This window comes from Pseudomonas sp. FW215-R2, assembly GCF_058789255.1.
The window spans coordinates 57,446-115,116 of record NZ_JBYTBO010000009.1; the positions used below are offsets into that span (position 1 = coordinate 57,446).

A 57,671-nucleotide genomic window follows, 5' to 3' on the forward strand; every position below is an offset into this window, starting at 1 on the left:
GTCAGCAGCAGCCTTTTTTTAATCCCGCTATCGACCTCTTCATGGGGTTGCGCCCCGTACCATTGCAGTTGTTCAAGTAACTTTTGAGCCAACCATTGCGCGTTGTTTCCGTTGAGCATCCGATCCAGGAAGGTGGCAGGGGTTGCGCGCAGGTGATCAGTCGGGATATTGAGCAACACCTCCTTGCCCAGGCTTTCAATGACAGACGTTTCGTTGTCCGCAAGTATGAAACTGAGGGCCTCAAGTATCGACTTGCGACCGGACTCTTCGATGAAATCGCCCATGTTCATGGTTGAATCGAGGCCCAGACTGAAACACGCCCGCATCTCGTCCAGCTCTTTGATCAAGGTATCAAGCGTGGCACCGGTTTGCGGTTTTATTGGCTGCAGGCCGTAGAACCACAGAATCTGAGGCAGACGAAGCAGACGGTCGGAGCGAAGTTGTCCTCCTATGTTTGCCAGGCACTCCTTGATAGTGGCCACGATATTTTCCAGGGATCGCTGGTCGGTCACGGGTAGCAGGACTATCAGCTTATTTGCATCAGCGGCCTCAAACTGAATCTGTCCTTGATCAAGCGTGACTGTCAGGAGGGGAGTGACGTTGTTCCCGGTTTTCGTGCGCAACAAAGCAAGGTAGTCCGGGTGGTCGAGAAGTTGCTTCAGGTGCGTCTGTGCGATCTCATGCTCCTGCGCCAGGGAGGAATGGGGTTTCGGCGAAAGAAACACGCCAGACAAAGGTGTAGATGCCGTTTTGGCGTTGCGCAGCGATGACAGCAGCGCGTCGTACTCGTCCAGTTGAGCCAGATATTGCAGGTTGGAGGGAGAAGGTCCGGAGGGAGTCGTCAACATAAATAATCAGCGCCTGAGTCTGTAGTTGGATTCTCAGTTTCAGATTCCACGACGCTCTCGGTGCGGTAGATATGTATTGGCTGTCTCGATATTTGGCCTTTTACTCGCTTGCCGGGATCGAAAACGCACCCTAGTCTAGCTGTAGCGATCACGTTGGACGCTGATCTGGCGGTGCTAAATCAAGGGACCTCATGAAGCAAAAGCGGACTCTCGGAACGCCTCGGTTGCTGGGCATCGTCTGGCCATTCATCGCCGTTGTGTTGTTTCAAGCCTTGCTGGGAGGCGTGAGTCTCTACGTCCTGTCGGCCGTTCGCGGGTATGTCGCCGGTGAAAGCCTTTGGTCCAAGGGCCAGAAAGACGCAATCTATTACCTCAACCTCTACGCGGACAGCCGCGACGAGGCGATTTATCTCAAATACCAGAACGCAATCGCCGTGCCTCAGGGCGGCCATCAGTTGCGCCTGGCACTGGACAAGCAACCGCCCGACCTGCAAGCGGCGCGCGAGGGCATCCTCAAGGGCGGCAACCACCCGGACGATGTCTCCAGCCTGATCTGGCTGTACCTGAACTTCCGTCATTTCAGTTATCTGGAAACCGCCATCGACCGCTGGACGCTCGGCGACGCTTATCTGGTGGAGCTCGATGACGTGGCGCAGGAGATGCACCGACGCATCACCGCCAATGCCGCCACTGATGCCGATATCCGGCGCTGGAAAGACCGGATCTTTGCGATCAACGATGGCGTGACGCCTGCCGCCAAGGCTTTCAGTGATGCGTTGGGTGAGGGTTCGCGGGTAATCCTGCGTCTGCTGTTATTCACCAACCTCGCCACGGCGCTGGGCCTGATCGTGCTGGCGCTGCTGCGCACCCGCAAACTGCTGAAGCAGCGGCATGCCTTCGCCGAAGCACTGCAACTGGAAAAGGATCGCGCGCATGTCACGCTGCATTCGATTGGCGATGGGGTAATCACCACCGATGTGAGCGGTGCGATCGACTACATGAACCCGGCCGCCGAGGCGTTGACACACTGGAAGGCCGAGCAGGCTGCCGGTCTGCCGCTGGCGGCGTTGTTCAATTTGCTGGATGACAATGCCCAGACCGAAGGGCTGACCCTGATCGAGCACATTCTCAGTGGTCAGCTCACCGGCGGCAGCGAACACTCGAAGCTGATCCAGCGACTGGACGGCAGCACCGTTTCGGTGACTCTGGTCGGCGCGCCGATCCGCAATGCGGGCAAGGTCAGCGGGACGGTGCTGGTGTTGCACGACATGACGCAGGAGCGGCAATACATCGCCAATCTTTCATGGCAGGCCACTCACGATGCGTTGACCGGCCTGGCCAACCGCCGCGAGTTCGAGTATCGCCTCGAGCAGGCCTTGCACAATCTGACCCGGCAGCCCGGGCGACATGCGCTGATGTTCCTCGATCTCGATCAGTTCAAACTGGTCAATGACACCTGCGGGCATGCGGCGGGCGATGAGTTGCTGCGACATATCTGTGCGTTGCTGCAATCAGGCCTGCGCGAGGGCGACACACTGGCGCGACTGGGCGGCGACGAGTTCGGCATCTTGCTGGAGAACTGCGCACCGGAGGCGGCCGAGAAGATCGCCGAGAGCCTTCGCCAGACCGTACAGAACCTGCATTTCGTCTGGAAGGGGCGGCCGTTCCTGACCACTGTCAGCATTGGTCTGGTGCATGTCGCGCAAACACCGACCACTCTTGAAGCCTCGCTGCGGGCGGCCGACATGGCCTGCTACATGGCCAAGGAAAAGGGCCGCAACCGGGTGCAGGTCTACCATGCCGACGACTCGGAGCTGTCCCTGCGTTTCGGCGAGATGGCCTGGGTACAGCGCCTGCACATGGCCCTGGAGGAAAACCGCTTCTGTCTCTATGCCCAGGAAATCGCCCCGTTGGGTTCGGTTGCCGGTGGCGCGGGCGGGCACATTGAAATTCTGTTGCGCCTGCATGACGAGGCGGGTCGGATGATTCTGCCGGACAGTTTCATACCGGCGGCCGAGCGTTACGGTTTGATGACGTCACTCGATCGCTGGGTTGTGCAGAATGTATTTAAGGTAATTGCTCAATGTATTAACGAAGAGTGCGAACGGCCTCTGGCAATGTGTGCGATTAATCTTTCAGGCATTACTATCGGAGATGACGCGTTCTTGCACTTTCTGCGCGAACAGTTTGATAACTATTCCGTTCCGCCTGAAATGATTTGTTTTGAAATTACAGAAACCAGCGCCATTGCAAATCTCGGCAGTGCTATCCGATTTATTAATGAACTCAAAGGCTTGGGTTGTTACTTCTCATTGGACGACTTTTGCGCCGGAATGTCTTCATTCGCTTATTTGAAACATTTGCCTGTAGACTTCCTGAAGATCGACGGGAGTTTCGTAAAGGATATGCTGGACGACCCGATTAACCGCGCTATGGTCGAAGTGATCAACCACATCGGGCATGTCATGGGTAAGCAGACAATTGCCGAGTTTGTCGAAACAGCCCAGATCGAGCAGGCATTGCTTGAAATCGGCGTCGATTACGCTCAGGGTTATGTCATCGAACGCCCGCAATTGTTTACCTGCGACAGTTTGCAAAGTCGGCCCGCCAGACCGCAGCCGCTGTTGTTCAAGGCGCCTGGCACGTTCCGTTGAAGTCTCTCGCCGATCCTTACAATCACAAATCAAAAGGAGCCGAACAGTGATCGACACATTCAACCGAACCGGACCACTCATGGAAGCTGCAAGTTATCCTGCCTGGGCACAACAGTTGATTCAGGATTGCAGCGAGAGCAAACGCCGGGTTGTCGAACATGAACTTTACCTGCGCATGCGTGATAACAAGCTCAGCGCCAAGACCATGCGCCAGTACCTGATCGGGGGCTGGCCCGTCGTTGAGCAGTTCGCGTTGTACATGGCGCAGAATCTCACCAAGACCAAGTTCGCCCGTCACCCGGGTGAAGACATGGCGCGGCGCTGGCTGATGCGCAACATCCGCGTCGAACTCAACCATGCCGATTACTGGGTGAACTGGAGTCGGGCCCACGGCGTGAGCCTGGAAGACCTGCAGGCCCAGCAAGTGCCGCCGGAATTGCACGCCCTGAGTCACTGGTGCTGGCACACCAGTTCGGCGGATTCGCTGATCGTGGCCATCGCCGCCACCAACTATGCCATCGAAGGCGCGACCGGGGAGTGGTCGGCGCTGGTCTGTTCGACCGGTGTGTACGCCGCCGCCTTCCCTGAAGAGGACCGAAAGCGGGCGATGAAGTGGCTGAAGATGCACGCCCAGTACGATGATGCCCACCCGTGGGAAGCGCTGGAAATCATCTGCACCCTGGCCGGGATGAACCCGAGTCGGGCCTTGCAGGCGGAACTGCGCCAGGCCGTGTGCAAGAGCTATGACTACATGTACCTGTTCCTCGAGCGCTGCATGCAGCTCGAGTTGACGGAGCGGGTGCTGGTCGGGCGCGAGCGACGGGCGCTGGTCGAGAGCTAGTTTCGGCGACATCCATAAAAAAACGGGAGCCTGTGTGCTCCCGTTTTTTATTGGCCTGATAAGGCTCAGCCGGCCATTGTCAGGCGATTGCGCCCCTCGCGCTTGGCCACGTACAGCGCGCTGTCGGCGCGGCGCAGCAGGCTGTCGGCGGATTCGCCCGGCAGCAGGGTCGAGCAACCGAGGCTCACGGTCAGCTCGATCAACTGTCCATCGGCGTAGTAGTCCTGGGCTTGCGCTGCATAGCGCAGGCGTTCGCCAACCATCGCGGCGGCTTCGCGGCTGGTGTTGGACAGCAGGATCAGGAACTCTTCCCCGCCATAGCGAAATACCATGTCGACGTTGCGCAACTGGTCCTTGATCGATGCCGCGACGGCTTTGAGCACTTCATCGCCGGCCGTGTGGCCATGGCTGTCGTTGACCTGTTTGAAATGGTCGATGTCCAGCATCAGCAGCGATAACGGTTGCAGGTGTCGACGCGACATCTCGATTTCCCGCTGCAGGGTCTGCTCCATGGCGATGCGGTTGCCGGCGCCGGTCAATGGATCGCGCAGCGCGGTTTGCGTCGCGACACGATAGAGCAGCGCATTGCGCATCGGGTACAGCAGGGACGACAGGAGCGATTCCAGATTGCCCAGTTCCTGCTCGCTGAAACGCTGGTTGCGGCGAAACACCAGTTCGCCCATGTGCTCGCCGTCGTGGCTGAGGCTGTAGCTGGCGGAATGATGACCACGGGCACCGAATTCCAGGCGCAAGTCGCTGCCGCTGTGCACATAGCTCAAGGCATCGAGCGGCACCAGACGCTGAACTTCGCGGAAGAACAGACCCAGGATACGTTGGGGCTCAAGGCTGGTTTGCAGTTGCAGGCTCATTTGCTGGCGCAATTGCGCCAGGCTGACAGGTCGCTCCAGAAGCGGAGGCAGCTGACCAAAGCCCAGGCGTTGCAATTTGGCACTATCGAAGTCAATTGCAGTGGTCTGGGAGGGTGATTTCATATGGCGTGAGCCCCTAAGCAGTAAGTCTGTCTTACAGGCTGGGTGAGAGCGGCTATGGGCTGCGCGTCATACTGATCCATCAGTCCCGTAGGACATTTGGCGTAAGTTTAGTCTGCCCGATGACGATTAGTCAGCTATCGAATCAGGCCTTGCCCGACTGCCTTCACTCGGCGTGCTTTCAGGGAATGTAGAGCGAAAGTCGTGCCATTCAGTTCAGGTTTTATTAAAACCGTTGCGAATCAAAGGCTTGAGTTTTGTGTGAGGAGAGAGGTGGTGGTTATTTGACTGAAACAGGCCTGCGCAAAGCGGCAAATGCCTGCCGCGACGGGAATCCGCCGCGGCAACAAATGCGACGTATGGCACTACTGAGCGTTGAATGCCTGGCCGTTGATACCCGTGCTGTCCGGGCCCATCAGGTACAGATAGACCGGCATGATCTCTTCCGGAGTCGGGTTGTTCAGCGGGTTTTCGCCCGGGTAAGCCTGAGCGCGCATGCTGGTGCGGGTGGCGCCCGGGTTGATGCTGTTGGAACGCACCGGGGCGACGTTTTCGACTTCGTCGGCCAGGGTTTGCATCAGCCCTTCGGTGGCGAACTTGGACACGCCATAGGCGCCCCAGTACGCGCGGCCCTTGCGCCCGACGCTGCTGGAGGTGAACACCACCGAGGCATCCTGGGACAGTTTGAGCAGCGGCAGCAGGGTGCTGGTCAGCATGAACATCGCGTTGACGTTGACCTGCATGACGCGCATGAAGTTTTCACCGGACAGCTGTTCGATCGGCGTACGCGGGCCGATGATCGAGGCGTTGTGCAGCAGACCGTCGAGGTGGCCGAACTCGGTCTCGATCATCGCCGCCAGCTCATCGTATTGATGGGGCAGGGCGGTTTCGAGGTTGAACGGGATCACCGCCGGCTGCGGATGCCCGGCCGCTTCGATCTCGTCGTAGACCTGGGTCAGGTTGGCTTCGGTCTTGCCCAGCAGCAACACGGTCGCACCGTGGGCCGCGTAGGTCTTGGCGGCCGCCGCACCGATGCCGCGACCGGCACCGGTGACCAGAATGACCCGATCCTTGAGCAATTCGGGGCGAGCGGAGTAATCAAACATATAAAACCTCTAATCCATTAACTTCTGATCAGTCCCACGACCGGCATGGGAATGCAGTGGACACGATTCAGCAACTGCAGAGTGCGTTATCCAGCACCTTGCGCAACTCCAGCGGATGATCCACCACCACGTCCGCGCCCCAGTGCCGCGGGTTGTCGTCCGGGTGAATGTAGCCATAGGTCACGGCGGCGGTCCTGGTGCCCGCGTCACGGCCGGATTCGATATCGCGCAGATCATCGCCGATAAACAGAACGCTCGATGGATCCAGATCAAGCATCTTGCAGGCGAGGATCAGCATCTCGGGATCCGGTTTGCTGTTCTTCACGTGATCCGGGCAGATCAGCAGGGCCGAGCGCTCGGCCAGCCCCAGTTGCTGCATGATCGGTTCGGCGAAGCGCAATGGCTTGTTGGTGACCACACCCCAGACCAGATTGGCTTTTTCGATGTCGGCCAGCACTTCGCCCATGCCGTCGAACAGCTTGCTGTGCACGGCGCAGCCGGCGAGGTAGCGCTCGAGGAACTCAAGGCGCAACTCCTCGAAGCCCGGTGATTCCGGATCCATCGAAAACGTCACTGCGACCATGGCCTTGGCGCCGCCGGAGATTTCGTCGCGGATGTGCTTGTCGTTCATTGGCGGCAAACCGCGATCCGCGCGCATCGCCTGGCAAATGGCGATGAAATCCGGCGCGGTGTCGAGCAGCGTGCCGTCCATGTCGAAAAGGACTGCTCTGATGGCCATCGGCTTACTCCTCGCGCAGGGTCTGGATCATGTAGTTGACGTCAACGTCCGCCGCCAGCTTGTAGTGCTTGGTCAGCGGGTTGTAGGTCAGACCGATGATGTCCTTGACGGTGAGGCCGGCCATGCGGCTCCACGCACCCAGCTCGGATGGGCGGATGAATTTCTTGAAGTCGTGGGTGCCGCGTGGCAGCAACTTCATGATGTACTCGGCGCCGACGATGGCGAACAGGTACGCCTTCGGGTTGCGGTTGATGGTGGAGAAGAACACCTGGCCACCAGGCTTGACCATGCGGAAGCAGGCGCGGATCACCGACGATGGGTCCGGCACGTGTTCGAGCATTTCCAGGCAGGTGACGACGTCGAACTGCTCGGGCATTTCTTCGGCCAGGGCTTCGGCGGTGATCTGCCGGTACTCGACGTTCACGCCGGACTCCAACTGATGCAGTTGCGCGACCGCCAGCGGCGCTTCGCCCATGTCGATGCCGGTCACGGTCGCGCCGCGCTGGGCCATGGCTTCGCTGAGGATGCCGCCACCGCAACCGACGTCGAGGACTTTCTTGCCGGCCAGGTTGACGCGCTCGTCAATCCAGTTGACCCGCAGCGGGTTGATGTCGTGCAGCGGTTTGAACTCGCTTTCGCGGTCCCACCAGCGATGGGCCAGTGCTTCGAATTTGGCGATTTCGGCGTGGTCGACGTTGCTCATGATTCAATCCTCTAAAACTTGAAAAAGGCTGTAGCCCCGGAGTTTGCCCCGGGGTGTTTACGATTCGGTGTGGCCGCTGATGCGACGGCCCCAGGCCCGGGCGGTTTCGCCCAGCTGCTGTTCGTCCAGGCGCGTCAGGCGCCGGTCGTCGAGTAATTGCTTGCCGGCGACCCACAGGTGTTTCACACAGTCCCGGCCGGTGGCGTAAATAAGTTGCGAGACCGGGTCATAGACCGGTTGCTGTGCCAGGCCGGACAGATCGAACGCGACAATGTCCGCGGCCTTGCCGAGTTCCAGGGAGCCGGTCTCGGCTTCGATCCCCAAGGCCCGCGCGCCGTTCAGCGTGGCCATGCGCAGCGCCCGATGGGCGTCCAGCGCGGTGGCCGAGCCAGCAACAGCCTTGGCCAACAGTGCCGCCGTGCGGGTTTCGCCCAGCAGGTCCAGATCATTGTTGCTCGCCGCGCCATCGGTGCCGACCGCGACGTTGACCCCGGCCTGCCACAGGCGCTCGACCGGGCAGAAGCCGCTGGCCAGTTTCAGGTTCGACTCCGGGCAATGGATCACATTGGTGTTGCTTTCTACCAGCAACGCCAGGTCGTCATCGCTGATCTGGGTCATGTGCACGGCCTGGAAGCGCGGCCCGAGCAGGCCCAGTCGGCCGAGGCGGGCCAGCGGGCGTTCGCCGCGCTGTTCAACGGCCTGTTGCACTTCGAAAGCGGTTTCGTGGACGTGCATGTGAATCGAGGCGTCCAGCTCTTCGGCGATCACGCGGATTTTTTCCAGGTTCTCATCGCCGACGGTGTAGGGTGCATGAGGGCCGAAGGTGATTTTGATGCGTTCGTGATGCTTCAGATCGCCGAACAGTTCGACGCCCTGACGAATGGCTTCATCGGCGCTGGCAGCGCCCGGAATCGGGAAATCGAGGATCGGAATGGCGATCTGCGCACGGATTCCGCTGTTGTGCACGCGCTCACTGGCAACCTTCGGGAAGAAATACATGTCCGAGAAACAGGTGATGCCACCTTTTATCTGCTCGGCGATGGCCAGGTCAGTGCCGTCACGCACGAAATCTTCATCGACCCATTTGCCTTCGGCGGGCCAGATATGGTTTTCCAGCCAGGTCATCAACGGCAGATCGTCAGCGAGGCCGCGGAACAGGGTCATGGCGGCATGGCCATGAGCGTTGATCAGGCCGGGGCTGAGCAGCACGTCCGGCAATTCGCGGACTTCGGCGGCGTTACACTTCAAGGCTTCGGCACGCGGGCCGATGAACACGATGCGGCCGTCGCGGATGCCCAGGCCATGCTCCTTGAGCACCACGCCTGCGGGTTCGACGGGTACCAGCCAGGTCGGCAGCAATAATAAGTCGAGCGCAATGGCAGGTTTCGGCATCGAGGGTCGGTTCCAGTGCTTTTGTAAAGGATGGCGAAGTATACCCGAGCGTCTTCGCGGGGGGATCGCTATAATCGGCGGCTTTTGTTCATGAGTGCGGGGTGAGGGATGCGCGATCGACTGTTGGCTGCGGAGAAAGTGAAGGCCATCGATTGGCGTGATGGCGCGCTCTACCTGCTGGATCAGCGCGTTTTGCCATTCGAGGAAAACTGGATCGCCTACACCAGCGCCGCCGGCGTGGCCGAAGCGATTCGCTCGATGGTGGTGCGCGGTGCGCCGGCGATCGGCATCAGCGCTGCGTACGGCATCGTGCTGGCGGCCCGTACCCGGATTGCCGAGGGTGGCGACTGGTATGCGGCGCTGGAAGAGGATTTCATGCTGTTGGCCGATTCCCGTCCGACCGCGGTCAACCTGTTCTGGGCGTTGAATCGCATGCATGACCGGCTGGATCGCCTGAAGGACAACGCCGATCCGCTGGCGGCGCTCGAAGCCGAAGCTATCGCCATTCATGAAAGCGATCGTGAAGCCAACCTGACCATGGCTCAGCTCGGCGTCGACCTGATCCGCAAACATCAGGGCAATGCTCAGGCGATCCTGACCCACTGCAACACCGGCGCCCTGGCCACCGGCGGTTTCGGCACGGCGCTCGGGGTGATCCGCGCGGCGTTCATCGAAGGTATGGTCGAGCGTGTCTATGCCGACGAAACCCGGCCGTGGCTGCAGGGTTCGCGCCTGACCGCGTGGGAACTGGCCAACGAAGGCATTCCGGTAACGCTCAATGCCGACTCCGCCGCCGCGCACATCATGAAAACCAAAGGCGTGACCTGGGTGATCGTCGGCGCCGACCGGATCACCGCCAACGGCGACGTGGCGAACAAGATCGGTACCTATCAACTGGCGGTCAACGCCATGCACCACGGCGTGCGTTTCATGGTGGTGGCACCGAGTTCGACCATCGACATGAATCTGGCCAGCGGTGATGACATTCCGATCGAGGAGCGCGACGGCGCCGAGTTGCTGGAAGTCGGCGGCAAGCGCGTCGGGGCGGATGTCGAAGCGTTCAACCCGGTATTTGACGTGACGCCGGCGGACCTGATCGATGCGATCGTCACCGAAAAAGGCATCGTCGAGCGCCCGGACACCGCGAAAATGGCCCAGTTGATGTGTCGCAAGCGCTTGCATTAAGGGTGTTCACTGCCCGCTAAATGGCCATCGCCAGCAGGCTGACTCCTACAGGTTTTGTGTCCGATACGGATCCTGTGGGAGCCGGCTTGCCAGCGATGGGGCCTTGAAAGTCAATAAACATCCGCGATTTCGTCTCGAAATTTGCATTCGGAGAAGCTCTGAGCCTCTCTCGTCCCCGTTAAGCCTGTCATCGGTCATCTAACTATGCTCCATGCGCATCTGGGGGATAGGTGCGTGGCGGCTCTTGTGATAACATCCGGCGTTTTCCGAGGCAGTCCCACGGGGTTGTCTTCACTGCGCAAATCCAGGGTCAACTTGTTGATTTGTCGTAAGTCGGCGCAAGGCACTCAGCCTGCATCGACGAGCTTCGTGCGTCCCCTATGGATATGGCGAAGTTTCACCAGAAAAAGGAATCAGGCTTCTCATGGGCGAACTGGCCAAAGAAATCCTCCCGGTCAATATCGAAGACGAGCTGAAACAGTCCTATCTCGATTACGCGATGAGCGTGATCGTCGGCCGTGCACTGCCGGATGCGCGCGATGGCTTGAAGCCCGTGCACCGTCGCGTGCTGTTCGCGATGAGCGAGCTGGGCAACGACTTCAACAAGCCGTACAAGAAATCTGCCCGTGTCGTCGGTGACGTGATCGGTAAGTATCACCCGCACGGTGATACCGCGGTGTACGACACCATCGTTCGTATGGCGCAGCCATTCTCGCTGCGTTATCTGCTGGTGGACGGTCAGGGCAACTTCGGTTCGGTGGACGGCGACAACGCCGCGGCCATGCGATACACCGAAGTGCGCATGACCAAGCTGGCGCACGAGCTGCTGGCCGACCTGCACAAGGAAACCGTGGACTGGGTGCCGAACTACGACGGCACCGAACTGATCCCGGCGGTCATGCCGACCCGCGTTCCGAACCTGCTGGTCAACGGTTCCAGTGGTATCGCCGTGGGCATGGCGACCAACATTCCGCCGCACAACCTCGGTGAAGTCATCGACGGTTGCCTGGCCCTCATCGACAACCCCGAGCTGACCGTCGATGAGCTGATGCAATACATTCCCGGTCCGGACTTCCCGACCGCCGCGATCATCAACGGTCGCGCCGGCATCATCGAAGCCTACCGCACCGGCCGTGGCCGCATTTACATGCGCGCCCGTTCGATCATCGAAGACATCGACAAGGTCGGTGGCCGTCAGCAGATCGTCATCACCGAGCTGCCTTACCAGCTGAACAAGGCGCGTCTGATCGAGAAGATCGCCGAGCTGGTAAAAGAGAAGAAACTCGAAGGCATCACCGAACTGCGCGACGAGTCCGACAAGGACGGTATGCGCGTCGTGATTGAGCTGCGTCGCGGCGAAGTGCCTGAGGTGATCCTCAACAACCTCTACGCCCAGACCCAGCTGCAATCGGTATTCGGCATCAACATCGTTGCGCTGATCGACGGTCGTCCACGCATCCTGAACCTCAAGGATCTGCTGGAAGCCTTCGTCCGTCACCGTCGTGAAGTTGTTACCCGCCGTACCGTGTTCGAACTGCGCAAGGCTCGTGAGCGTGGTCACATCCTCGAAGGTCAGGCGGTAGCCCTGTCGAACATCGACCCGGTGATCGCGCTGATCAAGGCTTCGCCGACGCCGTCGGAAGCCAAGGAAGCGCTGGTCAGCACGCCGTGGGAGTCCTCGGCTGTGGTCGCGATGGTCGAGCGTGCCGGTGCCGATTCGTGCCGTCCGGAAAACCTCGATCCGCAATACGGTCTGCGTGAAGGCAAGTACTTCCTGTCGCCGGAACAGGCGCAAGCCATTCTGGAACTGCGTCTGCACCGCCTGACCGGCCTGGAACACGAAAAGCTGCTGGCCGAGTATCAAGAGATCCTCAACCAGATCGGCGAGCTGATCCGCATCCTCAACAGCGCCGTGCGCCTGATGGAAGTGATCCGCGAAGAACTGGAAGTGATCCGTGCCGAATACGGCGACGTGCGCCGCACCGAGATTCTCGATGCACGCCTCGACCTGACCCTGGGTGACATGATCCCGGAAGAAGAGCGCGTCGTGACCATCTCCCACGGCGGCTATGCCAAGACCCAGCCACTGGCTGCGTACCAGGCTCAGCGTCGTGGCGGTAAAGGCAAATCGGCTACCGGCGTGAAGGATGAGGACTACATCGCTCACCTGCTGGTTGCCAACAGCCACACCACGCTGCTGCTGTTCTCCAGCAAGGGCAAGGTGTACTGGCTCAAGACCTACGAGATTCCGGAAGCGTCCCGCGCCGCTCGTGGTCGTCCGCTGGTCAACCTGCTGCCTCTGGATGACGGTGAGTACATCACCACCATGCTGCCGGTCGATCTCGAAGCCATGAAGCGTCAGGCTGATGAAGAAGAAGCCGAAGGCGCCGAGGCTGATGTAGAAGAAATCGAAAACAGCAACGAAACCGAAGAAGAGCGCAAGGCACGTATCAAGGCTGCCGACCGCAAGAAGGCACCGTTCATCTTCATGTCGACCGCCAACGGTACCGTCAAGAAGACCCCGCTGGTGGCCTTCAGCCGTCAGCGCAGCGTCGGTCTGATCGCGCTGGAGCTGGACGAAGGCGACATCCTGATCTCCGCTGCCATCACCGATGGCGAGCAGGAAATCATGCTGTTCTCCGACGGCGGCAAGGTGACGCGCTTCAAGGAATCGGAAGTCCGCGCCATGGGCCGTACCGCTCGCGGTGTGCGTGGCATGCGTCTGCCGGAAGGGCAGAAGCTGATTTCCATGCTGATCCCGGAAGAAGGCAGCGAGATCCTGACGGCTTCCGAGCGCGGCTACGGCAAGCGCACGGCGATCACCGAGTTCCCTGAATACAAGCGTGGCGGTCAGGGCGTTATCGCCATGGTCAGCAACGAACGTAACGGCCGTCTGGTCGGCGCGGTTCAGGTGCAGGATGGTGAAGAGATCATGCTGATTTCCGACCAGGGCACGCTGGTGCGTACCCGTGTCGACGAAGTCTCCAGTCTGGGTCGTAACACCCAGGGCGTGACCCTGATCAAGCTGGCCAAGGATGAAACCCTGGTTGGTCTGGAGCGGGTCCAGGAGCCTTCGGAAGTCGAGGGTGAAGAGTTTGAGGGTGAAGAAGGTGTCGAGCTGGAAGAAGGCGTGATCGGCGCCGAACCGGACGATGCAGTCGACAACCTGCAGGCGGACGCCGCAGACGAAGAAGAGTCGCAAGACTAACCAAACCGTAGCAGGGCAGAGTGTTTGCTCTGTCCGCTACCGTGATTGCATAGCGAGAGTGGATGTGAGCAAACGAGCCTTTAACTTCTGCGCAGGTCCCGCTGCGCTGCCTGAAGCTGTCCTGTTGCGTGCCCAGTCCGAGCTGCTCGACTGGCACGGCAAGGGTCTGTCGGTCATGGAAATGAGCCATCGTAGTGATGACTACGTGGCCATCGCCGAGAAAGCCGAACAGGACCTGCGCGACCTGCTGTCCATCCCCTCCAATTACAAAGTGCTGTTCCTGCAGGGCGGCGCGAGCCAGCAGTTCGCCGAGATTCCGCTGAACCTGCTGCCCGAGAACGGCACTGCCGACTATGTCGAAACCGGCATCTGGTCGAAGAAAGCCATCGAGGAAGCGCGTCGCTTCGGCAAAATCAACGTTGCCGCCAGCGCCAAGCCTTATGACTACCTGGCCATTCCTGGTCAGAACGAGTGGAAGCTGACCCCGGGTGCGGCCTATCTGCACTATGCGTCAAACGAAACCATCGGTGGCCTGCAGTTTGACTGGGTTCCCGAGGCCGGTGACGTTCCGCTGGTGGTCGACATGTCCTCCGATATCCTCTCGCGCCCGATCGATGTGTCGCAGTACGGTCTGATCTACGCCGGTGCGCAGAAGAACATCGGCCCGAGCGGTCTGGTGGTGGTGATCGTCCGTGAGGACCTGATGGGCCGCGCCCGCAGTTCGTGCCCGACCATGCTCGACTACAAGGTCTCGGCCGACAACGGTTCGATGTACAACACCCCGGCCACCTATTCCTGGTACCTCTCGGGCCTCGTTTTCGAGTGGCTGAAGGAGCAGGGCGGCGTCGCCGCGATGGAGCAGCGCAACAAGGCGAAGAAAGATCGCCTGTACGGCTTCATCGACAACAGCGATTTCTACACCAACCCGATCAGCATCAACGCCCGCTCGTGGATGAACGTGCCGTTCCGCCTGGCTGACGAGCGTCTGGACAAGGCGTTCCTGGCCGGCGCCGACGCCCGTGGCCTGCTCAACCTCAAGGGGCATCGTTCGGTCGGCGGCATGCGTGCCTCGATCTATAACGCCCTGGGCCTGGATGCGGTTGAGGCTCTGGTTGGTTACATGGCTGAATTCGAGAAGGAGCATTCCTGATGTCCGAGCAGGAGCTCAAGGCGCTGCGCGTTCGCATCGATAACCTGGATGAGAAGATCCTCCAGCTGATCAGCGATCGTGCACGCTGCGCCGAAGAGGTTGCACGGGTCAAGATGGCCAGTCTGGCCGAAGGCGAGCAGCCGGTGTTCTATCGTCCGGAGCGCGAGGCGCAGGTCCTCAAGCGCGTGATGGAACGCAACAAGGGGCCGCTGGGCAACGAAGAGATGGCGCGGCTGTTCCGCGAAATCATGTCCTCGTGCCTCGCCCTCGAGAACCCGCTGAAAGTAGCCTACCTCGGTCCGGAAGGCACCTTCACCCAAGCGGCGGCCATGAAGCACTTCGGTCACGCGGTGATCAGCAAGCCGATGGCGGCGATCGACGAAGTGTTCCGCGAAGTGGCGGCCGGTGCGGTGAATTTTGGCGTGGTGCCGGTGGAGAACTCCACCGAAGGTGCGGTCAACCACACCCTCGACAGCTTCCTCGAGCACGACATGGTCATCTGTGGCGAAGTCGAGCTGCGGATTCACCACCATCTGCTGGTAGGTGAAAACACCAAGACCGACAGCATCAGCCGCATTTATTCCCACGCCCAGTCGCTGGCCCAGTGCCGCAAGTGGCTGGACGCCCATTACCCGAATGTCGAGCGCGTGGCGGTGTCCAGCAACGCCGAAGCGGCCAAGCGGGTCAAGGGTGAGTGGAACTCGGCGGCGATCGCCGGTGACATGGCGGCCGGGCTGTATGGCCTGACCCGTCTGGCCGAGAAGATCGAGGATCGTCCGGACAACTCCACGCGCTTCCTGATGATCGGTAACCAGGAAGTGCCGCCGACCGGCGACGACAAGACGTCGATCATCGTGTCCATGAGCAACAAGCCCGGCGCGCTCCATGAGCTGCTGGTGCCGTTCCATGACAACGGGATCGACCTGACCCGGATCGAAACCCGTCCGTCGCGCAGCGGTAAATGGACCTACGTGTTCTTCATCGACTTCGTCGGCCATCACCGTGATCCGCTGATCAAGGGTGTGCTGGAAAAGATCAGTCAGGAAGCAGTAGCACTCAAGGTGCTGGGTTCCTACCCGAAAGCAGTTCTTTAAGGGGTGGTAGCAATGAGTGGCAACTTCCTCGCTCTGGCACAGCCGGGCGTGCAACAACTTTCGCCATACGTTCCGGGCAAGCCCGTGGACGAACTGGCTCGCGAACTGGATCTGGATCCGGCGAGCATCGTCAAACTGGCGAGCAACGAAAACCCGCTGGGCGCCAGCCCGAAGGCGCTGGCCGCGATCCGCGAAGCGCTGGATGAGCTGACCCGTTATCCGGACGGTAACGGTTTTGCGCTGAAATCCCTGCTGGCCGAGCAGTGCCGTGTCGAGCTGAACCAGGTCACCCTGGGCAACGGCTCCAATGACATTCTCGAGCTGGTGGCGCGCGCCTACCTGGCGCCGGGCCTGAATGCCGTGTTCAGTGAGCACGCGTTCGCGGTCTATCCGATTGCGACCCAGGCGGTCGGTGCTCAGGCCAAAGTCGTTCCGGCCAAGGATTGGGGGCATGACCTGCCAGCGATGCTGGCCGCCATCGACGCCAACACTCGCGTGGTGTTCATCGCCAACCCGAACAACCCGACCGGCACCTGGTTCGGCGCCGAGGCGCTGGACGAGTTCCTGCAGGACGTGCCGGAGCACGTGCTGGTGGTGCTGGACGAGGCTTACATCGAATACGCCGAAGGCAGCGATCTGCCGGATGGTCTGGATTTCCTCGCGGCTTACCCGAACCTGCTGGTCTCGCGCACCTTCTCCAAGGCCTACGGTCTGGCGGCGCTGCGGGTTGGCTACGGTTTGTCCACGCCAGTGGTGGCGGATGTGCTGAATCGCGTGCGTCAGCCGTTCAACGTCAACAGTCTGGCCTTGGCCGCGGCGTGTGCGGCGCTGAAGGACGAGGAATATCTGGCGCAGAGCCGTCAGCTCAACGAGTCCGGCATGCAACAGCTGGAAGCGGGTTTCCGCGAGCTGGGCCTGAGCTGGATTCCGTCCAAGGGCAACTTTATCTGCGTCGACCTCGGTCAGGTGGCGGCTCCGGTGTTCCAGAGTCTGCTGCGCGAAGGCGTGATCGTGCGTCCGGTGGCCAACTACGGCATGCCGAACCATCTGCGGGTGACCATCGGTCTGCCGGCGGAAAACAGCCGCTTCCTCGAAGCGCTGCGCAAGGTTCTGGCTCGTGGGTGATGTCACTGCGCTGCAATCTGCTGCACCTATGATCGGGCGCCTGGTGGTGGTCGGTCTGGGGTTGATCGGTGGTTCGTTTGCCAAAGGCTTGCGTGAGAGCGGTCTGTGCCGCGAAGTGGTCGGGGTCGATCTCGACCCGCAATCGCGAAAGCTGGCGGTCGAGTTGGGTGTGGTGGATCGCTGCGAAGAAGACCTGGTGGCTGCCTGCCAGGGCGCGGACGTGATCCAGTTGGCGGTGCCGATCCTGGCCATGGAAAAAGTGCTGGCCCGTCTGGCTGGCATGGATCTGGGGCAGGCGATCCTGACGGATGTCGGCAGCGCCAAGGGCAATGTGGTGCGCGCGGCGACCGAAGCGTTCGGCGGCATGCCGGCGCGTTTCGTGCCGGGTCATCCGATTGCCGGTTCCGAGCAGAGCGGGGTGGAAGCCTCCAACTCAGAGCTGTTTCGTCGTCACAAGGTGATTCTGACCCCGCTGGAGCAGACCGATCCGGCTGCGCTGGCAGTGGTTGATCGCTTGTGGCGCGAGCTGGGTGCCGACGTCGAGCACATGCAGGTCGAGCGTCACGATGAAGTGCTGGCGGCGACCAGTCATCTGCCGCACCTGCTCGCCTTCGGTCTGGTTGATTCGCTGGCCAAGCGCAATGAAAACCTTGAGATCTTCCGTTACGCTGCGGGCGGTTTTCGCGATTTCACAAGAATCGCCGGAAGCGACCCGGTCATGTGGCATGACATCTTTCTCGCCAACCGCGAGGCTGTCCTGCGCACACTCGATACATTTCGCAGCGACCTCGACGCCTTGCGCGACGCGGTCGATGCAGGGGATGGGCACCAATTGTTGGGCGTCTTCACGCGCGCCCGGGTTGCCCGCGAGCATTTCAGTAAAATCCTGGCCCGCAGGGCCTATGTGGACGCTATGAATTCCAACGATCTGATTTTCCTGGCTCAACCTGGTGGCCGCCTGTCCGGTCGGATTCGCGTACCAGGTGACAAATCGATTTCCCACCGTTCGATCATGCTCGGTTCTCTGGCTGAAGGCGTCACTGAAGTCGAAGGCTTCCTCGAGGGCGAAGATGCCCTGGCGACCTTGCAGGCGTTCCGCGACATGGGAGTGGTCATCGAAGGCCCGCATCACGGCCGCGTGACCATTCACGGTGTCGGCCTGCACGGCCTGAAACCTGCGCCGGGCCCGATCTATCTGGGCAACTCCGGCACTTCGATGCGTCTGCTGTCCGGCCTGCTGGCCGCGCAGGATTTCGACAGCACTCTGACCGGTGATGCGTCGCTGTCGAAGCGTCCAATGAATCGCGTGGCCAACCCGCTGCGGGAAATGGGCGCCGTGATCGAAACCGCTGCCGAAGGTCGTCCGCCGATGACTATTCGTGGCGGTCACAAGCTCAAAGGCCTGACCTACACCATGCCGATGGCCAGTGCCCAGGTGAAATCCTGCCTGCTGCTGGCGGGTCTGTACGCCGAAGGCAAGACCACCGTGACCGAGCCGGCGCCGACCCGTGACCATACCGAGCGCATGCTGCGCGGCTTCGGCTATCCGGTAAGTGTCAATGGTGCCACGGCATCGGTTGAGTCCGGCGGCAAGCTGACCGCGACCCACATCGAAGTACCGGGCGACATCTCGTCGTCGGCGTTCTTCCTGGTGGCAGCGTCGATCGCCGAAGGTTCGGAGCTGGTGCTCGAGCACGTCGGTATCAACCCGACACGTACCGGTGTGATCGACATCCTGCGCTTGATGGGCGCCGACATCACCCTGGAAAACCAGCGTGAAGTGGGCGGCGAGCCGGTTGCAGACCTGCGCGTGCGAGCAGCTAAACTCAAAGGTATCGAGATTCCGGAAGCGCTGGTTCCACTGGCCATCGACGAGTTCCCGGTACTGTTCGTGGCGGCAGCCTGTGCCGAAGGGCGCACCGTGCTGACCGGCGCCGAAGAGTTGCGGGTCAAGGAATCGGACCGTATTCAGGTCATGGCGGACGGTTTGCTGGCGCTGGGCGTCAAGTGCGAGCCGACCCCGGACGGCATCATCATCGACGGCGGCCAGATTGGCGGCGGCGAAGTGCATGGTCATGGCGATCACCGTATCGCGATGGCTTTCAGCGTGGCCTCGCTGCGCGCCACTGCACCGATCCGCATCCATGATTGCGCCAACGTCGCGACATCGTTCCCGAACTTCCTGGCGCTGTGCGCGCAGGTCGGCATTCGTGTGGCGCAAGAGGCTCAGTCGTGAACAACATTGCTCCGGTCATCACCATCGATGGGCCAAGCGGCTCGGGCAAAGGCACCGTAGCCGGGATTCTGGCCAAGCGTCTGGGCTGGAACCTGCTGGATTCCGGTGCGCTGTATCGCTTGCTGGCGTTTGCTGCGCACAACCATGGTGTCGACCTGACCAATGAAGAGTTGCTGAAGAAACTGGCCGCTCATCTGGATGTGCAGTTCATCGCGGCGACCGACGGTCAGTTGCAGCGCATCATTCTGGAAGGTGATGAAGTCAGCGATGTCATCCGCACCGAGAGCGTCGGTTCCGGCGCTTCCCAGGTGGCTGCATTGCCGGCCGTGCGTGAGGCGCTGCTGCAGCGCCAGCGTGCTTTCCAGGAAACGCCGGGCCTGGTGGCCGATGGCCGCGACATGGGAACGGTGGTATTTCCGAATGCGCCCTTGAAGATTTTCCTGACCGCCAGTGCCGAGGAGCGGGCGCGCCGTCGATATTTGCAGTTGAAGGGCAAAGTCGAGGGTGTTAGTCTGTCGAGTCTGCTAGATGAGATTCGTGCGCGCGATGAGCGTGATACCCAGCGAGCGGTGGCCCCGCTCAAGCCGGCGGCCGACGCGATACAGCTGGATTCCACGGAGTTGTCCATCGATCAGGTGCTTGAACGCATCATGAGCGAGATCGCCATTCGCGATATCGCCGGGTGACCAAGAAGGCCACAGGGGACCAGTCATAGTCCTGCGGTGCTTCTTTTTAATGAAACTAACCCACATCGTCTGGGATGTGGAGATGGGCGTACTTTTTCGCCCTAATCAACAGGAATTAAAATGAGCGAAAGCTTTGCGGAACTCTTTGAAGAAAGCCTAAAGACCCTGAACCTTCAGGCAGGCTCCATCATCACCGGTGTTATCGTTGATATCGATTACCAAGCTCGCTGGGTAACCGTTCACGCTGGCCTGAAGTCCGAAGCACTGATCCCTCTGGAGCAGTTCTACAACGACGCTGGCGAACTGAACATCAACGTCGGTGACGAAGTTCACGTTGCTCTGGACTCGGTTGAAGACGGTTTCGGTGAAACCAAGCTGTCCCGTGAAAAAGCCAAGCGCGCTGAATGCTGGATCGTTCTGGAAGCAGCCTTCGCAGCTGAGGAAGTGGTCAAGGGCGTTATCAACGGTAAGGTTAAAGGCGGCTTCACTGTCGACGTTAACGGCATCCGTGCGTTCCTGCCAGGTTCCCTGGTTGACGTCCGTCCAGTGCGCGACACCACGCACCTGGAAGGCAAAGAGCTGGAATTCAAGGTCATCAAGCTGGACCAGAAGCGCAACAACGTTGTCGTTTCCCGTCGCAGCGTCCTGGAAGCCGAGAACTCCGCCGAGCGTGAAGCTCTGCTGGAATCCCTGCAAGAAGGCCAGCAAGTCAAAGGTATCGTCAAAAACCTCACCGATTACGGCGCATTCGTCGATCTGGGTGGCGTGGACGGCCTGCTGCACATCACCGACATGGCGTGGAAGCGTATCAAGCACCCTTCCGAAATCGTCAATGTTGGCGACGAGATCGACGTCAAGGTTCTGAAGTACGATCGCGAGCGCAATCGTGTTTCCCTGGGCCTGAAGCAACTGGGCGAAGATCCATGGGTTGCTATCAAAGCCCGTTACCCAGAAAGCACTCGCGTTACCGCTCGTGTAACCAACCTGACCGACTACGGCTGCTTCGCTGAGCTGGAAGAAGGCGTTGAAGGTCTGGTACACGTTTCGGAAATGGACTGGACCAACAAGAACATCCACCCTTCGAAAGTCGTACAAGTCGGCGACGAAGTGGAAGTTATGGTTCTGGACATCGACGAAGAGCGTCGTCGTATCTCCCTGGGCATCAAGCAGTGCAAGTCGAACCCATGGGAAGACTTCTCTGGCCAGTTCAACAAGGGCGATAAAATCTCCGGCACCATCAAGTCGATCACCGATTTCGGTATCTTCATTGGTCTGGACGGCGGCATCGACGGTCTGGTTCACCTGTCCGACATCTCCTGGAACGAAGTGGGCGAAGAAGCCGTACGTCGTTTCAAGAAGGGCGACGAGCTGGACACCGTTATCCTGTCGGTTGACCCAGAGCGCGAGCGTATCTCCCTGGGTATCAAGCAACTGGAAAGCGATCCGTTCTCCGAGTACGTCTCGGTTAACGACAAAGGCGCAATCGTTACTGGCACCGTGAAAGAAGTTGACGCCAAAGGCGCCATCATCGTTCTGGCCGACGATATCGAAGCGACTCTGAAAGCCTCCGAAATCAGCCGTGACCGCGTTGAAGACGCGCGCAACGTTCTGAAAGAAGGCCAGCAAGTAGAAGCCAAGATCATCAGCGTTGATCGTAAGAGCCGCGTAATCCAGCTGTCGATCAAATCGAAAGACGATGCTGAAGAGAAAGAAGCCATCCAGAGCCTGAAAGCAGCTCCGGAAGGTGAAGCAGCTGACACCACTATGGCGGCACTGCTGCGTCAAGCAATGGCCAAACAGAACTGAGTTCTGTCTGATCATTAAAAAGGGCGACTTCGGTCGCCCTTTTTTGTGCCTGCGATTTGGTGTACTGGATTCCCTATTGCTCCTTGTGTGTGAAACCAAAGTCTTCGCTTGGTGGTCTGTTTCTTTAATCGGATCAGTCGCCTATTCGCGACTAAGCTTGGTCTTAGGTGTGTAGTAGTCGGGCTGTTGCCTGGCATAAGGAAGTGGATGAACAAGTTTATTCTCCTCGTGGCTGTGCTGGTTCTGGCGGGTTGCACCACAAGTGCCAAAACCCACGCGGTGCGTGGTGTCAGCGGTATAGAGATCGACTGTTCGGGGTTGGGGTCGGGCTGGGAAAAATGTCAAAAGCGTGCGGCGAAGGAGTGCAAGGGGGCAGGTTATAAGGTGCTCACCCGATCTGATGAAGCGAAAGATGAAGATGAATTCCCTTTTGGCTTCAATCCCGCAGGCTACGTGACTCGGACCATGCTGGTGATGTGTCGCTGAGTGTCTGCTGGCGTGGATGTATGGTTTTTCGCCCTGAAAACGGGCGTTTTGACGCTGAAGAAGATATGTCAATCCCTGGGCTGTTCAAAATCTTCCGGGCATGCTAAAACCTTTCAAGCGCTGATCTAGCTGCTTGAAAAAGAAGGGAAAAATATGACGAAGTCGGAGTTGATCGAACGAATTGTCACCCATCAAGGGCTGCTCTCATCCAAGGATGTGGAGCTGGCCATCAAGACCATGCTTGAACAAATGTCCCAATGTCTGGCCACTGGTGATCGGATCGAGATCCGTGGTTTTGGCAGCTTTTCCTTGCACTATCGTGCGCCGCGGGTCGGCCGCAATCCGAAGACTGGTCAGTCTGTCAGCCTTGACGGCAAGTTTGTTCCGCATTTCAAGCCGGGCAAAGAGTTGCGTGATCGCGTGAACGAAGAAGAGGAGGAGGGGGTTTGACAGCCACGACCTTTCAGGGGGTTGCCCATGCGTAACCTCAAACGCATGCTTCTTGGCGTTTTCATTCTTTTACTGATGTTGGTGATCCTGGCGTTTGTGCTGGAGAATCAGCAGTCCATCTCGCTGATGTTCCTTGGCTGGGCGGGGCCGCAACTTCCAGTATCTCTGGTGATGGTTCTCGCGCTGCTCCTTGGGATGCTTGTCGGTCCTGTTCTGGGCTGGTTTCTGGGACGCTCGTCCCGCGCTGTGCGCAAGCGCCTTGTCTGAAAACGACAGGCGCGGGACATCCATCGAATTTGCGGCGCTGCCTGTCTATATCCATTAGTAAAACGTTAATTAAGCTGTAAAATGCAGCCCTTGTTCGATAGTGGCATCGTTACCACATTGATTCAGACTGACTCTGACGGAGGCCTGGGTTATGACGGCTTTCGCATTCATGGATTAGGCTGCGCTCGTTGTGGGCGCGGTCCGTAGCTCAAGGGTATGGTTTCGCGTGAAAATTCTAGTAACCGGCGGCGCCGGGTTTATCGGCTCGGCAGTCATCCGTCATATCATTTCCAACACTAACGACGCTGTCGTGAACGTTGACAAGCTGACTTACGCTGGCAACCTTGAGTCGTTGGGTGAAGTTAGTCAAAACTCACGTTATGCCTTTGAGCGTGTCGATATCTGCGATCGTGATCAAATTGATCGTGTCCTTCGGGAACACCAACCGGATGCAATCATGCATTTGGCTGCTGAATCCCATGTTGACCGTTCGATTTCCGGTCCGTCCGAATTCATCCAGACCAATATCATCGGCACCTACACGTTGCTGGAAGCTGCACGCCAATACTGGTCTGCGCTGGACGATACCCGCAAAGCCGCGTTTCGCTTTCATCACATTTCCACTGATGAAGTGTACGGCGACCTCGAAGGCCCTGAAGATCTCTTCACCGAGACCACGCCTTATCAGCCAAGCTCGCCATACTCTGCCAGCAAGGCCAGCTCCGACCACCTGGTTCGTGCCTGGGCCCGTACCTACGGCCTGCCGACACTGGTCACCAACTGCTCGAACAACTATGGTCCGTGCCACTTCCCTGAGAAGTTGATTCCGCTGATCATTCTCAATGCACTGGAAGGCAAGCCACTGCCGGTTTACGGCAAGGGCAATCAAGTGCGTGACTGGTTGTACGTAGAAGATCATGCACGTGCGCTGTACAAAGTCGTCACCGAGGGTGTCATCGGTGAGACGTACAACATTGGTGGTCACAACGAAAAGCAGAACATCGAAGTGGTTCAAACCCTTTGCGCGCTGCTGGATGAGCTCCGTCCGGACTCAGCTCATCGCCCGCACGCAAGCTTGATTACTTATGTTCAGGATCGTCCGGGACATGATCAGCGTTATGCGATCGATGCGAGCAAGATTCAGCGTGAACTCGGCTGGGCGCCAGAAGAAACCTTCGAGACCGGTATTCGCAAGACGGTGGAATGGTATTTGAACAACGCGCAGTGGGTCGAGCATGTGAAAAGCGGCAGCTATCAGCAGTGGATTGATCAGAACTACAGCGATCGCTCCAATAAAGCATGAGAATCCTTCTTCTTGGAAAAAATGGTCAGGTGGGTTGGGAGCTGCAGCGCTCCCTGGCGCCGCTAGGTGAACTCATCTCGCTGGATCGCCACCTGCTCAACGGCCTGCAGGGCGATCTGTCGGATCCGGAGGCGTTGCGCGCAACGATCCGGCATCTGAAGCCGGACGTGATAGTCAACGCTGCCGCCTACAACGCTGTCGATAAAGCAGAGTCCGAAAAGGAACTCGCTGCCCTGATCAATACCCAGGCAGTCGCCGTCATGGCGGATGAAGCATTGGCTCTGAATGCCTTGCTGGTTCACTACTCTACTGATTATGTGTTCAGTGGTGAGGGTGATGTTCCCTGGAAGGAAGATGACCCTGTTGCGCCCCTTAATCAATACGGAATCAGCAAGCGCGCTGGCGAAGAGGCAATTGTTGCTTCCGGCTGTTCGCACTTGATCTTTCGTACGAGCTGGGTCTATTCCGTCAGAGGCAACAACTTCGCGAAAACCATGTTGCGTCTGGCCAAGGAGCGTGAGGCGTTAAATGTGATTTTCGATCAGGTGGGTGCGCCAACCGGTGCTGACCTGATTGCCGATGTCACTGCCCACGCCATTTTGAAAGTGAAGCAAAGTGCCGATTTGGCGGGCATCTACCATCTGGTTGCCGGTGGTGAAGTTTCCTGGCACGGCTATGCTTCCCATGTCATAGAGTTCGCGCGAAAGATTGGCGAGCAATTGAAGGTGACTGAAGTAAACCCGATCGAGTCGGCGGCCTACCCGACTCCGGCCCGTCGTCCCTTGAATTCACGCCTGAACACCCAGAAACTGCGAAATAATTTTGCCCTTCGCCTGCCGGAATGGCAAAGCGGCGTAAACAGAATGCTGATGGAAGTTTTTAATAAATGATCAAGACAAATCGAAAGGGAATTATTCTGGCCGGTGGTTCGGGAACACGCTTGCACCCGTTGACGTTGGGTGTTTCCAAGCAAATGTTGCCGATCTATGACAAACCGATGATTTTTTATCCGTTGTCCGTGCTCATGCTCGCAGGTATGCGAGAAATCCTGATCATTTCCACCCCTGAAGATCTGCCAAACTTTCGCAAGCTGCTCGGTGACGGCAGCCGCTACGGTATTCAGCTGACCTACGCCGAACAACCAAGTCCTGATGGTTTGGCTCAGGCCTTCATTATCGGTGAGGAGTTCATCGGTAAGGATCCGTGCTGTTTGATCCTCGGTGACAACATATTTTACGGTCAGCACTTCTCCGATAACTTGCGTTCCGCCAGCACTCAGGAAAAAGGCGCGACGGTCTTCGGTTATCACGTTTCTGATCCTGAGCGTTTCGGCGTCGTTGAGTTCGATGCGACTGGTCGGGCATTGAGCATCGAAGAAAAACCGCTCAAGCCTAAATCCAGTTACGCTGTCACCGGTCTTTATTTCTACGATAACCAGGTTGTCGATATTGCCAAGGGCATCAAGCCGTCCGAGCGAGGCGAGCTGGAAATTACAGACGTTAACCGTGCCTATCTCGAGCAACAAACCCTCAATGTCGAAATGCTCGGTCGAGGCTTTGCATGGCTGGATACCGGTACTCACGACTCGCTGCTTGAGGCGAGCCATTTCGTGCACACCATCGAACACCGCCAGGGTTTGAAGGTGGCGTGCCTTGAAGAAATTGCATACAACAATGGCTGGATTACGTCGGATCAGTTGAGCGAGCAGGCAGAGGCCCTCAAGAAAACAGGCTACGGGCAATACCTGAAAAAATTGTTGGATTCGACTTCTTTCTGAGTCTGGAAAGTTCGACATTCAAACAAAGCGTTCAATCCGTGCAAGCAGGAACGGCATGCCAGTAGAACATCCGAAGGTTGCAGTTTTACTGGCTGCCTATAATGGAATACCGTGGATTGAGGAGCAGCTTTCCTCAATCCTCAATCAATCAGCAGTTAATGTAACTGTTTACATCAGTATTGATCCCTCTTCAGACGGTACGGAAGCGCTGTGCCGAGCATACGCCGTTGAGCATCCCGGTGTGGTGATCCTCCCTGAATCCGGACGATTTGGCGGCGCATCGCGTAATTTCTTCAGACTTATCCGTGATGTCGACTTCGATCACTTCGACTTCATCGCTTTTTCGGATCAGGATGACATCTGGCATTCGAACAAGCTGTTTCGTGCAACTCAAAGCATTGCAGAGCAAAGCGTTGATGCGTACTCCAGTAACGTCACTGCATTCTGGCCTGATGGCAAGACTGTCCTTCTGGACAAAGCGCAGCCACAGGTCGATCTGGACTATTTGTTCGAGGCTGCCGGGCCGGGTTGTACTTACGTTATGAGTAACGCTCTGGCGGGCTCGTTAAAGGCTTCAATGCTTGCGAACTGGCAGCAACTGCAAGGCGTCAGCCTGCACGACTGGTATTGCTATGCCTATGCACGAAGCAACGGCTATCGCTGGTATATCGATCCAGGGGCATCTATGGATTATCGCCAGCACGAGCGTAATCAAGTCGGTGCCAATACCGGTCTTCGGCCATTGATTACCCGCTATAAAACCATCCATGACGGCTGGTGGTTCAGTCAGGTTGAACTCATTGCAACGTTGGTGAAGCCGGAGCAGGCGTCATCGGTCGTCAGTGGTGGGCAGTTGCGTGGGATGCAACTGGTCAAGCTTTCCTTCAGGGCCTGGCAATGCAGGCGTCGGGTAAGGGATAAGGTCTTCTTCTTCTTTATCTGCTGGGCTAGCGCATTGTTGGGGAACAAGTCTTGAGCATCATGCCAAAACCGAGCATTTTTGTGTCCGGTGCCAGCGGGTTCGTCGGGCAGCGGCTGGTCATGCGCCTGTTGCTCGATAAAAAATACGCGCCTATCGCTGCCGCGCGTCGTGCTACGCAATTGCAGGGATTATGCCCGACTGTGTCTTTTGACATGGATAACCCGAGTCACCGGCCTGATTTGAATGGCGTGGATGTAGTTGTTCATACGGCCGCGCGAGTGCATGTGATGAATGAACTTGCCGAGGACGCCCTCGCTGAGTTTCGCAAGGTCAATGTGGAAGGAACCTTGCGACTGGCGAAGCAGGCAGCAGAAGCAGGAGTGCGACGCTTCATTTTCATCAGTTCGATCAAGGTCAATGGGGAAGGCACGCTCCCGGGGAAACCGTTCAGCGCAGATGATGCGCCTGCTCCCCAAGACCCTTATGGGGTCTCCAAGTACGAGGCCGAGCAAGCACTGAAGCAACTGGCACTCGAGACTTCAATGGAGGTTGTGATCATTCGCCCTCCACTGGTCTATGGACCTGGAGTCAAAGCCAATTTTCTGAACATGTTGCGCTGGCTCGACAGAGGGGTTCCGCTGCCGTTAGGTGGCATACGCAACCAGCGAAGTCTGGTTGCGCTTGGCAACCTGGTGGATTTTATCGTCACGTGTATCAATCATCCTGCAGCAGCCAATCAGACATTTCTGGTTAGCGATGGTCGGGACCTCTCCACGCCTCAGTTATTGAACAGCCTGGCGAACGCTCTGGATAAGCGATCCCGGCTGATTGCCTTGCCAGAGTGGCTGATACTCTCTATGGCGACGCTGCTGGGCAAACAAGCGATTGCAAGTCGGGTCTGCGGTTCTCTGCAGGTTGACATCTCCAAGAACTATGAGTTACTGGGGTGGACTCCACCGATACACTCAGATCGAGCCATGCGTCAGACGGCCATTCACTATCAGGAAACATTGGTAAAGCACCGTGCCTGATACCCTGAAGATTCTGAATTCTCTTTCTTCGGTGCCGCAGGCGCGAATGGCGCTCTATAGATGTAACGCACGATTGATGACGGGAATGTTTTGAATGTGAAGCTTTGATTGAGTCTCGCGGCGCGCGGCGGGATACTTCGGATTAACGGTTTAGACTATTTTTACTACTATGGATTATGTATGTCATTCAGCAAAATAAATTTCTGGATTGAAGGTGATATTTCGACCACAAGGATTGTATCGCGCCTGCTGAATGATGTGAGTGGTGAAGGTAGTTGCGATACCCGACTGCTAAGCACTGTTGGCTGGTCATCCCTCGTCAGCGGTGTCAACATCTTTTGCCGGAGTTGTGATCCAAGATACGCCTGGTTGCCGACATACTTGCGCGAGCATGGCATTCCCTATGCGTATTATCTCGATGACAATTTCTGGAAAATCACCGGCTCGGGAGAGTTGGCACGCTATTACAAATCGGCAGAAGTCGTCATGTCGCTTGACGCTTTTGTTGAGAATGCCAGTTTCGTGATTACGCACAACAAAACATTTGCCGAATTTATCAATCGAAGATTTCCCGATGTGAAGTGTGAGTTGTTACCTGTCCCTTTTGACACTTCGCTGATCCGTAAGATTGCAAAAAAACTTGCAGTAAAACCTGCAAGAGACGCCGTGGTCGGGTACGCCGGTGGCTATAAGGAAGAAGAGTTTGCGCTGCTTCAGGAAGTGGTTGAGCAGTTAGGGAAAGAGCGGCCGGAAATTCGCTTTGAGTTCATCGGTGGTGTTTCCGATGAATTACGCAGCTTGAATAATGTGCAGTGGTTCCCCGGATTTTCGGACTATTCAAAATTTCTTGAGTTCAAAATGGGGCGAAACTGGAGTGTCGGGTTGGCGCCGTTGATGGAAAGCCAGTTCAACGCTTCCAAGACGAATAATAAGTTTAGAGAGTACGGTGGCTGCGGGATATCCGCGATCTATAGCAATACGACGCCCTATGTCGAGTGCGTAGTGTCGGAGCGCTCCGGTCTGTTGGTTGATAACAATGTCGCCGATTGGGTGGAGGCTATCAAGCGTCTCGTTGATAATCCTCAATTACGCGAAACGATAAAGGAAGAATCCTTCAAATATGTCGAATTGAACCATTCGCATGAGTCGATTATTCCAACCTGGCGCGAGGCACTCGACAGAATTTCTCATAATTCTGAACGCTTGATGTCTTCCAGAATTAGATTCAACTATGTAAAACATTTCCATCTGAGCGGCATGTCACGCGTCGCCAAGAGAATGGAAGGCGCGACAGCGACTTCGATATATGGATTCGTATTGAAAGGAAAGTTGAAGTCGCTCTTGAACAGGGCTCCTGTTCGAAAAGTGATAAAAACCTTTGCTTTTGTTGCACTGATTGCTGCCGGTTTGTATCTCCTGAAGGCGGGCATAATGTGAGGAAAAAAACTGTTTTGATCGTCTGTAATGATGTCGTCGGGCTAAAAATGGCCGGGCCGGCAATCAGATGTGTGGAAATGGCAAAGGTTCTCTCACAAAGCTTTGACGTTAAGCTATATGCACCGAAAGTTCAGCCGTTGGTTGACGTATTGTTCGAAACAAAAAAGTTCTCGGACGCGGATTTCAAGTCGACAGCAGAAAATGCGGATTTTCTGATAGTTCAAGGTGACGCTTTAAGATCACATCCTTTTTTAAAGGAATCAAAAGGTTGCCTTGTGGTAGACCTTTATTGCCCGGTTCCACTTGAATATCATCAGGCCTCCGAGGGTGTAAGCCTTGATGTAAGAGGAATGACCAGCAATTTTTTATGCGATGTGCTGCTTGAGCAACTCGTGTACGGAGATCACTTCCTTTGTGCCAGTGAAAAACAGCGAGAATTCTGGCTGGGTGCACTGACGTTGGCCGGACGAGTCAACGCAGATCGTTGGCCGCAGGCGAGTCACGCCGATGTTTCCGACCTGATATCGCTGCTGCCATTTGGATTGTCGTCGCAGCGGCCGGCGCTGACCAGGCGAGCGATACGCTCAACCTTTAATATCCCTGCAGATGATTTTGTTCTTGTATGGGGAGGTGGGTTGTATCAATGGTTTGATCCATTGACGCCTATCAAGGCCGTCCACCGCCTGGTTTCGGAAGGTGCACGAGTGCATCTCGTGTTCATTGGGGTCAAGCATCCAAATGCCAGCATTGCTCAGCATGATATGTGTGCTTGCGCAGTCGATCTGGCCACCGAGCTCGGGTTGATCGATAAATTTGTCCACTTTAATTTTGGCTGGGTGGACTATGACGATCGCCATAATTTTCTGCTTGATGCAGATGCCGGTATAAGTTCTCACTTTGATAACCCTGAAACGCGCTTCTCGTTTCGAACCCGGATGCTGGATTATCTCTGGTGTGACTTGCCGATCATCGCAACACAAGGCGATGTGTTTGGTGATTCTCTGATTCCCGAGGGGACGGGTATATCCGTCGGCTTTGAAGACCTTGAGGGCTGGGTTCAGGCTATAACGGTCTTGATGACTGATAAAAGCGAGCATAAAAGATACCAGGAAAACGTTCGCAACTATTCAAAAGGCTTCCGCTGGGACTCTGTAGTACATCCTTTGCTTGAAAGGCTTGGGACAATGACTGTTGCGCCTGATCGATCACTGGTCCGGTCGCACTACGTGAGTGCCAATCAATCAACGGGTTTTTTCTTTCGTTTGCGACGTCGCTATGCTTCAGGCGGGATTCTATCGATTCTCGCGGCTGTGTGGAGACGTTTACGTTAAATGAGGAGTTCCAGGATTGAGGTCGCGTAGTTTGACGTTCCGTAACTATATAAATGGGCATGAGCAGTCGAGTTTTATATGAAAAATCAAGTCCCATCTGTATGTGCAGTGATCATTACCTTCTTTCCAGATCTGGGTAACTTGAGGAATTTGATCGAGTCTTTAAGCGCGCAGGTCGATAGCATCGTTATTGTGGACAATGGGTCGTCGGATTCGATGGAGCTTTTTGTCAGCAAGTTAAGTATTGAAAACAGACCTGTTGTTCTCAGTCTTGGTGAAAACCTGGGTATCGGTCACGCACAGAACGTTGGTATTGAATATGCCAAGACTTCCGACGCAGCCTACGTCGTACTGTTTGATCAGGATAGCTGTCCCGAGAAGAATATGGTTGTGAAGCTGCTTTCGGCAGCGAGGGAGCTGGAGTCATCTGGAGTTCCCTTGGCAGCGGTTGCGCCAGGTTACAAAGACTTCGACGGCGGCAAATTGTCCAGTTTTGTACGTATCGGGTATTTCGGTTTTTCTCGAATAGACTGCGCCCCTGACAGCGGAGTCGTCGAGGCAGACTTTCTAATTTCCTCCGGATCGCTGATTCCCCTTTCGGCAATCGCCAAGGTCGGGGGCGTGGATGCGAGCCTGTTTATCGATCACGTCGACACTGAATGGTGCTTGCGCGCGAAGTCTATGGGACTCAAGCTATTTGGCGTAAACGACGCAATCATGCTGCATTCGTTGGGTGATCGCAGAGCCAGATTCTGGTTTCTTCGTTGGCGAACCGTTCCGTACCATTCACCTTTCCGTTATTACTATATGTTCCGTAATAGCATTCTGCTTCAGCAAAGATCCTATATGCCGCTTCGTTGGAAAATAGCCGACCTTGCACGATGCCTGAGGGCGCTGGTTTTTTTTGGTGTTTTTTCTTCGGATCGAATGGCGTGCGTTAAGATGATGCTCCGTGGTACGCGAGATGGAATAGCCGGTGTTACTGGAAAGATGAAATGAACGCTGTCAGGGGCGCCCGGTGATTCGGGTGTGTAAGGTAAGTGGCTTGCATCGTGATCTACGTGTATAGCGCTTAGAGTCATATCAAATATGAGTAGGTTTTATTTATGGTAGTTCTTGATATTGGCTGTGGAAGGAAAAAAATCACCGGGGCAATCGGCATTGATTTTTCTGCGATGAGCGATGCCGATATCACGCTTGATCTCAATAAGGAACGCCTCCCGTTTGAGGACAGCAGTGTTGATTTCATTTTTTCATCGCATACTCTAGAACATTTGACGATCGAGGGCTTTCTTCATGTCATGGAGGAGTGCTATCGGGTTTTGAAGCCGGCTGGTCAACTCAAGATCGTTGTTCCCTATTTTACAACCACGGCTAACCTGGCCAATCCATTTCACAATAACAACATCTGTTTCAACGAGCATACGTTTCGGTTCTTTTCCTCTGATTCGGAAACAGATGCAATGGCGAAGCACGAGTATGCATCACCCAGTTGCCCGCATTGGGGGCTGAGATACTCTGCGAACAGTGAAATCGGTATTGAGTTCAAGACCTTGTCAGTATCCTATTTCTACTTTCCAGAATATGTGGACTCTTCTGACGAGGAGAAATTTTTGGCACGCTCCTCGAAAATGAATGTGGTGGATCAGATCGCCTATTCCCTGGAAGCGGTCAAGCCGTGTCCTGTGCGTCCTGAAACAGGTCCTGTCGGGACCAAGGATGACCCGTTTGCATTTGTTGAGCAGCAGCTCCAGCACATCAATAATCAGATCGCCTATCTTGAAGCTAGAGAGGTGGATGAGTCAGAACTCCTTACTGCGAAGCGTGTAGTGACGACTACGAGAAAAGACGGAAGTATTTTCAGTGTTGACGGGGTTCTGACGCCAGTCAACTTCCTGGTTTATGAGCTTGATGCCGTCATTCAGGATCTTCGTCGCAAGATTGATGCTCTGGGGTAGTCGAGCCAAGACGCTACGATCATCTGTCTCGCACCTCTAAGTCCCGACAGAATGCTTACTGTTTTTAGTGAGCAAGATGCCGGGATTTTTTGATTCCGTTTGTATTAGACCGAATGAAACGCTCGCCGAGGATCTCGCCGGTGGGTAGGTGGCCGCCTTTTGTCTGGATTCAGGATAGGGGGCGTGGCGGTGTTACTGCGTCCCCTCCCAACCACTCCTTCGTACAGGGCAAGCAGAGACAGAGCCTTGTCGGAAGGCGGACGGTTTTGTTCACCCGGCGCCCTGCACGACGGTACAATTCAGAAACTATTTAGCCAAGCCAGAGGATTGTCTGCAATGGGTTATATCAAGGAGCACTGGGGCTATTTGACCGGTGCGGGTGCGTATCCGGGCGTCGATTGCTTAAGGGCGCTGGCGGTTGCGCTTGTAGTTCTCTACCACTTCCATTTGTTTCCTGTCGGTTGGATAGGCGTAGACATATTTTTTGTACTGAGTGGTTTTTTGATCGGTGGAATTATTCTCGATAAAACAACATCGGGTCGTTTCGATTTTGTGGAGTTTTACAAGAAGAGAGCTTTACGAATACTTCCAATTTATTATTTTATAATGCTTTTGTGTTTTGTATTGAAAGCGGGTGGGGTGTTCGATTTTATAGCTGTAAAAAGCATGCTTTCGGGGATGTTGTTTCTGCAGACAACGGGGCCTTACTTCTTTCCGGGCTATTTCAATATCAATGAGGCTTACATCCCTGGCGGCTCGTGGAGTCTGGTCATTGAGGAGATGTTCTACCTGATTGCCCCATTGGTGATTGTCCTGGTTTCTTACCTTTCGGGTAAAAAGCCATGGCCGATGCTGGTTGTGCTGGTGGTTGCTTATCTTTCAGGTATTGCAGTACGGGCCGCAATGACATCAGGTTTTGCACCCGATGATTCCAGTTGGTACTTCGCAAGTTTTATTCAGTTCCATTCTCGATATGATGAACTGGCAGTCGGTGTCCTGGCGGCGGCTTACTTAAGGTTTACCCGTGATGTAAGATCGCAATCCGCGTGGTGGATTTCGGCGGCAATTATTCTGAGTTTTCTTTTTCTTGTTTATATCTATGGAAAGCCTGAGTTTCTTGCGAAGCCGTTCCTGATAACGCGAGACACCCTTTGGCTGCCAACACTCTTGGGGGCGATAGGTGCTTGTTTTGTGCTCGGTGCTTACTGGATGCCTCTACAAGTAAAACCCATTGTGTTGCTTGCCAGGTTGTCGTACCCGCTTTACCTGGTTCATATATTGTTTCTTGAGATCACCAATAGGTACATCGGTGGCGGTTTTCTCAAGTGGTTGGCTGATACATTTACCGAACACGGCTTGTCTATAATCCGGATAGCAATCTGTGTTTTTCTTTCTTATCTTGTTTCCTTGTTGGTGGAATATCCATTTATCAGGATGTACAAGAGGAAAGATAACAAGAGGGTAAGCAAGGAGGGGATGGAAGTGGCTCCCGTGTAAGCCGGTTTCTCGTCTTTGACATTCTGCTCGTGGGGCAGTGTGTGGTCGAAGAGGATCGCGACTTGTATGGGAAACCTGGCCGGGAAGGAAGAACTTCCTCCTCGGCCAAGCTATCCTGAGATGCTAAGTGTTTACGCGGTTCTTGACAGGATTTCGATCATCGCTTCTTGAATGCCTGCTTCTCGAAGTCTGTTTTTATAGGCATCGATATCATAATTTGCTCTGAAGAACTCTACAGTTCTTGAGTGCGCATCGATAGACGCGTAACACGCTCCGGGAATTCTGTCCCTGGCCTGGCCTACAGAACCCGGGTTGACGATGATTCCGGCTCCGGCTGGCCGTTGCATTGGATGGTGCGTGTGTCCGAGCACCAGGTAGTCCATTGCGTCGGGCCAGGCAAAGCCTATCTCCGTATCCTTATAGATGTACTCTTCAGCGTTATGTGGGCTTCCGTGCGCTACATACAGGGCTGTATCGACAGGCGTGCTTTTTTCATCGGTCGAAAAGCGCAGCTCCAGAGCGTCCGGAAGTGATGAAAGCCACTTCAGGTTCTCGTCGGTCAGCGATTCTCGTGTGCTCTGTATTCTGTACTTCGATTCTCGGCTATCGGAATAGCTGAGCTCGCCCAGTACGTATTTGTCATGATTGCCTTTTATGCAATGTACTTTGCGTTCTCGCAGTAACTGGCAAACCTCGTTCGGCTCGGTGTAGTAGCCCAGGAGGTCGCCAGCGCAAACGATATCCGCCGAGGGCGGTATTGAGTCCAATACCGCTTGCAGGGCGGGGAGGTTGGCGTGTACATCGGCAATGATGTACACGGGCGCTCCACGATAAGGTAACAGCAAGGGGAGGCTGCTCATTATTCGAAGTACAGCTCTTCGTAGTAACGCAGGAATCGGCCAGACTGTGCAATCTTCCAGCCATTGAAAGGTTCTTGTTTGACGATGTTGTATACAAAGGCTGCGCACGAGTTGTAGCCGTAGTATGCCTTGGAGGCCTCGGTTGAACTCAAACGACCATTGATTTCAAACAAAACGGGACCGGTTTCGGTCTGGATCAACTGAACGTTGAAGTGGCCAAAGTCCAAGCCTTCTTCAATCAGTGCCTTGCCGATATTATTCAGATAAGAGGAAATGCTTTCATCCAGGACGATTTCACCATAGGAGGTGGCGCCGTCCGGCGTCAGTGTTCTCTTGAAAATGATATGGTTGATTTCTTTGGTGTAACGGTCAACGTAGCAACCGCAAGTGTACTCGTTGCCTGTCAACAGTTCTTGAACCAGGAAGGAGTCAACTTTGATGTTTTCTTCCGCGATCAGCTTCTTGGCTTCAGCGAGCCCGGAAACCTTATAGATGCTGCGAGAAGAGGAGCTATGGTTCGGTTTGATTACAATCGGGCCGGAGATGTTGCCGGACTCCAGGTACTCACTCAGCGAGCTGGTCTTTGGAACTCTGATGCCATGTCGCTCCAGCACGGCTGACGTGGAGACCTTGTCCATGCAGATGTCAGTGATGCTTGAGGAGAGCGTTGCGGCTCGCAGTGTTTCATCGCGATAGTTGGCTACCGCCGCCAGCTCGTGCTGTGTGCCGGAGAACACAATTTGAATGTCGTGCTCTTTTACATAGTTTCGCAGGTGGCTGTGATACTCAGGGGATGCCGCCAGAGGAAAGATAGGCGTCTTGACTACAGGTGCTGAGGGCAGGGAAAAAAAGCGCCCGGCACCCAGCTCTTCACTGTTGGCGAAGTGGATGTTCAGAGGCTCGCCAAAGTCGTGAAATGCCAAGGCCTTGTAAATGCTCTGTCCCATTACAGAGCCCGCACCGGTAATCAGAATATTCATGTTCTATGTTAAACCTGTAAATTGATTTCTTCGACATAGCCAGCGAAAGCACTTTTGAAAGAGCTCCACTGAGGGGCATAGCCTGGCAGGATTGTCGGCTGCATGGTTCTGACATCAAAAGCCGACAGATCATTTTCTACGTGTTTGTTGATGACTTCCAGCCCGGTCATTTCGGCTGCCAGCGCCACGATTTCAGCAATGCTGGCAGAGTCCGGGTAGCCAGTGTTCAGAACGCGTGTTGTCGATGCCAGATCAAATCCGTCTGTCGCAATCCATTTCAGTAATTGGACCAGTTCAGTGATGTGGACATACGTGCGTCTTTTGAGGCCTGCACCGTACTGAGCGAGACTGCTCTTCTGGCGGATGCTTTGCTCGATCGCCTTGAAGAAGTTTCCGTGTTTCTGGCCTACGCCAAAGACATCGGCAATTCTTACCGAGACAAAGGGGACTCTGATCAGATCTTCGAACAGTTTTTCGCCGAAAACCTTGGAGGCAGAGTAGTAATCGTTGCAGCGCAGCTTATCGCCAGTGCGGCAGTTCAAGGCGTAGGGGTAGACGTTGTTGGTGGAAGCGTAGATCAAGCCACGATGTTTTTCGTTGACCTGTTCCAGTACCAGCGTGTCGATAAGGGTGTTTTCAGAAAGTGCGCTGCTTGTATTGTTCATGTTTGCCGCAAGATGAACAATCAATGAGCCAGCTGGAAGTTGAGTAAAGTCAGTCTCAACAAAATCTGGAGTCTCGAAAGACTCCAGAAATTTGCTTCCGACATATCCGGTTGATCCGGTTACCGCAATGCGGTAACCGGCTGAATATTTGCATCGGAGATTCATGGTCAGAGACCCGTTCTGACTACTTTCTTCAGAGTCTCTACGATGAACTCTACGTCATTCTTGGTAACGCCCATGTGCATCGGCAGAGAGATCAGCTCATTGCTGGCCTTGTGTGCGGCAGGGCATTTGCCGGCGCCCGAGCTGTACAAGCGGTATTCGGTGTTGTCGCGATAGTGCACGCCTGGGTAGATCTCGTGCTCATTCATGGCCATCAGTACTTCATCGCGTTTTGCAACACGAACCTGGAACAGGTGGCGGGACGATTCGCAGCCTGGCGAAACCAGAACCGGCTCGATCAGTGTTTCGCCTTCCAGGGCTTCCAGGTACCAGTCGGCCAGCTGGCGGCGATAGGCGTTGTCGCGGTCAAGGTACTTCAGCGAGACCAGGCCGATGGCGGCCATGATGGAGTTGCCGTGATATTTGAAACCCAGCTCTTCCACGTCGTACTTCCATTTGTAGGCACCCTGACTGGCGGTGCGTGCAAATGTGTCCTTGTTGATCCCGAGCCATGCCAGCTTGCGTGCACGTTCGTCGTCTTCCTTGTCGCGGAAGCAGATCATCCCGGAGTCGGCGGTTGCCAGGTTTTTTACGGCCTGGAAGCTGAATACGGTGACGTCTGCGTCGTGGCCAACGTGCTTGCCGTCAACACGGGTACCCGCCATGTGAGCGGCGTCCAGAACGACCTTGATGTCGCGATCCTTGCACAGCTTGAGCACTTTTTCGTACTGGCCGACGTTACCGCCCAGGCCGACGAAGATGATCGCCTTGGTCTTGTCGGTGATCTTGCGCTCTACATCGACCGGGTCAAGGCAGAGGTATTGGTCGACATCAGCGAAAACCGGGGTGAGTTCGGCTTGGATGATCGCGTGGTTGGTCGATACGAAGGTCAGCGCCGTAGTGATGACTTCGGCATCGTCGCCCCAGCCATACTTCGTCTTCATCATGTGGAATGCCAGGTGCAGACCAACCGTGTTGGAGCTCAGGAAGTGCGCATGCGGCAGGCCTGTGTAGGCTTTCCAGGCCTCTTCCATTTCGACTGTCTTGAAGCCCAGACCGGTCCAGCCTTTTTCCAGGCATTCGCGGATGCCTTCAAGGCATTCGTCGACTCGGAAGTTTGGAACAAAAAGTTGCGTTGCCACAGTATCACCCCGCGTGATTATTCAAATATTTGTTAATAACGACATCTGGCTCACCATCTTCGACGATGCTGCCGTGATCGATCCAGATAACTCTATTGCACAGCTTGCGCAGCAAGTCGGGCTGATGGGATACGAATACCATGATGCTAGAGCTATCAATGAAATCATGCATGCGTGCCAGTGCCTTATCGATGAATTCTGCATCACCACCGGCAAAAAGTTCATCGAGAATAAGAATGTCTGGATGAACGGCGGTGGCGATAGCAAAAGCCAGGCGCATGTACATCCCTGTGGAGTAGTACTTCACAGGGGTGTCAATGAACTCGGCCAAACCCGTGAATTCAATGATTTCGGGTTCGATCTTTTTGAGCATGGACTTGCTGTAGCCGAGAATCGCGCCGTTGAGGTAGATGTTCTCACGGCCGCTCAGCTCAACGTTGAAGCCTGCTCCAATTTCCAGCAGAGGGGCAATTCGGCCATTGACCGTTACAGATCCCTCTGTCGCGCAGTAAATGCCGCAAATGGCTTTCAGCAGCGTACTTTTTCCTGCTCCGTTGTGACCCACAATCCCGATCCGGTCGCCATGAACGATCTCGAGATTGAGGTTTTTCAGTGCGCGGAATTCCGTGTATTTGCTTTTGTTGTGGCGCTTCAGCAGCCCAGCAAAAAATTCCTTCAGCGACTGACCTTTATCATGGTACAGGCGGAAGTTTAGATTTAGATCTTTTATCGAGATACTTGAGTTCATATCGATCACAACTTGAATACTATGTATCGATCATGCTTTTTGAATATGTACATACCAAAAAGCAAGCTGAGAATTGCCAGTGTCACAACCTTTGCATAAACATCGGGTCCGGCGAGGGAGCCTTCATAGATAGGCAGTCGGAAGATTTCGATGAACAGGGTCAACGGGTTCAACGCAAAGATCCATCTGTAGGTCTCCGGAACGAAAGAGAGCGGGTAGATGATCGGCGTCAGATAGTAAAGGGCTTGCAGCACCACGCCCACGATGTTGGGCAGGTCACGGAACGAAACGGTCGCGATGCTCAATGCCAGTCCCAGGCCTACTGCAAAGGCGAACAGCAACAGGAAGTTTATTGGCAGGATAAAGAGCGAAGCAGTAAAAGGAGCGCCGATGGCAAGGGCGATGATGAACAGGCAGATCGTGCTGAAAATAGCGTCGACCAGCAGGCTTATCGAGGTGGAAATGACGAAAATCTGTTTCGGTATGTGGATTTTCTTGATTAATGACTCGTTGTTCAGCAATGCCTGCATGCCTTGGGCCAGGCAGTTCGAGAATAGCGTGAAGGGTACGAGTCCCGAGAACAGAAAGATTGCAAACGTCTTGAGTGGCCATCTCATGATCATCGAGAATACGATAGAGGTCACGACCATGGTCAGTAGCGGGTTTAACAATGTCCAGAAAAAACCGAGAGCGGTTCTTCTGTAACGCATTGTCAACTGTTGCCAAATCAACTGCTTGAGCACTAATTTGTATTGGAATAGCTCTTTAAAAAAAATGCTGAACACAATGTTTTATTCCGAGGCGAAAGGCCAGATTGCATGTTTCTCAAAAAGAGGTCGCCCTTGCATGTGGACGGCCTGCCAAGTGTTTTACTGATACCGTTGTGTTGAACGTTGCCCGGGTATCAGGAAAACATATCCATGTCCGCAAAATAATCATGCTCCGAAAGCGTGGTGCATGATGCAGTTGAGTTTGATTGTTTCAGCCGTTCGCTGATAATCGCTTTTTCGGCTTTACACATGCTTGCACCTCCATTTCTTTCGGAATTCCGAATCAGCCTGCCTGGACCGCGCGACAGCATACCAGCATGCATCGGTCGAATGAAGCCAGCCACCCATTTAGGCGAGGGGCGACGAGCGGTGAAAGCCACGCTGTGCGAGCGATTGGCCAGGTTTGGCCGGTGTACGGTCAATGGGTGGTCCGTGTGTATTCGGGCAGGTGCTCTGTGGACTTGTCTTGCGCAGCAGCCAGGTTCGATGTGCTTGATGTGAAGGTGTGGAGGTTCTCTCGAGGGGGCATTATCCTTGGCTGTCGTTGAAGGAGCGGCTGACCGTTCACGAAAGGCAATCATGTGCCGGTGGCACTGATCAATAACACCTGCGCTGTTGCGGTCACCTTCCAAAGGAAGAGAGTACTCCGGCAAGATCAGGTTGAAGCCTGACAGAGCATTCTCCTGGGGTTGTCCGAGCGCAGTGTTGTATCAAATTAGCCGACTTTTTCGGAGCCCGGTCGAGTATGAGTTTCTGGTGGTTTTTTATTGGCGCGGGTGTCGCATCGTTCGTGCTCACGGCCCTTTTGCGCCAATATGCGCTCGCACGCAGTCTGATGGATATTCCCAATGCCCGCAGTTCGCACTCGGTTGCGACACCGAGGGGCGGCGGCGTTTCGATTGTGATCGTGTTTCTTCTAGGGCTTTGCGTTCTCTATGGACAATCGCTGACAAGCCTTGCCACCTTTCTCGGGATGGCGGCGGCGGGAGTCGTCATAGCGGTTATCGGGTTTATGGATGATCACGGCCACATTGCCGCTCGCTGGCGGCTTGCCGGGCATTTCTGTGCGGCAGCCTGGATGGTTTTCTGGCTCAACGGTTTCGAGACGATCAAGCTGTTCGGGCTGACCGTTCATCTGGGCTGGAGCGGTGCCGTCATTGCGGCGATCTATCTGGTGTGGATGCTCAACCTCTACAACTTCATGGACGGTATCGATGGCATTGCCAGCGTCGAGGCGATCAGCGCCTGCGCAGGGGCATGCCTGCTGTACGCGCTTGATGGTCAGCCGGTGTTGATCTGGGTTCCGCTATTGTTATCCCTGGCGGTCGCAGGTTTTCTGATCTGGAACTTTCCGCCCGCCAGAATTTTCATGGGCGATGCAGGCAGCGGGTTCCTTGGCATCATTCTGGGTGGTATTTCGCTGGCGGCTGCTAGTGTTGATTCCAGGTGGTTCTGGGTCTGGAACATTCTGCTGGGCGTTTTCATCGTTGATGCGACATTTACGCTGTTGCGCCGATTGGTGCGGGGGGACAAAGTTTATGAGGCTCATCGAAGTCATGCTTACCAGTACGCCTCTCGCCTCTACGGCAAGCATCTCCCGGTGACGCTTGGGGTCTTGTTGATCAATGTATTCTGGTTGCTGCCCGTGGCTTTTTCGGTTGTGTATCTTGATGTCGATGGTGCAGCGGCTCTGACGATTGCCTATGTGCCCCTGTTACTGATTGCCATCAAGTATCGCGCGGGTGAGCTGGAGCGTCCCGTCCCTACAGCGTAGCGCACAATACATTTGGGTCCGGCCGTCATGAATTCCCGTAAAATGCCAACACATCGTCGTCAGGGAAAGGGCCATCCGGTTGAGGTTTATGGATAAGATACGAGCGTTTTTGTTGGGGTTACCGAGGCGGCAGAAGCGCCTCATCCAGGTCGCTACGGACATTTTTCTGGTCTGGATGGCTTTGTGGCTGGCGTTCATCGTTCGTCTCGGGATTGACGATATGTACAACCCGCTGCGCATTCATTTCTGGCTATTCGCTTGCGCTCCCGTCATCGCCGTTCCTCTTTTCATACGATTCGGTATGTACCGTGCCGTGATGCGCTATTTCGGCAACGATGCGCTGATTGCGATCATCAAGGCCGTCAGCCTTTCTGCCTTGATCCTGGCACTTGTGGTTTTCTGGTACAGCAATCATGAAGCTGTCGTCCCGCGCTCGATCATTTTCAACTACTGGTGGCTGAGCCTTGTGATCATCGGTGGGCTGCGCCTGTGCATGCGCCAGTACTTCATGGGTGACTGGTTCACCGCAGCGCAACATGTACCGTTCGCCAGCCGGGATGATGGCCTGACCAAAGTGGCGATCTACGGGGCGGGTGTCGCGGGCAACCAGCTTGTCGCGGCATTGCGCATGGGGCGGGTCATGCGTCCTGTCGCGTTCATCGACGATGATTCCAGTATTGCCGACCGGTCTATCTCGGGTCTGCAGGTCTACAAGCCAAAACACATTCAACAGATGATCGATGTCACCGGGGCGCAGGAAATTCTCCTGGCGCTGCCTTCATCGACTCGGGCGCGTCGCAGGGAAATCCTCAATCTGCTGGAGGGTTTCCCCCTTCATGTGCGCAGCGTGCCCAATTTCACGGATCTGGCCAGTGGCCGGGTCAAGGTCGAGGATATCCAGGAGGTCGATATCGCCGACCTGCTGGGGCGTGACTCGGTGCCGGCTCAGCCGGACCTGCTCGAGCGCTGCATCCGGGGCAAGACCGTGATGGTCACCGGGGCGGGTGGATCGATCGGTTCGGAGTTGTGCCGGCAAATCTTTGTGTTGGGGCCGACCACCCTGTTGCTGTTCGAACACAGCGAATTCAATCTTTACAGCATTCTGTCCGAACTTGAGCAACGGGGATGCCGGGAGGCGGTGCGGGTGCGGTTGCTGCCCATCCTCGGTTCGATCCGTCAGCCGGAAAAGTTGCTCGACGTAATGAAAACCTGGAAGGTCGACACCGTTTACCACGCGGCGGCCTACAAGCATGTACCGATGGTTGAACACAACATTGCCGAGGGTGTGTTGAACAACGTGATCGGTACGCTCAACACGGCGCAAGCGGCGTTGCAGTCCGGTGTTTCGAACTTTGTACTGATCTCGACCGACAAGGCTGTTCGCCCGACCAACGTCATGGGCAGTACCAAGCGTCTGGCAGAGTTGACCCTCCAGGCTCTGAGTCGGGAAGTGGCTCCGGTGCTGTTCGGCGACAAGGCCAATGTTTCCCGTGTCAACAAGACCCGCTTCACCATGGTGCGTTTTGGCAACGTGCTGGGTTCGTCCGGTTCCGTGATCCCGCTGTTTCACAGCCAGATCAAGTCCGGCGGGCCGCTGACCGTGACTCATCCGAAGATCACCCGCTACTTCATGACGATCCCGGAGGCGGCACAACTGGTGATCCAGGCAGGTTCCATGGGGCAGGGCGGTGATGTGTTCGTGCTGGATATGGGCGAGCCGGTCAGGATTGTCGAACTCGCCGAGAAAATGATTCACCTGTCGGGTTTGAGTATTCGTTCCGAGCGCAATCCTCAGGGCGACATTTCCATCGAGTTCACAGGTTTGCGCCCGGGTGAAAAGCTCTACGAAGAATTGCTGATCGGCGACAATGTTGCCGCCACGCCGCATCCGATGATCATGACGGCCAATGAGGACCACTTGCCCTGGGACGTTCTGAAGTCCCGGCTGAGTGAACTGCTCGCGGCTGTCGAAGCGGATGACTACTCCCGCGTCCGCCAGCTTCTGCGCGAAACGGTCAGCGGCTACACCCCGGACGGCGAGATAGTCGACTGGATCCACCAGCAGCGCCGCCTCGAACCCTGATTGTTTCACATCCTGTAACGGACGCATTTTTGACTTGTCCCGATCATCGCCTAACTTTGAGGAGCAGCTTCGGAAAAGCTGCTTTCTCAATTGATGATGGAGCGTCACTTATGCGTACCGGTTATTTCTACTCCCTGATTTTTGCCCTGCTGACTAGCGCCTCGATTGCCGCAATCGCTGCGCCTGTGGCGCCGTCCGATACGAACAAGTCTCCTCTGGTGATGGATTCGTCAGCCACTTCCGACGTCCACAAAGTCGATCTCAACGGGGCCGATGCAGCCACCCTTCAAAAGGAGCTGGCGGGTGTTGGAGAGGCCAAGGCCAAGGCAATTGTTGCATATCGTGAAACAAACGGGCCGTTTGCATCCGTCGATGAGTTGCTGGAAGTGAAAGGCATCGGCAAAGCGATCCTGGATCGCAATCGCGACAAACTGGAAGTGAACTAAGCTGATTGTTCAACGCCAAGGGGCCGGTCATTGACCGGCCCTTTTTGCTTTCCGGTTCTGAAGGACTGTGAAGAGGGCTGAGGGCCTTTTCGTCGGAACATGTAAAATTATGGCTATCATATTGCGTTGAGATTATGCCTATAATAATTTCGCCCTCCCCGGAAGCTTTCCTGCTTTCAGAGGCTGCTCATTCCTCACGCATTCCAGGAGTATCGTCATGAATTCCCCGAAATCCCAAGGTACGGCGCTTGTCACGGGCGCGTCTTCCGGCATTGGTGCGGTGTATGCCGAGCGGTTGGCGGCGCGTGGTTTTGATCTGTTGCTGGTGGCTCGCGATCAGGAGCGCCTGGAGTCTGCTGCGGGCAGGCTGCGGGACGCTCACGGTGTCCAGGTCGAAGTATTGAAGGCTGATCTGACGCAAAAGGACGAAGTGCTCAAGCTTGAGCAGCGCCTGCGCAGCGATTCCAGCATCAGCCTGCTGGTGAACAATGCAGGGGTGGCGGTCAATGGATTGCTGGCCAATGCCGATCCCGAGGTGCTGGAACAACTGATTCAATTGAACGTCACCACACTGACCCGATTGGCAGCCGCCGCAGCCGCTGCGTTTACCAAGGCCGGGCGCGGCACGATCATCAATATCGCGTCAGTGGTCGCCTTGTTCCCCGAACGTTTCAATGCCACCTACAGTGCCAGCAAGGCCTACGTGTTGAGCCTCACTCAGTCGCTCAATACGGAGCTCGAAGGCACCGGGGTCAAGGTGCAAGCGGTATTGCCGGGTGTGACCCGCACTGAAATCTGGGAACGTTCCGGTTTTGATGCCAGCGGTATTCCGGCGGAGATGGTCATGGAGGCGGGCGAGATGGTGGATGCCGCGCTGTCGGGGCTGGATCAGGGTGAGCTCGTCACCATTCCTTCGCTGCCCGATGCCGCAGAGTGGCAAGCCTTCGTTGCCGCACGTCATGTGATGGCGCCCAACCTGTCCCACAGTTCGGCGGCCAGCCGTTACAAGTAAAAAACTTAAGAGTCGTGAGAGGTCAACCCGATATGGATCAGCGTCGAATAGTTGTCACGGGTATGGGCCTGGTATCGCCCTTGGGCAGTGGTGTCGAAGTCGTCTGGCAGCGTCTGCTTGCCGGGCGCTCGGGCTTGCGCCAGTTGCCGGAAGCGGTGGTTGCCGATCTGCCGGCCCGGGTCGGTGGTGTGGTGCCGACGACGGAAGAAGACGCCGAAGCCGGTTTCGATCCGGATCGGGCGACGCCGCCCAAAGAACAGAAGAAGATGGACCGTTTCATTCTGTTCGCCATGGAGGCTGCCCGTCAGGCGCTGGAGCAAGCTGGATGGCAACCTTCGGACGCCAATGCTCAGGAACGCACGGCCACCATCATCGGTTCGGGTGTCGGTGGCTTCGGTGCGATTGCCGATGCCGTGCGTACCACCGACAGTCGTGGGCCACGGCGTTTGTCACCGTTCACCATTCCGTCGTTTCTGGTCAACCTCGCGGCAGGCCATGTCTCGATTCAGCACGGGCTCAAAGGTCCGATTGGCGCACCGGTCACCGCGTGTGCCGCGGGTGTCCAGGCGATCGGTGACGCCGCTCGGCTGATTCGCGCCGGTGAGGCCGATATTGCGGTGTGCGGTGGTGCAGAAGCGTCTATCGATCGAGTCAGTCTTGCCGGTTTCGCAGCGGCGCGGGCGTTGTCCAGCGGCTACAACGAAACACCCGAACGAGCCTCGCGGCCGTTCGACAGTGGCCGGGACGGTTTTGTGATGGGTGAAGGCGCAGGGCTGCTGGTGATCGAATCGCTGGATCACGCATTGGCCCGTGGTGCCAGGCCACTGGCTGAACTGGTCGGCTACGGCACCAGCGCCGACGCCTATCACCTGACTGCTGGACCGGAAGACGGCAGCGGAGCTCGACGAGCCATGACGTTGGCGCTGGCTCAGGCCGGTATCGCGCCGGATCAGGTGCAGCATCTGAATGCGCATGCGACCTCGACGCCGGTTGGCGACCTGGGTGAACTGGCTGCAATCAAGTCGGTGTTTGGAACGCAGAACAAAATCGCCGTGACCTCGACCAAGTCCGCCACCGGGCATTTGCTGGGTGCTGCCGGCGGCCTTGAGGCGATCTTCACGCTGCTGGCGATCCGCGACCAGGTCGTTCCGCCGACCCTCAACCTGGACAATCCCGATCCGGCCAGCGAAGGCGTGGACATTGTCCACGGTCAGGCGCGGTCGATGCCGATCGAGTACGCGCTGTCCAACGGGTTCGGATTCGGTGGGGTCAATGCGAGCGTGTTGTTCAAGCGTTGGCGGGATTAGTCTTCGGAGCGCTTGAGGTGTTCGCGGGTGACGTCGAGGATCTGTTGGGCAAGCCCGGCATCCGCGACGCTGCGTGAGAGCAGGAGCGCGCCCGCCAGTGTGGCCATGATGACGATGCTGCGTTCGGCCGCGTCCTCGCCTTCGAGGGTGTTCTGGATCTGATCCAGACGCGCTTTCAGCACGGCGTCGCTGGTCGGGCTCGGTTGGCCGCGCAATCCCAGTTCCGAAGAAATGGTCAGCAGCGGGCAGCCTTCATGAGGCGAGGTCTGGTGCCATTCGGACAGGTACGTATCGATGAAGGCTTCCAGCGGTTTTTCCTGGGCGAACAGTTCCTCGCACAAGCCTGCGACCTGATCGCCGGCGGCTTGCAGGGCTTTTTCGACCAGGTCGTCCTTGGATTTGAAATGCGAATAAAAGCCGCCGTGGGTCAGGCCCAGCGCTTTCATCAACGGTTGCAGTCCGGTCGCGCTGATGCCGTCCTTGCGAAACCGTTCGGACGCTTCCTTGATGATGCGCTGATGGGTCTGGGCTTTATGATCTTGCGAGTAACGCATTTAAACTCTCCGCAACAAGAGCACCATCTTAACCAATGAGAATTGAATGGTGACTGTACTTCTACTTCTAAAAAGCCTGCCGATGAATCCAACATGTTCGTAACAGCCATTAACGGTTGGCACGGATAGTGGTTGCAGCTCACGAAGTTGCCATCATCGAAGGAGCAGGAGAACCATGTACAAAGACTATCCGGCCGCCTATCAAGTCAGTAAGGGCTCGGCCTTGCAGGTCAATGCGCCGTTTTATGAGCGGATTCGCGACCAGAAGGCCGCGCGGACCCTGATCGAGCAATTCGAAGTGCCGATCCGCACCGGCCGCGCCTGGCACGTTCCCGCGGGGCATGTGTTTCGTGTCACCACACCGGTGGGGCCGCAGGTGGGCGACTTCAATGTGTGGAATGCCCACGACCCGCGCGAACGGATGTGGGCGGCCCGGACCCGGCAACTGCAGGGCGCCCATGTCAGCACCCACGATCGCCTCTGGTCGAACCTGCCTTTTCTGCGGCCAATGGTCACCATCACCGATGACAGCCTGGCCGGTTATGGCATCGACGAGCACGGCGGGCGCCTGCACGATTTGCTCGGTACGCGCTGCGATCCCTATGTGAACAAAATGCTCACCGGCGAAGACTTTCATCATCACTGCCACTCCAACCTGACCCGCGCCGTGCTACCGCACGGTCTGACCGAGTTCGACGTGCATGACGTGCTCAATATCTTCCAGTGCACGGGCCTTAACCACGATGACCTGTACTTCATGAAAGCCTGTCCGGCGCAGAAGGGTGACTATCTGGAGTTTTTTGCGGAAATCGACTTGCTGTGTGCGTTATCGACCTGTCCTGGCGGTGATCTGTCGCTGGCGATGTGGGGGCCGGATGCGCAGGATCCGTTGAGTGTGTGCCGTCCGCTGGGTGTGGAAATCTATCGCCTGGAGGATTCGCTGCTCGAAGGCTGGAGCCAGCCAGAACGTGCGGCGTACAAAGGCCTGCATGGCTTGCACATTGCCAAGGCTGACTGGGAAAAGTAACCGCAATAGAAAAACAAACCCCGCCGATTCAGGCGGGGTTTTTCGTTCAGCGGTCCTGCGCGTCCTTGACGTCCGCTTCGGCATTGCGTTGCGCGACGCGTTGACGTTGTTCCTCGGTCAGTTCGACCTTGTTGGCGGTGTCACGCAGCATCATCAGACCCCCCACGATCGAGCCGATTGCAACGACCAGAATCAACCAGGCATACCAGGGCATAGCGGCTCTCCTTAATGGCAGGTCGCCGGGCGAGGATTTCGCCGGGCGATGCTGCTTACCACGTTTGAGCGATGGAAAATCGCAGTGGTTCCATTCTAGGCCGGTTATGCCCGGTACACCCGCACAGCTTCTATTGACCGGTCAGCATCGCATCGGCCGGCGCGTTCGCGCGCAACTGGCCAGTGAGCAGGAAATAGCCGAATCCGACCGCCATGAAACCGAGGAAGATCAGCCCGATCAGTGCGTTGAACCAGGCCATCGCCACCAGGCACACCACCGCCAGCACCAGCGCGATGAACGGGATCAGCGGGTAGCACGGCGCACGGAAAGTCCGCTCCAGATTCGGTTCGGTTTTGCGCAGCTTGAACAGACTGAGCATGCTCATGATGTACATCACGATGGCGCCGAACACGGCCATGGTGATCATTGCGGCGGTGAGGGTCATGCCGCCGAGGTTGATCAGACCGTCGCTGTAAATGGCGGCAATGCCGATGATTCCGCCGGCGATGATCGCCCGGTGCGGCGTCTGGAAACGCGACAGCTTCGCCAGCGAGGCAGGCAGGTAACCGGCGCGGGCGAGGGCGAAAAACTGCCGCGAGTAACCAAGAATGATCCCGTGGAAACTCGCCACCAGACCGAACAGGCCGATCCACACCAGCATGTGCAACCAGCCGGAATTGTCGCCGACCACTGCTTTCATCGCCTGTGGCAACGGGTCGTTGATGTTCGACAGGGTGCGCCAGTCGCCGACGCCGCCAGCAAAGAACATCACGCCCATCGCCAGCAGCACCAGGGTCAGAATGCCGCTGATGTAGGCCTTGGGAATCGTGCGTTTCGGATCCTTGGCTTCTTCGGCGGCCATGGCCGCGCCTTCGATGGCAAGGAAGAACCAGATCGCAAACGGAATCGCCGCGAACATCCCGGCAATTGCCGGTGCGCCGAAAACGTCCGAGCCGGCCCAGCCATTGAGCGCGAAGTTGCTGAAGCTGAAGGCCGGTGCAACCACGCCCATGAACACCAGCAACTCGGCGACGGCCAGCACGCAGACGATCAACTCGAAGGTCGCTGCCAGTTTCACACCGAGGATGTTCAGTCCCATGAAGACGATGTACGCGCCGACCGCCGCGTGTTTCGGATCGAGGGCCGGAAACTGCACGTTCAGATAGGCACCGATTGCCAACGCAATCGCGGGCGGGGCGAAGACGAATTCGATCAGCGTCGCCAGGCCTGCGATCAATCCGCCTTTTTCACCGAACGCCCGGCGACTGTAGGCGAACGGCCCGCCCGCGTGAGGAATCGCCGTGGTCAGTTCGGTGAAGCTGAAAATGAAGCAGGTGTACATGGTCGCGACCATGAATGACGTCACCAGAAAGCCCAGTGTTCCCGCAACGCCCCAGCCGTAACTCCAGCCGAAGTACTCCCCGGAAATCACCAGCCCCACCGCGATACCCCACAGATGCAACGTGCCCAGCGTGGGTTTGAGTTGTGTGTTCATGCCTTTGCTCCCTGAACGGTTTGGAAAGCTCGGGGGAGGGCGTGTGCAGTGGGCGTGCCATTTTGTATTGGCGGGTCGTAATGCGTTGAAAGCTGTCGTATCGGGGATGTTCGCCACTCGATAGCGCACATTTCTGTGCGCCAGTCAGGTGCACCACCCACCGGATACCGTCGTAAAGAAGGCATAAACCCACTCTTTACGCTTTCTTTATGCCCCGCACGCACCCTCGGTCTCGTTCCTTTACAGCCTCCTTTCCGACAATGCCTCCACACGCGGCAATACGCCGTAACACGGAGATCTTCCATGAGCGTTCTGGACGGGGTGTCCCTGCTGCTGGCAGTGGGGCTGTTCATTTATCTGTTGGTTGCGCTGTTGCGCGCGGACCGGAACTAGGAGCGGCTATGCACAGTTATGACTATTGGCAGATCCTCGCGTTTTTCGCGTTGGTGTTGCTGCCGGCGCCGTTCCTCGGGCGCTTCTACTACAAGGTAATGGAAGGTCAGCGCACCTGGCTGACGCCGATTCTCGGCCCGGTCGAGCGCGGCTGTTATCGCGTGGCCGGGGTCAATCCGCAGGACGAACAGAGCTGGCAGAAGTACACGCTGGCGCTGCTGGCGTTCAACCTGGCGGGTTTCCTGCTGCTGTTCGCGATCCTGTTGTTCCAGGATCACTTGCCGCTGAACCCGCAAAACCTGCCGGGCCAGGAGTGGACGCAAGCGTTCAACACCGCCGTCAGTTTCATGACCAACACCAACTGGCAGTCCTACAGCGGTGAAGCGACCCTCAGCTACCTGAGCCAGATGGTCGGCCTCACCGTGCAGAACTTCGTCAGCGCCGCCACCGGCCTCGCGGTACTGGTTGCGTTGTGCCGTGGCATCGGTCGCAAGTCCACCAAGACCCTCGGTAACTTCTGGGTCGACATGACTCGCGCCACTCTCTACGGCCTGCTGCCGCTGTGCCTGCTGCTGGCGCTGTACCTGGTGTGGCAGGGCGTGCCACAGACCTTCGCGCAATATGTGAATGCGGTGACGATGCAAGGCGTCGATCAAGTGATCCCGCTCGGCCCGGCGGCCAGCCAGATTGCAATCAAGCAACTGGGCACCAATGGCGGTGGTTTCTTCGGCGTCAACTCGGCGCATCCGTTCGAGAACCCGACCGCGTGGAGCAACCTGTTTGAAGTCACCTCGATCATCCTGATCCCGGTCGCGCTGGTGTTCACCTTCGGCCATTACGTGAAGGACCTGCGTCAGAGCCGCGCCATCATCGGTTGCATGCTCGCGCTGTTCCTGATCGGCGGCGCCACTTCGCTGTGGGCCGAGTATCAGCCGAACCCTGCGCTGAACAACGTGGCCGTCGAACAGACCGCGCCGCTGGAAGGCAAGGAATCGCGCTTCGGCACCACCGCCACCGTGCTGTGGTCGGTGACCACCACCGCGGCCTCGAACGGTTCGGTCAACGGCATGCATGACAGCCTCAACCCGCTCAGCGGCATGGTGGCGCTGGTCAACATGATGGTCGGCGAGGTGATCTTCGGCGGTGTCGGTGCCGGGCTCTACGGCATGTTGCTGAACGTGCTGATCGCGGTATTCCTCGCCGGCCTGATGATCGGCCGCACCCCGGAATACCTCGGCAAGAAACTCCAGGCCCGCGAAGTGCAATTGCTGGTCGTTACCTTGCTGGTGATGCCGGTCGGCGTGCTGGTGCTGGGCGCGATTGCCGCTGCACTGCCTGGCCCGGCGGCGACCATCAGCAACCCTGGCCCCCATGGTTTCAGCCAGTTGCTTTACGCCTACACCTCGGCCAGCGCCAACAACGGTTCGGCGTTCGGTGGCCTGAGTGCCAACACACCGTTCCATAACCTGATGCTGGGTCTGGGCATGTTGATCGGTCGCTTCGGTTACATCCTCCCGGTACTGGCCCTGGCCGGCAGCCTGGCGATGAAGAAAACCGCACCGATCGGCCAGAACAGCTTCCCGACCCACGGCCCGCTGTTCGTGACCCTGTTGACCGTGACCATTTTGCTGGTGGGCGGCCTGACCTTCTTGCCGACCCTGGCGCTCGGCCCGATTGCCGAACACCTGAGCATGGGCTTCTAAGGAATCCATCATGAATATGCATGTTCCAGCTTCAAAACCTGCGGTAGCTGCCAAGTCGGCAGAAGCGCCCAAAACCGCGATCAGCGCCCTGTGGCGTCCGGCGCTGGTGCAAGCGTTCGTCAAGCTCGACCCGCGCCAACTGGTGCGCTCGCCAGTGATGCTGGTGGTCGAACTGACGGCGATCTTCACTACCGTGTTGTGCTTCATTCCGGACAACGTCGTGCCGACCTTCGTCGCGGCGCAAATTGCCCTGTGGCTGTGGTTCACCGTGCTGTTCGCCAACTTCGCCGAAGCGCTGGCCGAAGGTCGTGGCAAGGCCCGCGCCGACAGCCTCAAGGCTGGCAGCGAAGGCCTGAGCGCCCGTCGCAAACTGGCCAACGGCAGCTTCCAGGTAGTGCCGGCCGCCAGCCTGCGCAAGGGCGATGTGGTGCGCGTCGAGGCCGGGGAAATGATCCCCGGTGACGGCGAGGTCATCGAAGGCATCGCGGCGGTCAACGAAGCCGCGATTACCGGTGAATCGGCGCCAGTGATCCGCGAGTCCGGTGGCGACCGTTCCGCCGTCACCGGCAACACGCGTCTGGTGTCTGACTGGCTGATGGTGAAAATCACCGCTAACCCTGGTGAGTCGACTCTGGATCGCATGATCGCGCTGGTTGAAGGCGCCAAACGCCAGAAGACCCCGAACGAAGTGGCGCTGGACATCCTGCTGATCGGCCTGACCCTGATCTTCCTGCTGGTGGTCGTGACCCTGCAACCGTTCGCCCACTTTGCCAATGGCAGCCTGCCGCTGGTGTTCCTGGTGGCGCTGTTGGTCACGCTGATTCCGACCACCATCGGCGGTCTGCTGTCGGCGATCGGTATCGCCGGGATGGATCGTCTGGTGCGCCTGAACGTGATTGCCAAGTCTGGTCGTGCAGTGGAAGCGGCGGGTGACGTGCACGTGTTGCTGCTGGACAAGACCGGCACCATCACCTTCGGCAACCGTCGTTGCAGCGCGGTGTATGCCGCTCCCGGCGTAAGCGGCCGCGAGTTGGCCGAAGGCGCGCTGTTCGCATCGCTTGCCGATGAAACCGCCGAAGGCAAGTCCATCGTCGAGTACCTGCGTGGCCTGCATCCGCAAGCGGAACCTGCGCTGGAGGTATTGACCGCCGTGCCGTTCAGCGCGGAAACCCGCTTGTCCGGTGTCGACTATCAGGGCCGCGTATTCCGCAAAGGTGCAGTGGATTCGTTGCTGGGGTTCATCGGTCAACAACGTTCGGATCTGGCCCCGAGCCTGTCCCGTGAAATCGACAAGATCGCCCAGAGCGGCGGCACGCCGTTGCTGGTCTGCGCTGATGGCAAACTGCTCGGTGCGATTCATCTGAAAGACGTGGTCAAGCCGGGTATCCGCGAGCGTTTCGCCGAGCTGCGCAAACTGGGGATTCGCACGGTGATGGTCACCGGCGACAACCCGCTGACCGCTGCCGCGATTGCCGCTGAAGCAGGCGTCGACGACGTGCTGGCCGAAGCGACACCGGAGAAAAAACTGGCGCGCATCCGTCACGAGCAGAACGACGGTCGCCTGGTCGCCATGTGCGGTGACGGCGCCAACGATGCCCCGGCGCTGGCCCAGGCTGACGTCGGCATGGCGATGAACGACGGCACTCAGGCGGCGCGCGAAGCGGCCAACATGGTCGACCTCGACAGCGATCCGACCAAACTGCTGGACGTGGTGCAGATCGGCAAGGAATTGCTGGTGACCCGTGGTGCGCTGACGACTTTTTCCATCGCCAACGACGTGGCCAAGTACTTCGCGATCCTGCCGGCGCTGTTCGCTGCGATCTACCCGCAACTGGGCGTGCTGAACATCATGCACCTGAGCAGTCCGCAGAGCGCGATCCTGTCGGCCATCGTCTTTAACGCCCTGATCATCGTCGTGCTGATTCCGCTGGCCCTGCGCGGCGTGCGGGTGCAGGCCGCGAGTGCGGCGGCGCTGTTGCGACGCAACCTGCTGATCTATGGCCTGGGCGGGATTCTGGTGCCGTTCGTGGGGATCAAGGCGATCGACATGCTGTTGACGGCGTTGCATCTGGTTTGAACCTGAACAGCGGTGTGCCGGGCACACCGCTTCAAGCACGAATTCGAGGAGTCTGAAATGTCCACAATGATCCGTCCGGCCCTGAGCCTGCTGGTGCTGATGACCCTGGTCACCGGCGTTGCCTATCCGCTGGTGGTCACCGGAGTCGCGCAAGTCGCATTCCCCGAGCAGGCCAACGGCAGCCTGGTGCATGACGCGGAAGGCAAGGTGCGCGGCTCGTCCCTGATCGCTCAGGACTTTGTCGGCGATGCCTGGTTCCATCCACGTCCTTCGGCCGGTGCCTTTGCCACCGTTTCGAGCAGCGCGAGTAACCTGGCGCCGAGCAATCCGGCGTTGGCCACCCGGGTGATCGATGACGCCAACAAGTTGCAGGTGCCCGGTCAGGGCCCGGTGCCATTGGCGCTGTTGACCACGTCCGGCAGCGGTCTCGATCCGCACTTGCCACCGGCCGCGATTGCCTATCAACTGGCGCGTGTTGCGGCAGCGCGCAATGTGCCGGTGGCGACTCTGCAGCAGTTGCTGGACGCACACATCGAACAGCCGCTGGTGGGCCCGCCGGTGGTGAATGTGCTGGCGCTGAACATGGCGCTGGAAAAGCTGTAATGAATCAATCAGGAAGAGACCTTCAAGCATGAGTGACTCCGGCCGCGCCGATGCGCTGTTAGCAGACCTGCCCCGCGACGGCCGTGGCCGGCTCAAGGTTTTTCTCGGCGCCGCGCCGGGCGTGGGCAAGACCTACGCGATGTTGCAGGCGGCTCACAGCCAGTTGCGTCAGGGCGTGAAAGTCATCGCCGGCGTGGTCGAAACCCACGGCCGCGCCGAAACCGAAGCGCTGCTCGGCGGCTTGCCGCAACTGCCGCTTGTGCGTTCGGAATACCGCGGCGTGACGCTGGAGGAAATGGACCTCGACGGCCTGCTCGCAGCAAAACCGAAACTGGTGCTGGTCGATGAACTGGCCCACAGCAACGCCCCCGGCAGCCGTCACGCCAAACGCTGGCAGGACATTCAGGAATTGCTCGCCGCCGGCATCGACGTCTACACCACGGTCAACGTCCAGCACCTGGAAAGCCTCAACGATCAGGTGCGCGGCATCACCGGTGTGCAGGTGCGCGAAACCCTGCCGGACTGGGTGTTGCAGGAAGCCTACGAACTGCTGCTGATCGACCTGCCGCCTCGGGAGCTGCTCGAGCGCTTGCGCGAGGGCAAGGTCTACGTGCCGGAGCAGGCACGCGCCGCCATCGATGCGTTTTTCACCCAGACCAACCTCACCGCACTGCGTGAACTGGCGATGCAGACCGCCGCGGCGCAGGTCGATAACGATCTTGCCCAGGGCTATCGCCAGCTCGGCCAGGCTGCGCCGGCGGTGCGCGGACGTTTGCTGGTCGGGGTCGACGGCAATGCCGATGCCGAACGGCTGGTGCGTCATGCCAGTCGGGTCGCCCAGCGTCGGCATTTGCCGTGGAGTCTGGTGCACGTCGATAACGGCAGCGTGCGCGATGAACAAACACGCCTGCGCCTGCAAAGCGCCCAGCAACTGGCCGAGCGGCTTGGCGGCGAAGTGGTGTTGTTGCGGGCCGGCGAAGTGGCGAAGACCTTGATCCAGCACGCCACCGAGCGCCGGGCAAGTCTGGTGCTGGTCGGCCAGTCGCGGCCGAGCCTGCGCCGGCGCTTGTTCGGCGGTGGTCTGGCCGCGCGTTTGTTGCGTCAGTCCCACGGTCTGGAAATCAACGTGCTGGACAGCGATCACAAACAACATTCGGCACGCCTGCGGACGGCGCCCGCTCTGGTGTGGTTCGACTACGCACTGGCGCTGGTGGCCACGGTGTTGGCCAGTGCGCTGGCGTGGGCGGTGTCCAGCGTATTGCCGTTGCCGAACATCTCGCTGGTGTTCCTTGCCGCGGTATTGCTGGTGGCGGTGCGCAGCAGCCTGGGGCCGTCGCTGGCCTGTGCGGCACTGTCGTTTCTGACTTATGACTTTCTGTTCATCCCGCCGAATTTTTCCTTCGCTATCCAGCGCGAAGAAGACGTACTGACCTTGCTGTTCTTCCTGCTGATGGCGGCGCTCACCGGTAACCTGGCGGCGCGTCAGCGTCGGCAATTGCAGGCGTTGCGCGATACCCAGGAAGAGACCACCGAGCTGCTCGACCTGTCGCGCAAACTCACTGCCGCCACCGATCGTCAGGCCGTGGTCAGCGCCGCCGCCCAGCACCTCAATGGCTGGAGCGATCTGCAATTGTGCCTGCTCAATCGTGATGGCCAGGGCGGCTGGAAAGTCGAGACCGGCGGGCCGTTGCAATTCACCGAAGCGGAACGCGCCGCCGCCGACTGGGCCTGGCAACACGATCAACCGGCGGGCATGGGCACCGGCACCTTGCCGTTCGGTCGCTGGTGGTGGTGGCCGCTGTCGGTGGAGGACGGGCCGCTGGCGCTGCTCGGTGTGTGTGCCAAAGAAGGCCAGACATTGAGTGGGCAACGCCGCCGCTTGTTGACCGCGCTGAGCCAGCCGCTGGCCCAGGCATTGGCCCGGGCGCAACTGGCCGATGACCTGGAAGCCGCACGTCTGCACGGCGAAACCGAACAATTGCGCAGTGCCTTGCTGGCCTCGGTGTCACACGATCTGCGCACGCCGCTGACGTCGATGCGCGGCAGTATCGACAGCCTGCTGGCCCTCGGCGAAGCGATCCCGCTGGAGGATCGCCGCGAGTTGCTCGAAGGCACTCGCGATGAAGCCGAGCGTCTCGACCGTTACATTCAGAACCTGCTGGACATGACCCGCCTCGGGCACGGCGCCCTGAAACTGGCGCGGGACTGGGTATCGCCGGCGGACATCGTCGGCAGTGCGCTCAATCGCCTGCGGGCGGTGCTGTCATCGTTGCAAGTGAGCACCGATGTACCGGCCGAGTTGCCGCTGCTGTTCGTGCATGCCGCGTTGATCGAACAGGCGCTGGTCAACGTGCTGGAAAACGCCGCGCGGTTTTCGCCGCCCCACGGCCGTCTGCAATTGCGTGCCGGGGCGGATGACAGCGAAGTGTTTTTCTCGGTCAGCGATGAAGGGCCGGGGATTCCGGTCGATGAACGAGCGAAGATTTTCGACATGTTCTACACCGCCGCCCGGGGGGATCGTGGCGGGCAGGGAACCGGCCTGGGGCTGGCGATCTGTCAGGGCATGGTCGGCGCCCATGGCGGGCGGATCAGTGTCGGCGACGGTATCGACGGACACGGCACCTGCATCACCCTGCACCTGCCTTTGCAGGCGCAACCGGGGATGGACGGTGAAGCCTGATCCGCGCTGCGCTACTCTCTTGCCACTCTTTTGTGTTGATGTGAACTCATGACTCAGACCGCGACCATTTTGGTCATCGATGATGAACCGCAGATCCGCAAGTTCCTGCGCATCAGCCTCGTTTCCCAAGGCTACAAAGTGCTGGAGGCCGGCACCGGTGCCGAAGGCCTGGCTCAGGCTGCGCTGAACAAACCTGACCTGTTGGTGCTCGACCTCGGCCTGCCGGACATGGACGGCCAACAAGTTTTGCGCGAGTTTCGCGAATGGGCCACGGCGCCGGTGCTGGTGCTCTCGGTGCGTGCCAGCGAAGGGCAGAAGGTCCAGGCGCTGGATGGCGGCGCCAATGATTACGTGACCAAACCCTTCGGCATTCAGGAGTTTCTCGCCCGGGTCCGCGCGTTGTTGCGCCAGGCGCCGGCCGGAGAAGCGCAGCAAGCGGCGTTGGTGTTTGGCCCGCTGACGGTGGACCTGGCCTATCGCCGGGTGCTGCTCGACGGCGTCGAAGTCGCCCTGACCCGCAAGGAATACGCCGTGCTGGCGCAACTGGCGCGGCATCCGGGACGGGTGATCACCCAGCAGCAATTGCTCAAGGACATCTGGGGCCCGACCCACACCGAGGACAGTCACTATCTGCGGATCGTGGTCGGGCATCTGCGGCAGAAACTGGCGGACGATCCGACCCGGCCACGATTCATCGTGACCGAGGCCGGCGTTGGTTATCGGTTGTTGAACGAGAACAGCCTTTAGTTCTGTTC

Annotated in this window: 51 protein-coding genes (2 of these 51 running past the window's edge); 35 read left to right on the plus strand and 16 right to left on the minus strand. The window is 57.5% G+C overall.

Features of this window, described 5'->3' with window-relative positions:
* Window positions 1-848: the 5' portion of a hypothetical protein gene (locus AC3WRD_RS14315; RefSeq protein WP_102620491.1), read on the minus strand. 3,721 nt of this gene lie to the left of the window's left edge; only the first 848 of its 4,569 coding nucleotides appear in the window; it begins with the start codon at window positions 846-848; its stop codon lies off the left edge, out of view.
* 191 nt (window positions 849-1,039) lie between these two features.
* Between AC3WRD_RS14315 and AC3WRD_RS14320 the strand changes: the two genes are divergently transcribed.
* Window positions 1,040-3,502 carry an EAL domain-containing protein gene (locus AC3WRD_RS14320; RefSeq protein ID WP_102620490.1) on the plus strand — a complete coding sequence of 821 codons (2,463 nt, stop codon included), beginning with the start codon at window positions 1,040-1,042 and terminating at the stop codon, window positions 3,500-3,502.
* Between the two features lie 79 nt (window positions 3,503-3,581).
* Window positions 3,582-4,343: an iron-containing redox enzyme family protein gene (locus AC3WRD_RS14325; RefSeq protein WP_219737125.1), complete on the plus strand. Its 762-nt coding sequence runs from the start codon at window positions 3,582-3,584 to the stop codon at window positions 4,341-4,343.
* 65 nt (window positions 4,344-4,408) lie between these two features.
* On the opposite strand, the gene AC3WRD_RS14330 is transcribed toward AC3WRD_RS14325, so the two are convergent.
* The 5 genes from AC3WRD_RS14330 to AC3WRD_RS14350 form a co-directional block, all read right to left on the minus strand.
* A complete protein-coding gene (locus AC3WRD_RS14330; RefSeq protein WP_096821014.1) occupies window positions 4,409-5,335 on the minus strand; it encodes a GGDEF domain-containing protein in 927 nt (308 codons plus the stop codon).
* A gap of 362 nt (window positions 5,336-5,697) precedes the next feature.
* Window positions 5,698-6,438 (minus strand): YciK family oxidoreductase, encoded by a 741-nt coding sequence (locus tag AC3WRD_RS14335; RefSeq protein ID WP_007950904.1) that lies wholly within the window; start codon window positions 6,436-6,438, stop codon window positions 5,698-5,700.
* Between the two features lie 67 nt (window positions 6,439-6,505).
* Window positions 6,506-7,177, minus strand: a complete 672-nt coding sequence (mupP, locus tag AC3WRD_RS14340) for an N-acetylmuramic acid 6-phosphate phosphatase MupP (RefSeq protein ID WP_096821015.1) — start codon at window positions 7,175-7,177, stop codon at window positions 6,506-6,508.
* Window positions 7,178-7,181: 4 nt separating this feature from the next.
* Window positions 7,182-7,880: a bifunctional 2-polyprenyl-6-hydroxyphenol methylase/3-demethylubiquinol 3-O-methyltransferase UbiG gene (gene ubiG / locus AC3WRD_RS14345; RefSeq protein WP_007950906.1), complete on the minus strand. Its 699-nt coding sequence runs from the start codon at window positions 7,878-7,880 to the stop codon at window positions 7,182-7,184.
* 57 nt (window positions 7,881-7,937) lie between these two features.
* A complete protein-coding gene (locus tag AC3WRD_RS14350) occupies window positions 7,938-9,272 on the minus strand; it encodes a TRZ/ATZ family hydrolase (RefSeq protein WP_102620488.1) in 1,335 nt (444 codons plus the stop codon).
* Window positions 9,273-9,380: 108 nt separating this feature from the next.
* Between AC3WRD_RS14350 and mtnA the strand changes: the two genes are divergently transcribed.
* From mtnA to AC3WRD_RS14455, 21 genes are all read left to right on the plus strand, one after another.
* Complete coding sequence (mtnA, locus tag AC3WRD_RS14355) at window positions 9,381-10,457, plus strand: S-methyl-5-thioribose-1-phosphate isomerase (protein WP_102620487.1); 1,077 nt, start codon at window positions 9,381-9,383, stop codon at window positions 10,455-10,457.
* A 424-nt stretch (window positions 10,458-10,881) separates the two neighbouring features.
* A complete protein-coding gene (gene gyrA, locus AC3WRD_RS14360) occupies window positions 10,882-13,665 on the plus strand; it encodes a DNA gyrase subunit A (RefSeq protein WP_096821018.1) in 2,784 nt (927 codons plus the stop codon).
* Between the two features lie 64 nt (window positions 13,666-13,729).
* Window positions 13,730-14,815: a 3-phosphoserine/phosphohydroxythreonine transaminase gene (serC, locus tag AC3WRD_RS14365; protein WP_102620486.1), complete on the plus strand. Its 1,086-nt coding sequence runs from the start codon at window positions 13,730-13,732 to the stop codon at window positions 14,813-14,815.
* Complete coding sequence (gene pheA, locus AC3WRD_RS14370; protein WP_007950913.1) at window positions 14,815-15,909, plus strand: prephenate dehydratase; 1,095 nt, start codon at window positions 14,815-14,817, stop codon at window positions 15,907-15,909. Before serC ends, pheA begins: the two co-directional genes overlap by 1 nt.
* A gap of 12 nt (window positions 15,910-15,921) precedes the next feature.
* Window positions 15,922-17,034, plus strand: coding sequence for a histidinol-phosphate transaminase (hisC, locus tag AC3WRD_RS14375; protein WP_102620485.1), 1,113 nt, complete (start codon window positions 15,922-15,924; stop codon window positions 17,032-17,034).
* Between the two features lie 28 nt (window positions 17,035-17,062).
* On the plus strand, window positions 17,063-19,270 hold the full coding sequence (locus AC3WRD_RS14380) for a bifunctional prephenate dehydrogenase/3-phosphoshikimate 1-carboxyvinyltransferase (RefSeq protein WP_256580590.1): 2,208 nt from the start codon (window positions 17,063-17,065) through the stop codon (window positions 19,268-19,270).
* A complete protein-coding gene (cmk, locus tag AC3WRD_RS14385) occupies window positions 19,267-19,956 on the plus strand; it encodes a (d)CMP kinase (RefSeq protein ID WP_007950916.1) in 690 nt (229 codons plus the stop codon). The genes AC3WRD_RS14380 and cmk overlap by 4 nt, the downstream gene beginning before the upstream one ends.
* A 120-nt stretch (window positions 19,957-20,076) precedes the next feature.
* The gene (rpsA, locus tag AC3WRD_RS14390) at window positions 20,077-21,762 is read left to right on the plus strand and encodes a 30S ribosomal protein S1 (protein ID WP_007950918.1); all 1,686 of its coding nucleotides are present in this window, start codon (window positions 20,077-20,079) and stop codon (window positions 21,760-21,762) included.
* A 207-nt stretch (window positions 21,763-21,969) separates the two neighbouring features.
* Window positions 21,970-22,248 carry a hypothetical protein gene (locus AC3WRD_RS14395; protein WP_102620483.1) on the plus strand — a complete coding sequence of 93 codons (279 nt, stop codon included), beginning with the start codon at window positions 21,970-21,972 and terminating at the stop codon, window positions 22,246-22,248.
* Between the two features lie 153 nt (window positions 22,249-22,401).
* The gene (gene ihfB / locus AC3WRD_RS14400; RefSeq protein WP_003189779.1) at window positions 22,402-22,698 is read left to right on the plus strand and encodes an integration host factor subunit beta; all 297 of its coding nucleotides are present in this window, start codon (window positions 22,402-22,404) and stop codon (window positions 22,696-22,698) included.
* A gap of 27 nt (window positions 22,699-22,725) precedes the next feature.
* Window positions 22,726-22,965 carry a lipopolysaccharide assembly protein LapA domain-containing protein gene (locus AC3WRD_RS14405; RefSeq protein ID WP_102620482.1) on the plus strand — a complete coding sequence of 80 codons (240 nt, stop codon included), beginning with the start codon at window positions 22,726-22,728 and terminating at the stop codon, window positions 22,963-22,965.
* Window positions 22,966-23,191: 226 nt separating this feature from the next.
* Window positions 23,192-24,268: a dTDP-glucose 4,6-dehydratase gene (gene rfbB / locus AC3WRD_RS14410; protein WP_102620481.1), complete on the plus strand. Its 1,077-nt coding sequence runs from the start codon at window positions 23,192-23,194 to the stop codon at window positions 24,266-24,268.
* A complete protein-coding gene (gene rfbD / locus AC3WRD_RS14415) occupies window positions 24,265-25,158 on the plus strand; it encodes a dTDP-4-dehydrorhamnose reductase (protein WP_102620480.1) in 894 nt (297 codons plus the stop codon). The genes rfbB and rfbD overlap by 4 nt, the downstream gene beginning before the upstream one ends.
* Complete coding sequence (rfbA, locus tag AC3WRD_RS14420; RefSeq protein ID WP_102620479.1) at window positions 25,155-26,045, plus strand: glucose-1-phosphate thymidylyltransferase RfbA; 891 nt, start codon at window positions 25,155-25,157, stop codon at window positions 26,043-26,045. The genes rfbD and rfbA overlap by 4 nt, the downstream gene beginning before the upstream one ends.
* A 55-nt stretch (window positions 26,046-26,100) precedes the next feature.
* Window positions 26,101-27,021 (plus strand): glycosyltransferase, encoded by a 921-nt coding sequence (locus AC3WRD_RS14425; protein ID WP_102620478.1) that lies wholly within the window; start codon window positions 26,101-26,103, stop codon window positions 27,019-27,021.
* A gap of 5 nt (window positions 27,022-27,026) precedes the next feature.
* The gene (locus AC3WRD_RS14430) at window positions 27,027-27,998 is read left to right on the plus strand and encodes a UDP-glucose 4-epimerase family protein (protein ID WP_102620477.1); all 972 of its coding nucleotides are present in this window, start codon (window positions 27,027-27,029) and stop codon (window positions 27,996-27,998) included.
* 180 nt (window positions 27,999-28,178) lie between these two features.
* Window positions 28,179-29,435 carry a glycosyltransferase family protein gene (locus tag AC3WRD_RS14435; RefSeq protein WP_102620476.1) on the plus strand — a complete coding sequence of 419 codons (1,257 nt, stop codon included), beginning with the start codon at window positions 28,179-28,181 and terminating at the stop codon, window positions 29,433-29,435.
* Window positions 29,432-30,766 (plus strand): glycosyltransferase, encoded by a 1,335-nt coding sequence (locus AC3WRD_RS14440; protein WP_146013085.1) that lies wholly within the window; start codon window positions 29,432-29,434, stop codon window positions 30,764-30,766. Before AC3WRD_RS14435 ends, AC3WRD_RS14440 begins: the two co-directional genes overlap by 4 nt.
* A 78-nt stretch (window positions 30,767-30,844) precedes the next feature.
* Window positions 30,845-31,765 (plus strand): glycosyltransferase family 2 protein, encoded by a 921-nt coding sequence (locus tag AC3WRD_RS14445; protein WP_102620474.1) that lies wholly within the window; start codon window positions 30,845-30,847, stop codon window positions 31,763-31,765.
* 107 nt (window positions 31,766-31,872) lie between these two features.
* Window positions 31,873-32,724 (plus strand): class I SAM-dependent methyltransferase, encoded by an 852-nt coding sequence (locus AC3WRD_RS14450; RefSeq protein WP_102620473.1) that lies wholly within the window; start codon window positions 31,873-31,875, stop codon window positions 32,722-32,724.
* A gap of 183 nt (window positions 32,725-32,907) precedes the next feature.
* Window positions 32,908-34,221 (plus strand): acyltransferase family protein, encoded by a 1,314-nt coding sequence (locus tag AC3WRD_RS14455; protein ID WP_146013086.1) that lies wholly within the window; start codon window positions 32,908-32,910, stop codon window positions 34,219-34,221.
* A gap of 131 nt (window positions 34,222-34,352) precedes the next feature.
* Here AC3WRD_RS14455 and AC3WRD_RS14460 read toward each other — a convergent pair whose 3' ends face one another.
* From AC3WRD_RS14460 to AC3WRD_RS14485, 6 genes are read right to left on the minus strand one after another with little or no spacing between them, the layout of a single operon-like run.
* Window positions 34,353-35,039, minus strand: a complete 687-nt coding sequence (locus AC3WRD_RS14460) for a metallophosphoesterase family protein (protein ID WP_158243858.1) — start codon at window positions 35,037-35,039, stop codon at window positions 34,353-34,355.
* A 41-nt stretch (window positions 35,040-35,080) separates the two neighbouring features.
* Complete coding sequence (locus AC3WRD_RS14465; protein ID WP_096821033.1) at window positions 35,081-36,061, minus strand: ATP-grasp domain-containing protein; 981 nt, start codon at window positions 36,059-36,061, stop codon at window positions 35,081-35,083.
* A gap of 8 nt (window positions 36,062-36,069) precedes the next feature.
* On the minus strand, window positions 36,070-36,891 hold the full coding sequence (locus AC3WRD_RS14470) for an NAD-dependent epimerase/dehydratase family protein (RefSeq protein WP_102620470.1): 822 nt from the start codon (window positions 36,889-36,891) through the stop codon (window positions 36,070-36,072).
* 2 nt (window positions 36,892-36,893) lie between these two features.
* Window positions 36,894-38,030 carry a DegT/DnrJ/EryC1/StrS family aminotransferase gene (locus AC3WRD_RS14475; RefSeq protein WP_102620469.1) on the minus strand — a complete coding sequence of 379 codons (1,137 nt, stop codon included), beginning with the start codon at window positions 38,028-38,030 and terminating at the stop codon, window positions 36,894-36,896.
* Window positions 38,031-38,034: 4 nt separating this feature from the next.
* Entirely contained in the window at window positions 38,035-38,778 is a 744-nt protein-coding gene (locus AC3WRD_RS14480; RefSeq protein ID WP_173861324.1) for an ABC transporter ATP-binding protein, read from the minus strand.
* 5 nt (window positions 38,779-38,783) lie between these two features.
* Entirely contained in the window at window positions 38,784-39,563 is a 780-nt protein-coding gene (locus AC3WRD_RS14485) for an ABC transporter permease (protein ID WP_102620467.1), read from the minus strand.
* A 730-nt stretch (window positions 39,564-40,293) separates the two neighbouring features.
* On the opposite strand from AC3WRD_RS14485, the gene AC3WRD_RS14490 reads away from it, so the two are divergent.
* The 5 genes from AC3WRD_RS14490 (at window position 40,294) to fabF (ending at window position 46,170) form a co-directional block, all read left to right on the plus strand.
* Window positions 40,294-41,322 (plus strand): MraY family glycosyltransferase, encoded by a 1,029-nt coding sequence (locus tag AC3WRD_RS14490; RefSeq protein ID WP_102620466.1) that lies wholly within the window; start codon window positions 40,294-40,296, stop codon window positions 41,320-41,322.
* 88 nt (window positions 41,323-41,410) lie between these two features.
* Window positions 41,411-43,405 (plus strand): polysaccharide biosynthesis protein, encoded by a 1,995-nt coding sequence (locus AC3WRD_RS14495; protein ID WP_102620465.1) that lies wholly within the window; start codon window positions 41,411-41,413, stop codon window positions 43,403-43,405.
* Window positions 43,406-43,515: 110 nt separating this feature from the next.
* Entirely contained in the window at window positions 43,516-43,851 is a 336-nt protein-coding gene (locus AC3WRD_RS14500; RefSeq protein ID WP_102620464.1) for a ComEA family DNA-binding protein, read from the plus strand.
* A gap of 217 nt (window positions 43,852-44,068) precedes the next feature.
* Entirely contained in the window at window positions 44,069-44,863 is a 795-nt protein-coding gene (locus AC3WRD_RS14505) for an SDR family NAD(P)-dependent oxidoreductase (RefSeq protein WP_102620463.1), read from the plus strand.
* A 32-nt stretch (window positions 44,864-44,895) separates the two neighbouring features.
* Window positions 44,896-46,170 carry a beta-ketoacyl-ACP synthase II gene (gene fabF, locus AC3WRD_RS14510; RefSeq protein ID WP_102620462.1) on the plus strand — a complete coding sequence of 425 codons (1,275 nt, stop codon included), beginning with the start codon at window positions 44,896-44,898 and terminating at the stop codon, window positions 46,168-46,170.
* On the opposite strand, the gene AC3WRD_RS14515 is transcribed toward fabF, so the two are convergent.
* Window positions 46,167-46,724, minus strand: a complete 558-nt coding sequence (locus AC3WRD_RS14515) for a TetR/AcrR family transcriptional regulator (protein ID WP_102620461.1) — start codon at window positions 46,722-46,724, stop codon at window positions 46,167-46,169. The two genes, fabF and AC3WRD_RS14515, sit on opposite strands and share 4 nt — an antisense overlap.
* A gap of 175 nt (window positions 46,725-46,899) precedes the next feature.
* Here AC3WRD_RS14515 and AC3WRD_RS14520 point away from each other — a divergent pair, with 175 nt between their 5' ends.
* A complete protein-coding gene (locus tag AC3WRD_RS14520; RefSeq protein WP_096821044.1) occupies window positions 46,900-47,751 on the plus strand; it encodes an urea carboxylase-associated family protein in 852 nt (283 codons plus the stop codon).
* Between the two features lie 46 nt (window positions 47,752-47,797).
* On the opposite strand, the gene AC3WRD_RS14525 is transcribed toward AC3WRD_RS14520, so the two are convergent.
* Both AC3WRD_RS14525 and eat read right to left on the minus strand, forming a co-directional pair.
* Window positions 47,798-47,965 (minus strand): DUF2897 family protein, encoded by a 168-nt coding sequence (locus tag AC3WRD_RS14525; protein ID WP_102620460.1) that lies wholly within the window; start codon window positions 47,963-47,965, stop codon window positions 47,798-47,800.
* A gap of 130 nt (window positions 47,966-48,095) precedes the next feature.
* Entirely contained in the window at window positions 48,096-49,460 is a 1,365-nt protein-coding gene (gene eat, locus AC3WRD_RS14530) for an ethanolamine permease (protein ID WP_102620459.1), read from the minus strand.
* Window positions 49,461-49,763: 303 nt separating this feature from the next.
* Between eat and kdpF the strand changes: the two genes are divergently transcribed.
* The 6 genes from kdpF to AC3WRD_RS14560 are packed head-to-tail and all read left to right on the plus strand — an operon-like array spanning window position 49,764 to window position 57,663.
* Window positions 49,764-49,853, plus strand: a complete 90-nt coding sequence (gene kdpF, locus AC3WRD_RS14535; RefSeq protein WP_007899818.1) for a K(+)-transporting ATPase subunit F — start codon at window positions 49,764-49,766, stop codon at window positions 49,851-49,853.
* An 8-nt stretch (window positions 49,854-49,861) separates the two neighbouring features.
* Window positions 49,862-51,556, plus strand: coding sequence for a potassium-transporting ATPase subunit KdpA (gene kdpA, locus AC3WRD_RS14540; protein ID WP_102620458.1), 1,695 nt, complete (start codon window positions 49,862-49,864; stop codon window positions 51,554-51,556).
* A 10-nt stretch (window positions 51,557-51,566) separates the two neighbouring features.
* Entirely contained in the window at window positions 51,567-53,633 is a 2,067-nt protein-coding gene (gene kdpB, locus AC3WRD_RS14545) for a potassium-transporting ATPase subunit KdpB (RefSeq protein WP_096821048.1), read from the plus strand.
* Between the two features lie 57 nt (window positions 53,634-53,690).
* Window positions 53,691-54,236: a potassium-transporting ATPase subunit KdpC gene (kdpC, locus tag AC3WRD_RS14550; RefSeq protein WP_096821049.1), complete on the plus strand. Its 546-nt coding sequence runs from the start codon at window positions 53,691-53,693 to the stop codon at window positions 54,234-54,236.
* 28 nt (window positions 54,237-54,264) lie between these two features.
* The gene (locus AC3WRD_RS14555; RefSeq protein WP_102620457.1) at window positions 54,265-56,916 is read left to right on the plus strand and encodes a DUF4118 domain-containing protein; all 2,652 of its coding nucleotides are present in this window, start codon (window positions 54,265-54,267) and stop codon (window positions 56,914-56,916) included.
* Between the two features lie 48 nt (window positions 56,917-56,964).
* Window positions 56,965-57,663, plus strand: coding sequence for a response regulator (locus tag AC3WRD_RS14560; protein WP_102620456.1), 699 nt, complete (start codon window positions 56,965-56,967; stop codon window positions 57,661-57,663).
* Here AC3WRD_RS14560 and AC3WRD_RS14565 read toward each other — a convergent pair.
* On the minus strand, window positions 57,660-57,671 hold the 3' portion of the coding sequence (locus AC3WRD_RS14565; protein ID WP_096821052.1) for a patatin-like phospholipase family protein. The gene runs 1,026 nt beyond the window's last position; the window shows 12 of its 1,038 coding nt (coding positions 1,027-1,038); its start codon lies off the right edge, out of view — the gene reads right to left on this strand; the stop codon is at window positions 57,660-57,662. The genes AC3WRD_RS14560 and AC3WRD_RS14565 overlap by 4 nt on opposite strands.

Bases quoted from the DNA above. Each gene is read 5' to 3' on its own strand.
- AC3WRD_RS14320 (WP_102620490.1), top strand. From the start codon at position 1,040: ATGAAGCAAAAGCGGACTCTCGGAACGCCTCGGTTGCTGGGCATCGTC.
- AC3WRD_RS14325 (WP_219737125.1), top strand. From the start codon at position 3,582: ATGGAAGCTGCAAGTTATCCTGCCTGGGCACAACAGTTGATTCAGGAT.
- AC3WRD_RS14330 (WP_096821014.1), bottom strand. From the start codon at position 5,335: ATGAAATCACCCTCCCAGACCACTGCAATTGACTTCGATAGTGCCAAA.
- AC3WRD_RS14335 (WP_007950904.1), bottom strand. From the start codon at position 6,438: ATGTTTGATTACTCCGCTCGCCCCGAATTGCTCAAGGATCGGGTCATT.
- mupP (WP_096821015.1), bottom strand. From the start codon at position 7,177: ATGGCCATCAGAGCAGTCCTTTTCGACATGGACGGCACGCTGCTCGAC.
- ubiG (WP_007950906.1), bottom strand. From the start codon at position 7,880: ATGAGCAACGTCGACCACGCCGAAATCGCCAAATTCGAAGCACTGGCC.
- AC3WRD_RS14350 (WP_102620488.1), bottom strand. From the start codon at position 9,272: ATGCCGAAACCTGCCATTGCGCTCGACTTATTATTGCTGCCGACCTGG.
- mtnA (WP_102620487.1), top strand. From the start codon at position 9,381: ATGCGCGATCGACTGTTGGCTGCGGAGAAAGTGAAGGCCATCGATTGG.
- gyrA (WP_096821018.1), top strand. From the start codon at position 10,882: ATGGGCGAACTGGCCAAAGAAATCCTCCCGGTCAATATCGAAGACGAG.
- pheA (WP_007950913.1), top strand. From the start codon at position 14,815: ATGTCCGAGCAGGAGCTCAAGGCGCTGCGCGTTCGCATCGATAACCTG.
- hisC (WP_102620485.1), top strand. From the start codon at position 15,922: ATGAGTGGCAACTTCCTCGCTCTGGCACAGCCGGGCGTGCAACAACTT.
- AC3WRD_RS14380 (WP_256580590.1), top strand. From the start codon at position 17,063: ATGATCGGGCGCCTGGTGGTGGTCGGTCTGGGGTTGATCGGTGGTTCG.
- rpsA (WP_007950918.1), top strand. From the start codon at position 20,077: ATGAGCGAAAGCTTTGCGGAACTCTTTGAAGAAAGCCTAAAGACCCTG.
- AC3WRD_RS14395 (WP_102620483.1), top strand. From the start codon at position 21,970: ATGAACAAGTTTATTCTCCTCGTGGCTGTGCTGGTTCTGGCGGGTTGC.
- ihfB (WP_003189779.1), top strand. From the start codon at position 22,402: ATGACGAAGTCGGAGTTGATCGAACGAATTGTCACCCATCAAGGGCTG.
- AC3WRD_RS14405 (WP_102620482.1), top strand. From the start codon at position 22,726: ATGCGTAACCTCAAACGCATGCTTCTTGGCGTTTTCATTCTTTTACTG.
- rfbD (WP_102620480.1), top strand. From the start codon at position 24,265: ATGAGAATCCTTCTTCTTGGAAAAAATGGTCAGGTGGGTTGGGAGCTG.
- rfbA (WP_102620479.1), top strand. From the start codon at position 25,155: ATGATCAAGACAAATCGAAAGGGAATTATTCTGGCCGGTGGTTCGGGA.
- AC3WRD_RS14425 (WP_102620478.1), top strand. From the start codon at position 26,101: ATGCCAGTAGAACATCCGAAGGTTGCAGTTTTACTGGCTGCCTATAAT.
- AC3WRD_RS14430 (WP_102620477.1), top strand. From the start codon at position 27,027: ATGCCAAAACCGAGCATTTTTGTGTCCGGTGCCAGCGGGTTCGTCGGG.
- AC3WRD_RS14435 (WP_102620476.1), top strand. From the start codon at position 28,179: ATGTCATTCAGCAAAATAAATTTCTGGATTGAAGGTGATATTTCGACC.
- AC3WRD_RS14445 (WP_102620474.1), top strand. From the start codon at position 30,845: ATGAAAAATCAAGTCCCATCTGTATGTGCAGTGATCATTACCTTCTTT.
- AC3WRD_RS14450 (WP_102620473.1), top strand. From the start codon at position 31,873: ATGGTAGTTCTTGATATTGGCTGTGGAAGGAAAAAAATCACCGGGGCA.
- AC3WRD_RS14465 (WP_096821033.1), bottom strand. From the start codon at position 36,061: ATGAATATTCTGATTACCGGTGCGGGCTCTGTAATGGGACAGAGCATT.
- AC3WRD_RS14470 (WP_102620470.1), bottom strand. From the start codon at position 36,891: ATGAATCTCCGATGCAAATATTCAGCCGGTTACCGCATTGCGGTAACC.
- AC3WRD_RS14480 (WP_173861324.1), bottom strand. From the start codon at position 38,778: ATGAACTCAAGTATCTCGATAAAAGATCTAAATCTAAACTTCCGCCTG.
- AC3WRD_RS14490 (WP_102620466.1), top strand. From the start codon at position 40,294: ATGAGTTTCTGGTGGTTTTTTATTGGCGCGGGTGTCGCATCGTTCGTG.
- AC3WRD_RS14495 (WP_102620465.1), top strand. From the start codon at position 41,411: ATGGATAAGATACGAGCGTTTTTGTTGGGGTTACCGAGGCGGCAGAAG.
- AC3WRD_RS14500 (WP_102620464.1), top strand. From the start codon at position 43,516: ATGCGTACCGGTTATTTCTACTCCCTGATTTTTGCCCTGCTGACTAGC.
- AC3WRD_RS14505 (WP_102620463.1), top strand. From the start codon at position 44,069: ATGAATTCCCCGAAATCCCAAGGTACGGCGCTTGTCACGGGCGCGTCT.
- fabF (WP_102620462.1), top strand. From the start codon at position 44,896: ATGGATCAGCGTCGAATAGTTGTCACGGGTATGGGCCTGGTATCGCCC.
- AC3WRD_RS14515 (WP_102620461.1), bottom strand. From the start codon at position 46,724: ATGCGTTACTCGCAAGATCATAAAGCCCAGACCCATCAGCGCATCATC.
- AC3WRD_RS14520 (WP_096821044.1), top strand. From the start codon at position 46,900: ATGTACAAAGACTATCCGGCCGCCTATCAAGTCAGTAAGGGCTCGGCC.
- AC3WRD_RS14525 (WP_102620460.1), bottom strand. From the start codon at position 47,965: ATGCCCTGGTATGCCTGGTTGATTCTGGTCGTTGCAATCGGCTCGATC.
- eat (WP_102620459.1), bottom strand. From the start codon at position 49,460: ATGAACACACAACTCAAACCCACGCTGGGCACGTTGCATCTGTGGGGT.
- kdpF (WP_007899818.1), top strand. From the start codon at position 49,764: ATGAGCGTTCTGGACGGGGTGTCCCTGCTGCTGGCAGTGGGGCTGTTC.
- kdpA (WP_102620458.1), top strand. From the start codon at position 49,862: ATGCACAGTTATGACTATTGGCAGATCCTCGCGTTTTTCGCGTTGGTG.
- kdpB (WP_096821048.1), top strand. From the start codon at position 51,567: ATGAATATGCATGTTCCAGCTTCAAAACCTGCGGTAGCTGCCAAGTCG.
- kdpC (WP_096821049.1), top strand. From the start codon at position 53,691: ATGTCCACAATGATCCGTCCGGCCCTGAGCCTGCTGGTGCTGATGACC.
- AC3WRD_RS14555 (WP_102620457.1), top strand. From the start codon at position 54,265: ATGAGTGACTCCGGCCGCGCCGATGCGCTGTTAGCAGACCTGCCCCGC.
- AC3WRD_RS14560 (WP_102620456.1), top strand. From the start codon at position 56,965: ATGACTCAGACCGCGACCATTTTGGTCATCGATGATGAACCGCAGATC.